The organism is Micromonospora sp. C31 (assembly GCF_018070575.1).
Lineage (GTDB): Bacteria > Actinomycetota > Actinomycetes > Mycobacteriales > Micromonosporaceae > Micromonospora.
Genome location: NZ_JAGPXN010000019.1, coordinates 57461 through 112971, shown reverse-complemented (window position 1 = coordinate 112971; position 55511 = coordinate 57461). Strand labels below are relative to the sequence as shown.

Annotated in this window: 55 protein-coding genes, 1 tRNA gene, 1 pseudogene and 1 riboswitch (2 of these 58 running past the window's edge); of the genes and pseudogenes, 32 read left to right on the top strand and 25 right to left on the bottom strand. The window is 74.2% G+C overall.

The genetic code is table 11. The features are described 5' to 3' along the window. Window positions 1-2024, bottom strand: partial view of a DEAD/DEAH box helicase gene (locus tag KBX06_RS22545; RefSeq protein ID WP_210838339.1) — the 5' portion only. Its footprint begins 1123 nt before the window's first position; the window shows 2024 of its 3147 coding nt (coding positions 1-2024); the start codon lies at window positions 2022-2024; the stop codon falls past the left edge of the window. Window positions 2025-2474: 450 nt separating this feature from the next. Here KBX06_RS22545 and KBX06_RS28030 point away from each other — a divergent pair, with 450 nt between their 5' ends. After that, window positions 2475-3035, top strand: coding sequence for a carbohydrate kinase family protein (locus KBX06_RS28030; RefSeq protein ID WP_247686461.1), 561 nt, complete (start codon window positions 2475-2477; stop codon window positions 3033-3035). 43 nt (window positions 3036-3078) lie between these two features. Here the strand turns inward: KBX06_RS28030 and KBX06_RS22535 are convergent, their stop codons facing one another. Then, window positions 3079-3600 (bottom strand): DinB family protein, encoded by a 522-nt coding sequence (locus KBX06_RS22535; RefSeq protein WP_210838337.1) that lies wholly within the window; start codon window positions 3598-3600, stop codon window positions 3079-3081. Window positions 3601-3683: 83 nt separating this feature from the next. Here KBX06_RS22535 and KBX06_RS22530 point away from each other — a divergent pair, with 83 nt between their 5' ends. Next, on the top strand, window positions 3684-3890 hold the full coding sequence (locus KBX06_RS22530; protein ID WP_210838335.1) for a hypothetical protein: 207 nt from the start codon (window positions 3684-3686) through the stop codon (window positions 3888-3890). Between the two features lie 9 nt (window positions 3891-3899). Here KBX06_RS22530 and KBX06_RS22525 read toward each other — a convergent pair whose 3' ends face one another. From KBX06_RS22525 to KBX06_RS22515, 3 genes are all read right to left on the bottom strand, one after another. Then, the gene (locus KBX06_RS22525; RefSeq protein ID WP_210838334.1) at window positions 3900-5045 is read right to left on the bottom strand and encodes a polysaccharide pyruvyl transferase family protein; all 1146 of its coding nucleotides are present in this window, start codon (window positions 5043-5045) and stop codon (window positions 3900-3902) included. A 68-nt stretch (window positions 5046-5113) separates the two neighbouring features. Next, on the bottom strand, window positions 5114-5590 hold the full coding sequence (locus tag KBX06_RS22520; RefSeq protein ID WP_210838332.1) for an N-acetyltransferase: 477 nt from the start codon (window positions 5588-5590) through the stop codon (window positions 5114-5116). 19 nt (window positions 5591-5609) lie between these two features. After that, entirely contained in the window at window positions 5610-6191 is a 582-nt protein-coding gene (locus KBX06_RS22515) for a TetR/AcrR family transcriptional regulator (RefSeq protein WP_210838330.1), read from the bottom strand. Between the two features lie 73 nt (window positions 6192-6264). On the opposite strand from KBX06_RS22515, the gene KBX06_RS22510 reads away from it, so the two are divergent. Continuing rightward, on the top strand, window positions 6265-6846 hold the full coding sequence (locus tag KBX06_RS22510) for a dihydrofolate reductase family protein (protein WP_210838328.1): 582 nt from the start codon (window positions 6265-6267) through the stop codon (window positions 6844-6846). A 6-nt stretch (window positions 6847-6852) separates the two neighbouring features. On the opposite strand, the gene KBX06_RS22505 is transcribed toward KBX06_RS22510, so the two are convergent. After that, window positions 6853-7650, bottom strand: a complete 798-nt coding sequence (locus tag KBX06_RS22505) for an alpha/beta fold hydrolase (protein WP_210838326.1) — start codon at window positions 7648-7650, stop codon at window positions 6853-6855. A 78-nt stretch (window positions 7651-7728) separates the two neighbouring features. Beyond that, window positions 7729-9564: an RNA polymerase sigma factor gene (locus KBX06_RS22500; RefSeq protein ID WP_210838324.1), complete on the bottom strand. Its 1836-nt coding sequence runs from the start codon at window positions 9562-9564 to the stop codon at window positions 7729-7731. A 136-nt stretch (window positions 9565-9700) separates the two neighbouring features. On the opposite strand from KBX06_RS22500, the gene KBX06_RS22495 reads away from it, so the two are divergent. The 3 genes from KBX06_RS22495 (at window position 9701) to KBX06_RS22485 (ending at window position 11405) form a co-directional block, all read left to right on the top strand. Then, window positions 9701-10573, top strand: a complete 873-nt coding sequence (locus KBX06_RS22495; protein ID WP_210838321.1) for a hypothetical protein — start codon at window positions 9701-9703, stop codon at window positions 10571-10573. Window positions 10574-10704: 131 nt separating this feature from the next. After that, a complete protein-coding gene (locus KBX06_RS22490; protein ID WP_210838319.1) occupies window positions 10705-11007 on the top strand; it encodes a hypothetical protein in 303 nt (100 codons plus the stop codon). Continuing rightward, the gene (locus KBX06_RS22485) at window positions 11004-11405 is read left to right on the top strand and encodes a hypothetical protein (RefSeq protein ID WP_210838317.1); all 402 of its coding nucleotides are present in this window, start codon (window positions 11004-11006) and stop codon (window positions 11403-11405) included. Before KBX06_RS22490 ends, KBX06_RS22485 begins: the two co-directional genes overlap by 4 nt. A 99-nt stretch (window positions 11406-11504) precedes the next feature. Here KBX06_RS22485 and KBX06_RS22480 read toward each other — a convergent pair. From KBX06_RS22480 to KBX06_RS22455, 6 genes are all read right to left on the bottom strand, one after another. Next, window positions 11505-11576, bottom strand: a tRNA-Val gene (locus tag KBX06_RS22480). A gap of 79 nt (window positions 11577-11655) precedes the next feature. After that, window positions 11656-12123, bottom strand: coding sequence for a peroxiredoxin (locus KBX06_RS22475; RefSeq protein WP_210838316.1), 468 nt, complete (start codon window positions 12121-12123; stop codon window positions 11656-11658). Window positions 12124-12206: 83 nt separating this feature from the next. Next, on the bottom strand, window positions 12207-12644 hold the full coding sequence (locus tag KBX06_RS22470; protein ID WP_210838314.1) for a DUF3052 domain-containing protein: 438 nt from the start codon (window positions 12642-12644) through the stop codon (window positions 12207-12209). A gap of 112 nt (window positions 12645-12756) precedes the next feature. Then, window positions 12757-15255, bottom strand: coding sequence for a thiamine pyrophosphate-dependent enzyme (locus tag KBX06_RS22465; protein WP_210838312.1), 2499 nt, complete (start codon window positions 15253-15255; stop codon window positions 12757-12759). A 51-nt stretch (window positions 15256-15306) separates the two neighbouring features. Next, window positions 15307-15789, bottom strand: a complete 483-nt coding sequence (locus tag KBX06_RS22460) for a MarR family winged helix-turn-helix transcriptional regulator (protein ID WP_210838310.1) — start codon at window positions 15787-15789, stop codon at window positions 15307-15309. A 63-nt stretch (window positions 15790-15852) separates the two neighbouring features. Beyond that, window positions 15853-16257, bottom strand: coding sequence for a YjbQ family protein (locus KBX06_RS22455; protein WP_210838308.1), 405 nt, complete (start codon window positions 16255-16257; stop codon window positions 15853-15855). A 185-nt stretch (window positions 16258-16442) separates the two neighbouring features. Between KBX06_RS22455 and aceE the strand changes: the two genes are divergently transcribed. Further along, window positions 16443-19187 carry a pyruvate dehydrogenase (acetyl-transferring), homodimeric type gene (gene aceE, locus KBX06_RS22450; RefSeq protein ID WP_210838306.1) on the top strand — a complete coding sequence of 915 codons (2745 nt, stop codon included), beginning with the start codon at window positions 16443-16445 and terminating at the stop codon, window positions 19185-19187. 164 nt (window positions 19188-19351) lie between these two features. On the opposite strand, the gene KBX06_RS22445 is transcribed toward aceE, so the two are convergent. Further along, window positions 19352-19798: an SRPBCC family protein gene (locus tag KBX06_RS22445; RefSeq protein ID WP_210838304.1), complete on the bottom strand. Its 447-nt coding sequence runs from the start codon at window positions 19796-19798 to the stop codon at window positions 19352-19354. Window positions 19799-19983: 185 nt separating this feature from the next. Here KBX06_RS22445 and KBX06_RS22440 point away from each other — a divergent pair, with 185 nt between their 5' ends. The 3 genes from KBX06_RS22440 to gltX all read left to right on the top strand — a co-directional run bounded on the left by KBX06_RS22440 (window position 19984) and on the right by gltX (window position 24084). Further along, window positions 19984-21315, top strand: a complete 1332-nt coding sequence (locus KBX06_RS22440; RefSeq protein ID WP_247686459.1) for a GH1 family beta-glucosidase — start codon at window positions 19984-19986, stop codon at window positions 21313-21315. Next, complete coding sequence (locus KBX06_RS22435) at window positions 21312-22589, top strand: MFS transporter (RefSeq protein ID WP_210838302.1); 1278 nt, start codon at window positions 21312-21314, stop codon at window positions 22587-22589. Before KBX06_RS22440 ends, KBX06_RS22435 begins: the two co-directional genes overlap by 4 nt. Before the next feature lie 85 nt (window positions 22590-22674). Next, entirely contained in the window at window positions 22675-24084 is a 1410-nt protein-coding gene (gene gltX, locus KBX06_RS22430) for a glutamate--tRNA ligase (protein ID WP_210838300.1), read from the top strand. An 85-nt stretch (window positions 24085-24169) separates the two neighbouring features. Here gltX and KBX06_RS22425 read toward each other — a convergent pair whose 3' ends face one another. Continuing rightward, on the bottom strand, window positions 24170-24796 hold the full coding sequence (locus KBX06_RS22425) for a copper resistance protein CopC (protein WP_307854721.1): 627 nt from the start codon (window positions 24794-24796) through the stop codon (window positions 24170-24172). Between the two features lie 243 nt (window positions 24797-25039). Here KBX06_RS22425 and KBX06_RS22420 point away from each other — a divergent pair, with 243 nt between their 5' ends. Next, entirely contained in the window at window positions 25040-25702 is a 663-nt protein-coding gene (locus tag KBX06_RS22420) for a hypothetical protein (protein WP_210838296.1), read from the top strand. Between the two features lie 233 nt (window positions 25703-25935). Here KBX06_RS22420 and KBX06_RS22415 read toward each other — a convergent pair whose 3' ends face one another. Next, a complete protein-coding gene (locus tag KBX06_RS22415) occupies window positions 25936-26259 on the bottom strand; it encodes a hypothetical protein (protein WP_210838294.1) in 324 nt (107 codons plus the stop codon). 296 nt (window positions 26260-26555) lie between these two features. On the opposite strand from KBX06_RS22415, the gene KBX06_RS22410 reads away from it, so the two are divergent. From KBX06_RS22410 to KBX06_RS22375, 8 genes and pseudogenes are all read left to right on the top strand, one after another. Beyond that, window positions 26556-27713, top strand: a complete 1158-nt coding sequence (locus KBX06_RS22410) for a sensor histidine kinase (RefSeq protein ID WP_210838292.1) — start codon at window positions 26556-26558, stop codon at window positions 27711-27713. Between the two features lies 1 nt (window position 27714). Next, window positions 27715-28383 carry a response regulator transcription factor gene (locus KBX06_RS22405; protein ID WP_210838290.1) on the top strand — a complete coding sequence of 223 codons (669 nt, stop codon included), beginning with the start codon at window positions 27715-27717 and terminating at the stop codon, window positions 28381-28383. A 61-nt stretch (window positions 28384-28444) separates the two neighbouring features. Beyond that, window positions 28445-29788 (top strand): annotated as a pseudogene (locus tag KBX06_RS22400) (PucR family transcriptional regulator); the annotation flags it as partial. 78 nt (window positions 29789-29866) lie between these two features. Next, on the top strand, window positions 29867-31036 hold the full coding sequence (locus tag KBX06_RS22395; protein WP_210838286.1) for an acyltransferase domain-containing protein: 1170 nt from the start codon (window positions 29867-29869) through the stop codon (window positions 31034-31036). A 118-nt stretch (window positions 31037-31154) separates the two neighbouring features. Beyond that, the gene (locus KBX06_RS22390) at window positions 31155-32099 is read left to right on the top strand and encodes a beta-ketoacyl-ACP synthase III (RefSeq protein ID WP_210838284.1); all 945 of its coding nucleotides are present in this window, start codon (window positions 31155-31157) and stop codon (window positions 32097-32099) included. 82 nt (window positions 32100-32181) lie between these two features. Further along, entirely contained in the window at window positions 32182-32421 is a 240-nt protein-coding gene (locus tag KBX06_RS22385; RefSeq protein WP_007072348.1) for an acyl carrier protein, read from the top strand. Between the two features lie 2 nt (window positions 32422-32423). Further along, window positions 32424-33650, top strand: a complete 1227-nt coding sequence (gene fabF / locus KBX06_RS22380) for a beta-ketoacyl-ACP synthase II (protein ID WP_210838282.1) — start codon at window positions 32424-32426, stop codon at window positions 33648-33650. Window positions 33651-33660: 10 nt separating this feature from the next. Beyond that, on the top strand, window positions 33661-35100 hold the full coding sequence (locus KBX06_RS22375; protein WP_210838280.1) for an acyl-CoA carboxylase subunit beta: 1440 nt from the start codon (window positions 33661-33663) through the stop codon (window positions 35098-35100). Between the two features lie 108 nt (window positions 35101-35208). On the opposite strand, the gene KBX06_RS22370 is transcribed toward KBX06_RS22375, so the two are convergent. Both KBX06_RS22370 and KBX06_RS22365 read right to left on the bottom strand, forming a co-directional pair. Further along, the gene (locus tag KBX06_RS22370; RefSeq protein WP_210838278.1) at window positions 35209-35427 is read right to left on the bottom strand and encodes a hypothetical protein; all 219 of its coding nucleotides are present in this window, start codon (window positions 35425-35427) and stop codon (window positions 35209-35211) included. 42 nt (window positions 35428-35469) lie between these two features. Further along, the gene (locus KBX06_RS22365) at window positions 35470-36192 is read right to left on the bottom strand and encodes a hypothetical protein (protein ID WP_247686458.1); all 723 of its coding nucleotides are present in this window, start codon (window positions 36190-36192) and stop codon (window positions 35470-35472) included. 26 nt (window positions 36193-36218) lie between these two features. Between KBX06_RS22365 and KBX06_RS22360 the strand changes: the two genes are divergently transcribed. Next, window positions 36219-36869 (top strand): lipoprotein, encoded by a 651-nt coding sequence (locus tag KBX06_RS22360; RefSeq protein ID WP_210838276.1) that lies wholly within the window; start codon window positions 36219-36221, stop codon window positions 36867-36869. A gap of 7 nt (window positions 36870-36876) precedes the next feature. Here the strand turns inward: KBX06_RS22360 and KBX06_RS22355 are convergent, their stop codons facing one another. Both KBX06_RS22355 and KBX06_RS22350 read right to left on the bottom strand, forming a co-directional pair. Beyond that, entirely contained in the window at window positions 36877-38616 is a 1740-nt protein-coding gene (locus tag KBX06_RS22355) for a glycoside hydrolase family 3 protein (protein WP_210838274.1), read from the bottom strand. 77 nt (window positions 38617-38693) lie between these two features. Then, window positions 38694-39185 (bottom strand): DUF3145 domain-containing protein, encoded by a 492-nt coding sequence (locus KBX06_RS22350; protein WP_210838272.1) that lies wholly within the window; start codon window positions 39183-39185, stop codon window positions 38694-38696. A gap of 303 nt (window positions 39186-39488) precedes the next feature. Here KBX06_RS22350 and KBX06_RS22345 point away from each other — a divergent pair, with 303 nt between their 5' ends. Continuing rightward, entirely contained in the window at window positions 39489-39818 is a 330-nt protein-coding gene (locus KBX06_RS22345) for a hypothetical protein (protein WP_210838270.1), read from the top strand. Between the two features lie 144 nt (window positions 39819-39962). Here KBX06_RS22345 and KBX06_RS22340 read toward each other — a convergent pair whose 3' ends face one another. After that, complete coding sequence (locus tag KBX06_RS22340) at window positions 39963-40553, bottom strand: carbonic anhydrase (RefSeq protein WP_210838268.1); 591 nt, start codon at window positions 40551-40553, stop codon at window positions 39963-39965. Window positions 40554-40702: 149 nt separating this feature from the next. Here KBX06_RS22340 and KBX06_RS22335 point away from each other — a divergent pair, with 149 nt between their 5' ends. The 4 genes from KBX06_RS22335 (at window position 40703) to KBX06_RS22320 (ending at window position 46314) form a co-directional block, all read left to right on the top strand. Beyond that, window positions 40703-41638 carry an alpha/beta fold hydrolase gene (locus tag KBX06_RS22335; protein ID WP_210838266.1) on the top strand — a complete coding sequence of 312 codons (936 nt, stop codon included), beginning with the start codon at window positions 40703-40705 and terminating at the stop codon, window positions 41636-41638. A 164-nt stretch (window positions 41639-41802) separates the two neighbouring features. Continuing rightward, window positions 41803-43920: an AAA family ATPase gene (locus KBX06_RS22330; protein WP_210838264.1), complete on the top strand. Its 2118-nt coding sequence runs from the start codon at window positions 41803-41805 to the stop codon at window positions 43918-43920. A 77-nt stretch (window positions 43921-43997) separates the two neighbouring features. After that, complete coding sequence (locus tag KBX06_RS22325; RefSeq protein ID WP_210838262.1) at window positions 43998-44915, top strand: cation diffusion facilitator family transporter; 918 nt, start codon at window positions 43998-44000, stop codon at window positions 44913-44915. Between the two features lie 153 nt (window positions 44916-45068). Continuing rightward, window positions 45069-45200: riboswitch (cyclic di-AMP (ydaO/yuaA leader) on the top strand. Window positions 45201-45213: 13 nt separating this feature from the next. After that, window positions 45214-46314 (top strand): hypothetical protein, encoded by a 1101-nt coding sequence (locus KBX06_RS22320; RefSeq protein ID WP_210838382.1) that lies wholly within the window; start codon window positions 45214-45216, stop codon window positions 46312-46314. 76 nt (window positions 46315-46390) lie between these two features. On the opposite strand, the gene KBX06_RS28025 is transcribed toward KBX06_RS22320, so the two are convergent. Further along, window positions 46391-46579: a hypothetical protein gene (locus tag KBX06_RS28025; RefSeq protein ID WP_247686456.1), complete on the bottom strand. Its 189-nt coding sequence runs from the start codon at window positions 46577-46579 to the stop codon at window positions 46391-46393. Window positions 46580-47021: 442 nt separating this feature from the next. Here KBX06_RS28025 and KBX06_RS22310 point away from each other — a divergent pair, with 442 nt between their 5' ends. Together KBX06_RS22310 and surE are read left to right on the top strand one after the other, a co-directional pair. After that, window positions 47022-47999 carry a 1-phosphofructokinase family hexose kinase gene (locus KBX06_RS22310; protein ID WP_210838259.1) on the top strand — a complete coding sequence of 326 codons (978 nt, stop codon included), beginning with the start codon at window positions 47022-47024 and terminating at the stop codon, window positions 47997-47999. Beyond that, window positions 47996-48820 (top strand): 5'/3'-nucleotidase SurE, encoded by an 825-nt coding sequence (surE, locus tag KBX06_RS22305; RefSeq protein ID WP_210838258.1) that lies wholly within the window; start codon window positions 47996-47998, stop codon window positions 48818-48820. The genes KBX06_RS22310 and surE overlap by 4 nt, the downstream gene beginning before the upstream one ends. A 214-nt stretch (window positions 48821-49034) precedes the next feature. Here the strand turns inward: surE and KBX06_RS22300 are convergent, their stop codons facing one another. Next, a complete protein-coding gene (locus KBX06_RS22300; RefSeq protein ID WP_088998998.1) occupies window positions 49035-49397 on the bottom strand; it encodes an STAS domain-containing protein in 363 nt (120 codons plus the stop codon). Between the two features lie 331 nt (window positions 49398-49728). Between KBX06_RS22300 and KBX06_RS22295 the strand changes: the two genes are divergently transcribed. Both KBX06_RS22295 and KBX06_RS22290 read left to right on the top strand, forming a co-directional pair. After that, window positions 49729-49878: a hypothetical protein gene (locus tag KBX06_RS22295; RefSeq protein WP_210838256.1), complete on the top strand. Its 150-nt coding sequence runs from the start codon at window positions 49729-49731 to the stop codon at window positions 49876-49878. A 198-nt stretch (window positions 49879-50076) separates the two neighbouring features. Beyond that, window positions 50077-50484 carry a hypothetical protein gene (locus KBX06_RS22290; protein WP_088998997.1) on the top strand — a complete coding sequence of 136 codons (408 nt, stop codon included), beginning with the start codon at window positions 50077-50079 and terminating at the stop codon, window positions 50482-50484. A 144-nt stretch (window positions 50485-50628) separates the two neighbouring features. Here the strand turns inward: KBX06_RS22290 and KBX06_RS22285 are convergent, their stop codons facing one another. Together KBX06_RS22285 and KBX06_RS22280 are read right to left on the bottom strand one after the other, a co-directional pair. Then, window positions 50629-51267, bottom strand: coding sequence for a maleylpyruvate isomerase N-terminal domain-containing protein (locus KBX06_RS22285; protein ID WP_210838254.1), 639 nt, complete (start codon window positions 51265-51267; stop codon window positions 50629-50631). A 230-nt stretch (window positions 51268-51497) separates the two neighbouring features. After that, a complete protein-coding gene (locus tag KBX06_RS22280) occupies window positions 51498-54221 on the bottom strand; it encodes a cellulose binding domain-containing protein (RefSeq protein WP_210838252.1) in 2724 nt (907 codons plus the stop codon). 279 nt (window positions 54222-54500) lie between these two features. Between KBX06_RS22280 and KBX06_RS22275 the strand changes: the two genes are divergently transcribed. The 3 genes from KBX06_RS22275 to KBX06_RS22270 form a co-directional block, all read left to right on the top strand. Next, window positions 54501-55187, top strand: a complete 687-nt coding sequence (locus tag KBX06_RS22275) for a BON domain-containing protein (RefSeq protein ID WP_210838250.1) — start codon at window positions 54501-54503, stop codon at window positions 55185-55187. Between the two features lie 92 nt (window positions 55188-55279). Continuing rightward, window positions 55280-55405, top strand: a complete 126-nt coding sequence (locus KBX06_RS28290) for a hypothetical protein (RefSeq protein WP_256442453.1) — start codon at window positions 55280-55282, stop codon at window positions 55403-55405. Continuing rightward, window positions 55402-55511: the 5' end (the start) of a DsbA family protein gene (locus tag KBX06_RS22270; RefSeq protein ID WP_210838248.1), read on the top strand. Its footprint extends 436 nt past the window's final position; 110 of the gene's 546 nt are visible here — the first part of the coding sequence; it begins with the start codon at window positions 55402-55404; its stop codon lies off the right edge, out of view. Before KBX06_RS28290 ends, KBX06_RS22270 begins: the two co-directional genes overlap by 4 nt.

The following is a 55511-nucleotide window of genomic DNA, read 5'->3' as shown; positions in this document are numbered from 1 at the left end:
ACCAGGTCCGCGCCGTGCACGGCCGCGCCGAAGGCATCGCCCCGCGCCCGTTCCGCGCCGTGGTGCACGTGTACGCGCAGTCCCGGCGTGAACCGCGACGCCTCGCGCTGCCAGTTGCCGACCAGCGACATCGGGCAGACCAGCAGGGTCGGCCCGGCGTCCGGCGGGTCCCCGGCGAGCAGGGCGAGCAGTTGCACCGTCTTGCCCAGCCCCATGTCGTCGGCGAGCACCCCGCCGAGCCCGAGGGACTGGAGGAACGTCAGCCAGGCCAGCCCCCGCCGCTGGTACGGCCGCAGCGTGCCGCAGAACGCCGGCGGCGGGTCCAGCGGGGTGAGCCGCCGCTCCACCGCCCCGGCGAGCAGGTCGCCCAGCGCGCCGTCGGCGCTGACCTCCAGCACGGGCAACGCGTCCGGCTGCTCGGCGTCGGCCAGGCCGAGCCGGAGCAGGTCGGCGACGGTCAGCTCGCCGGCGGAGCGCAGCAGGCGCAGGCCGGCGGCGAGCCGCTTCGGGTCCAGTTCCACCCACTGCCCACGCAGCCGCACCAGCGGGGTCTTCAGCGCGGCCAGCGACGCCAGTTCCTCGGCCGTGAGCGGCTGGTCGCCGAGGGACACCTCCCAGCGGTAGTCGACGAGGGCGTCCAGCCCGACGCCGCCGGCGGTGGCGGCGACGGTGCCCGGGGCGGTCCGGCCGCGGGCCTGCAACCGGGCGCCGAGCCGGGCCGACGGGCGCCGCCACCAGGAGGGCAGCAGCACGGCGAACCCGGCGGCGTGCAGCACCGGGGCACCCTCGCGGAGAAACCGGTGCGCCCCCTCGACGTCCAGCTCCAGGGCCTCCGGCGTGGCCGTACGCAGGGCGGTGTCCAGCTCGGGCCAGAGCCGGCTGGCGCGGCCCAGCTCGGCGAGCAGGGTCTCCTGCGGGTCGGCGCCGCGACCGGCCAGCCCGGCGACGGTTCCCGGTTCCCGCCACACCTGCCCGGCGTCCACGTGCAGGCTCGGCTCGTCGGCGGCCTGGAGGCCGAACTCGATGCGCCACCGCCCGGTTGGCGCCACCGTCGCCGTCGGGTCGACGGGTACCACGCCGACCGGCTCGGTGACCTCGTCGGCCGGCGGCTCGACCAGGCGGAAGCTGGCCCGTACCGCACCGCCGGCCGCGTCGCGCTGCCAGGCGTCCAGTTCGGCGCGGAGGGTGTCCAGCGCCACCGGGTCGGCGACGAACTGCCGTACCGCTCCGGTGAGCGCGGCCAGCCAGGCCGGCAGCGCGCCGTTCGGGCGTACGCCCCGGGCCAGCGCGGTCTGTGCCAGGGCGGCCCGGACGGCGGCGTCGGTGAGCGCGTCGAGCGCGTCGGCGACCAGCGCGCCCGGGGCGTGGTCCGGCCCGGACGGCGTGCCCGTGCCGGCGGCGGCACCGGGGCGGCCCGGTGCGTCGGGGCCGGTCTCGGCACGGGCGGCCGGGGGCAGGGCCAGCGCCAGCGCCCGGGCCCAGGTGGCGTCCGTGCCGGTCAGCAGCGGTCGCCACACCGCCCGGGCGGTGACCCCACGGTCCCCGCGCTCCCGCGACTGCTCGGTGAGGCCCGGCAGGACCCGGCCCCGGGCCGTCAGGTCCACCGCGAAGTCGGCGAGTTCGGCGAGGTGGCGCAGCGTCGCGCCCGGCACGGCGGCCAGCGCGTCGAGGCCGCGCAGCAGGGGCAGCGCGGCGTCGGGGGCGTACCGGAGGACGGGGACCCGCCACCCGGCGAGGGTGACTGCCCCGCGGACCGCCCCGGCGACCTCGGGACGGACGAGTTCCGGCGAGTCCAGCGGCGAGCCGGCGCGGGTGGGGAGGGTGAGCAGGGCCGTGTCGAGGTCGGTCGGCTCGGCCGTCGCAGCCAGCGCGGCGGCGATCACGGCCTGGTCGGCGGCGAACGGGTGCGGCCGTTCCCGGGGCGTCCGGCCCGGACGGCGCGAGGCACGGGCCGGCAGCGTGCTGTCCTCGGCCCAGACGACGAGCCCGACGCCGCAGCGCCAGACCCCGTGGACGACCAGCACGCGTTCCCCTCCTCGCGACGACCCCGGCGAGGATATCGGTCCGATCCTGGCGGCCCCGACCAGCGCACCGACGGCCGCCCGATTGGCGACGGCCGGGAGGCCGGCCGCGTGGTGCACCGAGGGGCTAGGGTCGGCGCGTGTACGACCTCCTCGTGATCGGCGGTCTCGGCGTCGACGTGCGGGTGCGGGTGCCCGCGATCCCGCTGCCGGCCGCCGACTCCGTCCCCGTCGACCCGATCGACCTGCGGATCGGCAACACCGGCGCCGGGGTGGCGCTCGCGGCGCACGCGCTCGGGCTGCGGGTGGCGGTGATCGACGTCATCGGCGCCGACCCGGCCGGTGACGTGGTCCGGGCCGCGCTGGCCCGCACCGGCGTGCACGCCGTGCTGGGCGACGCCCCGGCCGGCACCCGGCGGTCGGTGAACCTGGTCGATCCGGCCGGACGGCGCATTGTCGCTCTACGACCCGCGCCCCTGGCAGGGGCCGCCCCCGTTCCCGGCGGGCGAGGTGACCGCGCTGGCCAGGCGGGCGACCCACGTCCACCTGTCGATCATGGACTGGACGCTGCCACTGTTACCCGCCCTGCGCGCCGCGTTGCCCGACGGGGTCGCCCTCTCCACCGACCTGCACGACTGGGACGGGGCGAACGCCTACCATCGGCCCTTCGCCGAGGTGGCCGACCTCGTCTTCGTCAGTGGTGTCCGGCTGGGCGCGGGAGCCGGCGCGCTCGCCACCGCCCTGGCGCCCCGCCCGGTGCTGGTGACCCGGGGCGCGGACGGCGCCGAAGTGCACGCCGGTGCGGGCGACCCGACGCGGGTGCCCGCCACCGAACCGCCAGCGCCGATCGTCGACACGAACGGCGCGGGGGACGCCTTCGCGGCGGGCGTGATCGCCGCACGGCTGCGCGGCACGGCGTTGACGGACGCGGCGTCGTACGCGGCCCGGGTCGCTGCGGCGGCCTGCACCCACGACGGCATGGAGTATCCGCCGGGCCTGCTGCCGCGTCGCTGACGCCGCAGCCCGGCGGCGGCGCCGGGTCGGATCGGCGCGGCGGTCAGACCGCGCCGGTGGCGCCGTCGGTCAGCTCGCGGAGGATGTCGGCGTGCCCGACGTGCCGGGCGGTCTCCTCGATCATGTGCACCAGGATCCAGCGCAGCGACACCTCACCGAGTTGCGGGTGCGGCACGACGTGGTCGAGGTCGAAGCGGCCGGCGACCTCCCGGGACCGGGTGCAGGCCCGCTCGTACGCGGCGGCGAGCCGTTCGACGGTGTCGCCGTCGGCGAGCGCGAAGCTGGCCGCGGCGTCCTCCTCCGAGGTCAGGTAGACCTCGCCCGGGTCCGGGGCGAGCAGGCTCGGAAACCAGCTCCGCTCGACGAGCGTCAGGTGTCTGACGAGGCCGGCGACGGTGGTGGCCGAGGGCACCAGCCGGCGGGCCGCGTCGGCGTCGGAGAGCCCGCGCAACTTGCGCAGCAGCACCCCCCGGTGGAAGTCGAGGAAGGACTCGAGCACGGCCCGCTCGTCGGCGGTGCGCGCCAGCACCGGGCCTAGGGTGGGATCGATCGCAATCTCCGCCATCCACCGACCCTAGTGCCGGCACGTCGCGGCCCGCTGCCCCGCTATCCGCTGCGGGGGCGGGCCGGGCGGGGCAGGATGGGCGTATGGCATCAACGGCAGAGATCCCCCTGGTGGGTGGCGCGGCCGACGGCGAGACCGTCACCGCGGAACTGGACCCGAACGGCCGCCCGCCGCTGACCCACCACCACCTCGGGGCGGAGGGGCTGGCCGAGGCGGAGATCTACGAGCTGGAGTCCGTGGACGCCGCCGCCGACCGGTGGTGCTACCGCTGGCGCGGACCGGCGGTCTGAGCCGGCGGATCAGGCCGCCGGGGCCAGGCTGCGGGCCCGCAGGCTGTCCAGCACGGCGCGGGTGACCTGGGAGGTGCCCCGGGCCTCGTCGCACACCTCGGCCACGCGCTGCGCGGTGGCCTCGGCCCGCTGTTCCCGCTCGTCCCAGAGCCGGTCGACCTCGGCCAGGAGGGGACCCTCGACCTCCCGCTCCAGGCCGCGCAGCGCCGGCACCCCGAGCCGTTGGGCCAGGTCGAAGACCTTGCCGGCGTACGGCAGCGGCAGGAACGGTGTGCCGGCCATCGCGGCGAAGATCAGGAAGTGCAGCCGCATGCCCACGGCCAGGTCGAAGTGGCGCATCAGCCCGAGCACCTGCTGGGGCGAGTAGGTGCCGTGCAGGATCCGCCCCCGCTCGGCGGCCACCATGTGCGACAGCACGCCGTGCGAGTGCCGGATGTCGTCGCGCTCCATCGGTACGAAGAGCACGTAGGCGTCGATCCGCTGCACCAGGAAGTCGCCGATCTGGGCGAGCAGGCGGTGGTAGCCGTCGACGTCGAGCCGCTCGGCGGCCCGGCCCGGCTCCCGTACGCTCATCCCGACCAGCCGGGTGCCGGCCGGCACACCCTCCTCACGGAGCAGCTCCGCCGGGAAGTCCTCGGGCTCGATCAGGAAGGCCGGGTCGGCGGTCACGGTGATGGGGTTGAGCAGCCCCGCCTCCTCCAGCGCCATCCGGGACTCCTGGTCCCGGACGGTCACCTGGGTGGCGCTGGCCAGGGTCTCCCGCACCATGCCCGTGTCCACGCCCTCGCTGAGCGGCCCGACCCCCACCGCGTACGTCAGCAGCGGCAGGCCCCGCTCCTGGGCGACCCGCACCACCCGCAGGTAGCGGCGGGCCTCCCGGTCGTAGAGGATGCCGCCGCCGCCGAGGATGAGCACGTCGAGCTGGGCCAGCACCAACGCGGAGTCGGTCCGGCTGACTCCTTCCCAGGGCACCGCCTCCACCTCGGGGTGCGCGATCCGGGTGTGCGCCGGGTTGCGGGAGAAGACGATGATCCGCCCGTTCGGCTCCTGCTCGCGCAGATCGGTCAGGAGGCCGCTCAGGATCGCCTCGTCACCGAGGTTGCGTCCGCCGTACGAGCCGAGCACTCCGATGGTCAGTCCGCCGCCATGCGTCATCCGTCGCTCCTCCCCAGGTGCGTGCGGGGCGGGTTTCCCGCTGCGCGGGGGAACACTCCTGACGCGGCTCAGCCGCTCGGAGGCAGCCGCTTCGTCATCTGCTGGGCGGCCACCCGGTAGCCGAGGCTGTGGTAGAGGTGGATGGCCCCGGTGTTGGACCCGAAGACGTTCAGTCCCAGCTCGGGCACCCCGAGGGCGGCGAGTTCCGCCTCGACGAGCTGGATCATCCGCCGCCCGTACCCCTGTCTGCGGTGTCCGGGATCCACCTCGACGCTGTTGAGCCACGCGGTGTGGGGCCCGGCGGGGCCGCCGGGCAGCCCGACCCAGATCCACCCCACCTCGACGTCGCCGACCCGGGCGGTGCGCAGCAGGGCGCCGGCGGTGTCGACACCGTCGGAAAGCTGTTCACGCAGCTGGGTGGCGGCCCGCTCCAGGGCCGCGGCGGGCGCCAGGCCGCGATCGACCGTCATCGCCTCGGCGTACGAGCGCACGAGCGGTTCGCGCCGCCGCGCGAACTCCTCGGCCGTCATCGGCGTCAGTTCCACCAGGACTCCCCTCCGCCGGTCACCGGTCGGCGGTGCCGACCAGCCGGGACACGAACGCCACGACCACGTCGTCGGGGTCGAATCCCGCCTCGACGGACGTGCCGAGCAGGTCGAGCAGCAGCCCGTCCATGGCGTAGTGCAGCAGAGCGACCTCGAAGGCGCCACCCGGTAGTCCGGAGGCGAGATGGAAGGCGACGTCGTCGCGGTAGCCGCGGCGCAGTGTGTCGCCGAGGATCCGGGCCAGGTCGGGGCGACGGGCCGCCTCCAGCCGCAGCTCGATCAGGGCCCGGGTGAGGTCGGGCTGCCGGGTGGTCCGCTCGACGATGTGGCGCAGGTAGTCGGTGAACAGCTCCAGCGACGGCGCACGGGCGCCCAGCTCGGCCAGGACCCGCTCGTCCGGGGCGGCCAACCGCTCCATGATCCGCTCGCCGAGCGCGCCGAGCAGCGCGTCGCGGGAGCGGAAGTAGTTGGAGGCGGTGCCCGTCGGCACGCCCGCCTCGACGTCGACCGCCCGGTGGGTCAGGCCGCGCGCCCCGGTCGCCGCCAGCACCCGCAGCCCCGCGTCGGCCAGGGCCGCCCGTCGTTCCACGTTCCTCGCCATAGGAACACCGTAGCAATAACCACTACGCGTGTAGTAACTTTGTCCACGACATCAGTAGTGATTGGGGAACGGTTTGCGCAAGCTCGTGTACTACGTCGCCAGCACCCTCGACGGCTTCATCGCCGCCCCCGACGGGTCGTACGACTTCTTCCCGCTGGACCCCGACCTGGCGGCCCACCTGGCGGCGCACTGGTCGCAGACGCTCCCGACGTTCGCCCACCCGCAGTTCGGCATCGACGAGCCGACGGGCCGCTTCGACGCGGTGGTGATGGGCCGGGCCACCTACGAGCCGGCGCTGAAGACGGGCGTCACCAGCCCGTACGCGCACCTGCAGCAGTACGTCTTCTCGCGCACCCTGCCACCGGCCGCCGAGCCGGAGGTGGAGATCGTCTCCACGGATCCGGTGGAGTTCGTCCGGGAGCTGAAGCGCCGGCCCGGCCGCGACATCTGGCTCTGCGGCGGCGGCCAGCTCGCCGGCCAGCTCCTGCCCGAGGTCGATGAGCTGGTCGTCAAGCTCAACCCGTACGTGGTCGGCAGCGGCGTCCCGCTCGCCGCCCGGGGGTTCGACCCGCGCCGGTTCGACCTGGTCGACACCCGCCCGTTCGACAGCGGAGTGGTCATCCTCCACTACGCCCGACCCGCCGAGACCGAATAGTCGGCGTCAGCCGGGCGGCGACACCGGATGGGTCAGGAACGGCAGGACGGCGGCGGGCAGCGCCGGCGAGGCGACGATGTCGTAGTGGGTGAGCCCCGGCAGCACGGCGAGCCGGGACGCCGGCCGGTCGGTGCCGTCCCAGCCGGCGTCCCGGTGGCCACCGCCGAGCAGCCCGAAGAACTCCACCATGTGCGCGCAGCTGACCGAGTCGCCGTCGGCGAAGACGAGCAGAGTGGGCACGGTGAGGGCGGCCACCTCGGCCGACCAGTCGTAGTCGCGCCGCAGTAGCTCGCCGGTCCTCGCCCAGAGCCGCGCCCAGTTCCCCGGCCGGGGTGCGACGCGGGTGTAGAGCTCGTGCGGCGGGGTGCCGCGCATCCGCTCGCCCGCCGCCTCGTCGGGCTCGGGCATGCCCGCCAGCACCTCCGGATACCAGCCCTGCCGCCGGCACGGCGCGGAGACGACGACCAGCCGGCGGACCAGCGCCGGGTGCTGGATCGCCGCACGCAGCGCCACGCCGCCGCCGAGCGAGTAGCCCATCACGTCGGCCTCGCCCAGGCCGAGCTGGTCGATCAACGCGGCGACGTCGTCGGCCATCGACTCGTGGCGCAGCGGGCGGTCCACGTCGGCGGTGCGCCCGTGGCCCTGGAGGTCGACCGCGATCACCCGCCGGCGCGTGGCCAGCGCCGGCAGGACCGCCGCGAACATCTCCACCGACCCGAAGCCACCGTGCAGCAACAGCAGCGGACGCCCGGTGCCGTGCTCCTCGTGCCACAGGCGCAGCCCGTGGACCTCCGCGTAGCTCACCGCCCCATCCAACCCCGGCCCTACGACGTTCGTGGGTCGTCCGGGCGCTTCCGCCCGTGGTGACGGCCCCGGCGGGGGCTAACCCGGCCGGACGCACGGGTCGGTGGCCGTACGGATCGGGCTCTGCGCCGTGCGGCCGTCCGTGGACGTCACCCGCACCGACCAGGTCAGCGTCGGTACGCGCAACTGCCCGACGCTGACCCGCGCGGCCGATCCGTCCACCGTCATCGCCCGGACCGATGTCCTGCCCCCGTCGGGCGTCCAGCGAACCTCGGCGCCGCCGAGCGCGGCACTGCCGCTCGCCTGCACCACGAGGGTGTACGTGTCGGAGCCGCACCGCACGTGGGTGGTGGCGGAGACCGTGAACGGCGCGGCCACCCGCGGTGCGCCGGTCGGCCGGGGCACGGTCGGAGGCCTGGACGGCGTCGGCGCGACGCCACCCGGCGGGGCGTCGGGCGCGTCGGTCCGGGCGGCCCCGCCGCCGGGCGGCGCCGGCACGACCTGCGTTCCCGGCGTCGGCACGACCTGCGTTCCCGGCGTCGGAGCGGCGGCGCCGACCGGCGGCGGGTCAGCGGCCCGGGTCCGGGCGTCCGTGGCGGCGGGGGACCGCGGCGCGGAGGCCGGGGTCACCGGATCGCCGGCCGGTGATCCGAGTGTCTCGGACACCGGTTGGCCGGAGCCGTGCCGCGCGGCGGTCGGGCGGCCGGATGCCAGCGACCAGGTGCCGAGCGCGGCGAGGAGGACGAGCAGGGCAGCGCTCGCGGCCATCCGCCGCCGACGGCGGTCGCGGCTCGCCGGCGAGGTCGTCCGCACCGTGTGCGCCGCACCACGCGGCACCGCCGCGATGTCCGGGCCCGCCGCAGCACCGTCCACGGTCGCCGCCGCACCGCCCGGGGCCACCGCAGCACCGTCCACGGTCGCCGCCGCACCGTCCGCCGTCGGCGTGGGCCCGTCGGCCGCTGCGTCCGCCGTCGCGGCGTCCCTCGTGCCGGTAGGTCCGTCGGTCCCTGGGCCGGCCGGGGCCGCACCCGGATCGGGCGTCGGGGCGGCCTGGGCCGCAGCCGCCTCGCCGGGCGCCGGCTCCGTCCGGGTGGCATCCGCCGGACCGGGCGCCGTGCCGGCCGCGACGCCGGTCGCCCAGGTCTCGGCCAGTCGCGGCCACACCGTGTCGGCGACGACCAGGAAGGCCGGTGCCGTGTACGCCGACAGCAGCGTGGCCGGGCTGAGCTGTTCCCGCCGGAGCAACCCGCACGCCGCGCAGCTCTCGATGTGACGCGAGACCCGCTTGCGCAGGGTCGGGGTGAGCCGGCCCTGCCAGCCGTCGATCAGGTCGGCGAGGGCCGGGCAGTCCCGGGCTCCGGCGCGGGCCACCAGCAGCGCCCCCAGCGCCCGCTCGAGCTGCGAGCGGGCTCGCGACAGGCGGGCGTGCGCGTGGTTCGCGGGCACCCCGAGGGCCGCGCCGATGTCGGCGGACGACAGGTCGTGGCGGATGGCCAGGTGGACCACCTCCCGGTCACCCGGGTTCAGCGCGGCCAGCGCGGCGTGCACCAGGGCGCGTACCTGCTGGGCGTTGACGCCCGTGCCCGGGTCGGCGACGTCGGCCACCGGCTCGCCGGCCTCCTCCAGCGGCAGGCAGCGGGATCGGTCCCGGAGCTGCCGGAGGCACTCGGTGCGCACGATCGCGTACAGCCAGGAGCGCAGCCGGTCGGGCTCCCGTAGCTGTCCGATGCGCTGGCCGGCGATGAGGAACGCGTCGTGGACGGCGTCCGCGGCAGCCTCCGGATCGCGCAGCATCGTCCGGGCGTACGTGTACAGGCGATCGGCGTACCGCCGGTACATGCCTTCCAGCCCGGCCCGCTCACCGCGGCGCACCGCCTCGACCAGTGCGGTGTCGTCCCGTGCCGCCGTGTCCATCCGTCTCCCCGTCGTTCGTCGAAGGGTCCAGTAGAACCGCGGATCTTTTTCTTGGGACGTTTCTGTTGGCATCCCGACCCGGTCGCGCTCCTACCGGTGTCAGCACCACCGAAACAGCCATGGAGAGGAACACATCATGCGAGAGGGATCGAACCGTAGGCCGCTGTCGCGTCGGGCGGGCGCCGCGGGCGGGGCCGTGCTGAGCGCACTCGTACTCGGCCAGTTGGCCCTCACCGGACCGGTGGCGGCGGTGCCCGGCCTGAGCTTCAAGACGACGACCGGCCCCAGCAACAGCAGCGCGAAGACGCAGAACACGACCTGTCCGGCCGGCACCAGGGTCATCGGTGGTGGCGGCGCGATCACCGGCTCCGGCCTCGGGCAGGTCGGCATGGACATCATGGTGCCGCTGGTCGGCGGAACGGCGTACTCGGTGACCGGCCGGGAGGACGAGAACGGCGTCGCCGGCAACTGGGCGGTCACGGCCAACGCGATCTGCGCCACCCCGCCCCCGGGCCTGGTGACCGTGTCCGGCAGCTCGGCGCCCAGCTTCGGCACGTCGAACTGGTTCGAGAAGTCCTGCCCGGTCGGCAAGCGCGCCATCGGGGTCGGCGGCGCGGTCGTCGGGGCCTCGAACAGCGAGGTCGTCCTTGAGGACCTGCGCATCCACCAGAACAGCGTCGTGGTGGCGGGCGCCGAGGACGGCACCGGCTTCGCCGGCAGCTGGTGGCTGGACGCGACGGCGATCTGCGCCGACCCGCTGCCCGGCGAGCAGCGCGTGATCGACGACAGCGTCTACAGCTCCGCCGCCACCCGCACGATCACGGCCACCTGCTCCGCGGGGAAGCGGGTGCACGGCGTGGGCGGCGAGATCGTCGGCGGCGAGGGTCAGGTGCGCCTGACCCAGATGCGGGCCACCACCTCGACCACCGTCACCGTCTCCGCCGCTGAGGACGAGAACGGCTTCAGCGGCAACTGGAAGGTGCGCGCGTACGCCGTCTGCGCGAGCTGACCCGCCGGTGCCCGTGGTCCCGCGCTCGAACTTCGGCGCGGGGCCACGGGCGACGCCATGGACGAGCCCGCCGTCGGATCGTTGGGCTGGGGAGAAGCCACCATTCCCCCGAGCTACGGAGTGCCCTGCTGATGACCCGAATGTCGTCGCGTACGCCGATGGCGGCTGTGCTGGTGGTGGCGTCCGTGCTGTGGGCGGGCGCCGCCGCACAGGCCGGACCACGCCCGCAGCAGTCCCGCTCACCCGCCGCGTACGCCCGCGACGGTTACCTGCCCCGGCTGCTGCCCGGGTCGGTGTCGCCGACCTGGAAGGCGGCGACGGTCCCCCGCACCGATCCGACGCCGCACGACGCCGCCGGGGTGCGGTTGAAGCCGGCCAGCACCCCGCCTACCAGTTCGACGCCGCCGGCCGGATCGTCGCGCAGAAGACGATGACACTGCTGCGCTTCTCCACGGCGACCGCCGACCAGCGGGTGCGGATCACCGGCCGGGGTGTCTACTACCGGATGGCGAACGGAGCTCTCGCCGGGTACCACGTCGCCGAGGAGGCGGGGAAGCGGTCGTTGGCGGCGAAGGTCGTGGAGCACACGTACGCGCCGACACGGCTGCTGACGGTGGAGCCGGGGACCTACACCGGTCACGCGTACGACTTCCGCTGGAGAGTGATCGGCTCGAAGAGGGTCACGTTCCCGCGTACGTCCGGGGCTCCGATAGACGCGAGCGCGTGGATCGCCGGGGAACTGCACTACCGGGTGACGGCCGGCACCTACCTGGGTTACTGGCTGCCGGCGCGGCGGGGGCTGGTGCTGACCGACGCGCCCGCCCTGCCATGACCCCTCGGCTCGCGATCGACGCGTGCACGACACACCGACCCCGCCCGGCCCCGGCACCGACCCGCATCTCCGATCCGGTTCGGTGCCGGTGCTGGTGGGTGGGCGCGGCAGGTTTCGAACCTGCGACCCCTCGCTTGTAAGGCGAGTGCTCTCCCACTGAGCTACGCGCCCGGAACGCCCGTACGGCGGGCCGGAGGTTGGCCAGCTTACCCTGCCTCCACCGGCCCGGTCGTACGGCGTACCCGGTTGGTCAGGCCGCGACAGCGTCGGTGAGGGCCTTGCGCCAACCCTGCTGGTCGCGCGCCTCGCCCGGCATGTTCATCTCGGCGAAGCGGACCACGCCGGCCTTGTCGATCACGAAGGTGCCCCGGTTGGCGATGCCGGCGACGTCGTTGAAGACGCCGTACGACTGGGCCACCGCGCCGTGCGGCCAGAAGTCGGCCAGCAGCGGGAACTGGTAGCCCTCCTTGTCGGCCCAGATCTTGTGGGCGTAGACGGAGTCGACGCTGACGGTCAGCACCTGGACGTCGTCGTTGACGTAGTCGTTGAGGTTGTCCCGCACCTCGCACAGCTCACCCTGGCAGATCCCGGTGAAGGCGAGCGGGTAGAAGACCAGCAGCACGGTGCGCTTGCCACGGAAGTCCGAGAGCCGGACCTCCTGGTTGTTCTGGTCCTTGAGCACGAAGTCCGGCGCCTCGGCGCCAACCTCGATCGGCATGCGAGCTCCTCAGGATGGGGTCGGATGTCCAACAGCCTGCCACACCCGGCAGCGGGCGCCGCCGGGTGCTCACCGCCGGCGGCCTACTTCTTGCCCTTGGCACCGCGGCGCAGGACGAGGCGTGCGCCGCTCCAGTCCCGGCCGGCGTTGACGGTGGAGGTCTGCTGGAGCCCGGCGGTGGGCGCGGACTCGGCGACCTCGCTCGGCTCGACGTGCCCCTCGCGCCCCGCCTTGGGCGTGAGCAGCCACACGACGCCGTTGTCGGCCAGCGGACCGAGGGCGTCGACGAGGAGCTCGAAGAGGTCACCGTCGCCGTCGCGGTACCAGACCAGCACCGCGTCGACCACCTCGTCGGTGTCCTCGTCGACCAGATCTCCACAGCGGTCGGTCAGGGCGTCCCGGAGATCCTGGTCGACGTCGTCGTCGTACCCCATCTCCAGGACGACCATCCCCGGTTCGATCCCGAACCGGTCCGCCAGGCTGCGTACCCCGTCGGCGGCCTGACCAGCGGTCGCGCTCACTGTCGCGTGCCTCCTCATCTCATCCCTGCCCGCGGCGTCACGTCGACGCCGTCAGGCAAAGTCCACACAGTTGTGGCTCCCCGCGCAAGTGGCGCACCGGGTGCAACGGAATTTACCGTGCCAGGAGCGTGCGGGCACCCTGGGTAATTGCTTCCTCGGAGACCAGAACCTGGCGAGCCGCCGGCCCTAATGGTACAAAAGAGTCAACTCCGGCCACTCGCCGCGCCGCTCCCACATAACCGGCGTCCACCAGGGCCGCGATGACCCCCTCGCCGACCCCGCCGGAGCGGCGGGTCTCGTCCACGACCAGCACCCGGCCGGTCGCCGCGGCCTCGCGGATGACGTCGGCCACCGGCAGTGGCGACAGCCAGCGCAGGTCCACCACCCGGGTGCCGATCCCCTCGTCGGCAAGGGTCGCCGCCGCGCGCAGCGACATCGGCACACCGTTACCGAAGGTGATGATCGTGACGTCCTCGGCGGAGCCGACCCCGTAGACGCGGGCCCGTCCGATCGGCACGTGCCCGCCGGTCCACGCGCCGGGCTCGGCGTACGGCGCCAGCCACTCGCCGTCGCCGTCGGCGTACAGGTCGCGGGTGTGGTAGAGCGCGATCGGCTCCAGGAAGACGCAGACGCTGCCGTCCACCGCCGCGCTGGCCAGGCAGGTGCGCAGCATGGGCGCGGCGTCGTCCGGCCGCGCCGGCACCGCGATCACCAGGCCCGGCACGTCCCGGAGTACGGCCACCGAGTTGTCGTTGTGGAAGTGCCCCCCGAGGCCCTCCTGGTACGCCAGGCCGGCCACCCGCACCACCATCGGGTTGCGGAACGCCCCCTGTGAGAAGAACTGCATCGTGGCGGCCTCGCCACGCACCTGGTCCTCGGCGTTGTGCAGGTGCGCCAGGTACTGGATCTCGGGCACCGGCAGCATCCCGGCCAGCCCGGCGCCGAGCGCCAACCCGAGGATCGAGGTCTCGTCGAGCATCGTGTCGAAGACCCGGGCCGCGCCGAAGCGGTCCCGCAGCCCCTTCGTCACCCCGTGTACGCCGCCCTTGGCGCCGACGTCCGCGCCGAACACGGCCATCTGCGGGTGGTCGAGCATCCCGTCGGCGAGCGCGGCGTTGATGCTCTCCGCCAGCGTCAGTGGGCCGGTCAGCTCGGGCGGACCGCCGCCGAACGCCTCCGTCCGGGCGGCGGCGCCGGGGCCCGCGGCGCGGGCCGCCGCGTCGGCCACCGCCCGGGCGACCCGGACGGGGCGGCGGGGGGCCAGCGGGGCCACCACGTCGGCGGGTGCGCCCAGCTTCGGCTCGTCCAGCACCTCCTCGGCGATCCGGCGTACCTGCCAGCCGATCTCGTCGTAGCGGGCCAGCAGTTCCTCGCCGGTGGCCACCCCGGCACCGACCAGCAGCCGCGCGGTGCCGGCCAGCGGATCGCGGTCGAGGTCCGCGGCGACGTCCCCGGCGTTGCGGTAGGCGCTCTCGTCGTCCGCGCCGGCGTGCCCCATCAGCCGTACGGTCGACAGGTGCAGCACGGCGGGGCGCCGGTGCCGGCGTACCCAGGCCGCCGCCTCGGCCGCGACCTCGTACGCCCGCACCAGGTCGCCGCCGTCCGCGGCGAAGTAGCGGACACCCGGCTTGGACCGCAGCGTCGTCTCCACCCAACCCTTCGGGGAGCGGACGCTCATGCCGAGACCGTTGTCCTCGCAGACGAAGAGCACCGGGATGCGCAGGCCGGTGTGGTCGTACCAGCCGGCGGTGTTGAACGCGGCGGTGGCGCTGGCGTGGTTGACCGAGGCGTCGCCGAACGAGCAGACCACGATGGCGTCCGGCGGCCAGGACGCCTGCGTGGCGCCCGCGCCGCTGCCGACCCGCACCCCGTCGCGCCCGGCGGAGGTCTCCAGGCGGCGCAGCCGTTCCACCGCCAGCCCCATCCCGACCGCGCGGGGCAGGTGCGAGGCGACGGTGGAGGTGGTCGGGACGACGGCCAGGTCGGCGCGGCCGAAGACCTTGTGTCGGCCGCCGGCGATCGGCTCGCGGCTGGAGGCGACCATGCCCCGCAGGACGTCGCGGGCCGCCTCGGCGTACCCCGCGGGGAGCGGGCGGTCCACGACGGACCCGGCGCCGCCGGTCGGCTCGTCCGCCTCGACGGCGTCCGCCCCGGGCCCGTCGCCGCGGACGCCCGGGTCGGCCGGCCCGACCTCGACGGGCCCGTCGGCCGCAGCCGGCTGGTCGGCCCCGTCCCGCCCGGTCCCGGGCCCCTCGGCCGGCACGGGGCGGGCCTGGGCCGCGCGGACGCAGTAGAAGGCTCCCGAGCGGTAGTGCAGCAGCGCCGGGTCGGTGGCGCGCAGCGCGGCGGCGACCGCGGCGTTGCCCTCGTGGCCGGCGGAGCCGATGGTGTGGAAGCCCTCGCCGAAGCTGTGCAGCCAGCGGCCGGCCAGGTCGAGCTGGCGGCTGGTGGCCTGCGCGCCGAAGAGGTCCAGCGCCCGCGCGCCGGTCAGCGTCGTGTCGTCGGTGACCGGCCGTGCCGGGTCACGCCGCTGCGGCGGGTCGGCCAGCGCTGCCAGCGTCTCCCGGAACCGGTCGTCGAGATCTTGCGGGGTGGTCACGTCGGACAGCATTACCGACAAGCGGCCCGCGCGCCCACTCGGACACGTTCGACGCGCTGCGGGTCAGTCGTCGTCGCACCGCTCGGGGCAGCCACCGTCGGAGACCTTCCAGACCAGCTCGCGCAGGGTCGCCAGTTCCGGCACGCTGAGCCCGGCGAGCAGCCGGGAGTCCGACACGACCTGGTGCACCCGGGCCCGTACCTGCCGGCCCGGCCCGGTCACCACCAGCGTCTTCTGCCGCCGGTCGGCGGGGTCGGTGCGCCGCTCGACCAGCCCGGCGCGCTCCAGCCTGTCGACCAGGGCGGTCACGTTGGAGCGGTCGCAGCCCAGCCCTTCGGCGAGGTCGCGGGCCGGCAGCGGCCGGTCGGGGTCCAGCGCGTGCAGCGCCCGCGCGGTCGCGGGGGTCAGCCCCAGCTCGGCGATCTCCACGTCCTGGTAATGGCGCAGCGCGGCGGCGAGGTGCGTGATGCGGCGCACCACGTCGCCGGCCAGCGCCGCGCGGCCGGGGTCCCGCGGGGCGGAGGGGGCGGTGTGCTGCTGCGACATGCCCAAATCCTACTTACGCTCCGTGACGTGTCACCGACGCGCGCGAGGAACCGGTGGCGGCGGTCAGCCGGGGAGGAACGAGAACCGGACGGTCCGGGTGGGGTTGTCGCCGTTGGGGTCGACCAGGCACACCGACTGCCAGGTGCCCAGCGCCAGCCGGCCGTCGACCACCGGCAGCGTCGCGTACGGGGGGACGAACGCCGGCAGCACGTGGTCGCGCCCGTGGCCGGGCGAGCCGTGCCGGTGCCGCCACCGGTCGTCGGTGGGCAGCAGGTCGTCGAGCGCCGCGAGCAGGTCGTCGTCGGAGCCCGAGCCGGTCTCGATGATCGCCAGCCCGGCGGTGGCGTGCGGCACGAAGACGTGCAGCAGGCCGTCGCCCTGCCCGGAGACGAACCGCTCGGCCTCCGCGGTGATGTCCCGGACGGTGGGCCGGGCCCCGGTCTGGACGGTGAACACCTCACTGCGCATACGACGCATTCTGCCCGAGGGGGCCGCCGGCCGCCCGAATCCCGCCGGCCGGGCCGGTAGCGCAAAGTTACCGACGGGTACCTGTGTCGCGCGTCGCGTCTCCGGGCGGTGGGCGTGACGGCGGGTGCCACCAGGGGGCAGGATGGCGCTAGAGACCTATCCCACACAGAACCGAGGGAACGCCTGTGGCTACGGAACGCAAGCGCCCGGTGATCACCGCTGGTCTGCCGAGCCAGCTTCCGGACATCGACCCTGAAGAGACCGGCGAATGGGTCGAGTCGCTCGACGGTGTCATCGACGAGCGCGGGACAAAGCGCGCCCGCTACGTCATGCTGCGCCTGCTGGAGCGGGCCCGCGAGCGCCAGGTCGGGGTGCCGTCGCTGACCACCACCGACTACATCAACACCATCCCGCCGGAGCGCGAACCGTGGTTCCCGGGCGACGAACACGTGGAACGGCGGATCCGGGCCTACGTCCGGTGGAACGCGGCCATGCTGGTGCACCGGGCGCAGCGCCCCGAGATCGGCGTCGGCGGGCACATCTCCACCTTCGCCAGCTCGGCCTCGCTCTACGAGGTGGGCTTCAACCACTTCTTCCGCGGCAAGGACCACCCGGGCGGCGGCGACCACATCTTCTACCAGGGCCACGCCTCGCCCGGCATGTACGCGCGGGCGTTCCTGGAGGGGCGGCTGACCGAGCACCAGCTCGACGGGTTCCGCCAGGAGCTGTCGCACCCGGGCGGCGGCCTGCCGTCGTACCCGCACCCCCGGCTCATGCCGGACTTCTGGGAGTTTCCCACGGTCTCGATGGGCCTGGGCGGGCTGAACGCGATCTACCAGGCGCGGTTCAACCGCTACCTGCACCACCGGGGCATCAAGGACACCTCGGACCAGCACGTGTGGGCGTACCTGGGCGACGGCGAGATGGACGAGCCGGAGACGCTCGGCGCGATCGGCGTGGCCGCCCGCGAGGAGCTCGACAACCTCACCTTCGTGATCAACTGCAACCTCCAGCGGCTCGACGGGCCGGTGCGCGGCAACGGCAAGGTCATGCAGGAGCTGGAGGCGTTCTTCCGGGGCGCCGGCTGGAACGTCATCAAGGTGGTCTGGGGCCGGGAGTGGGACCCGCTGCTCGCCGCGGACACCGACGGCGCGCTGGTCAACCTGATGAACACCACACCCGACGGTGACTACCAGACCTACAAGGCGGAGTCCGGGGCGTACGTCCGGGAGCACTTCTTCGGCCGCGACCAGCGGACCCGCAAGATGGTCGAGGACCTCAGCGACGACGAGATCTGGAACCTCAAGCGGGGCGGGCACGACTACCGCAAGCTCTACGCGGCCTACAAGGCGGCGATGGAGCACACCGGTCAGCCGACCGTGATCCTGGCCAAGACGATCAAGGGCTGGACGCTGGGCTCGCACTTCGAGGGCCGCAACGCCACGCACCAGATGAAGAAGCTGACGCTGGAGGACCTGAAGACCTTCCGCGACCGGCTCTACCTGGACATCCCGGACAAGGCGCTGGAGGACAACCCCTACCTGCCGCCGTACTACACGCCCGGCGACAAGTCCGACGAGATCGCCTACCTCAAGGAGCGGCGCCAGCAGCTCGGCGGCTACCTGCCGTCGCGGCGGCGGGGGCAGAAGCGGCTGAGCATCCCCGGCCCGGAGCGCTTCGCCGACGTCAAGCGCGGCTCGGGCAAGCAGAAGGTGGCCACCACGATGGCCTTCGTCCGCCTGCTCAAGGACGTGATGAAGGACAAGGAGTTCGGCAAGCGCTGGGTGCCGATCATCCCCGACGAGGCGCGCACCTTCGGCATGGACTCGCTCTTCCCGACGCAGAAGATCTACTCGCCGCACGGCCAGCGCTACACCTCGGTCGACCGGGAGCTGTTCCTGTCGTACAAGGAGTCCACCGGCGGGCAGATCCTGCACGAGGGGATCAACGAGGCCGGCTCGGTCGCCTCGTTCACGGCGGCGGGCTCGGCGTACGCCACCCACGACGAGCCGATGATCCCGATGTACATCTTCTACTCGATGTTCGGGTTCCAGCGCACCGCCGACGGGCTGTGGGCCGCCGCCGACCAGATGGCCCGGGGTTTCCTGCTCGGCGCCACCGCCGGCCGGACCACGCTCAACGGTGAGGGGCTCCAGCACGAGGACGGCCACTCGCTGCTGATCGCCGCCACCAACCCGGCGGTGGTCGCGTACGACCCGGCGTTCGCGTTCGAGATCGCGCACATCGTGGAGAACGGCCTGCACCGCATGTACGGCAAGGCGCAGGAGAACGTCTTCTACTACCTGACGATCTACAACGAGCCGATCCTCCAGCCGGCGGAGCCGGAGGGCGTGGACGTCGAAGGCGTGCTCAAGGGCATCTACCGCTACTCCCCCGCCCCGTCGGTGGGTGACGACGCGCCGAAGGCCAACGTGCTCGCCTCGGGCACCGGCATGCAGTGGGCGCTCAAGGCGCAGCAGCTGCTGGCCCAGGACTGGGGGGTGGCCGCCGACGTCTGGTCGGTGACCTCCTGGACGGAGCTGCGCCGCGACGCGGTGCAGTGCGAGGAGCACAACCTGCTCAACCCGGGCGCGGAGCAGCGGGTGCCGTACATCCAGCAGAAGCTGGCCGACGCCGAGGGCCCGAAGGTCGCGGTCAGCGACTGGATGCGCGCGGTGCCGGACCTGATCGCCCGCTGGGTGCCCGGCGACTACACCTCGCTCGGCACGGACGGGTTCGGCATGTCCGACACCCGGCACGCCCTGCGCCGGCACTTCCACGTCGACGCCGAGTCGGTGGTCGTCGCCACGCTGCGACAGCTCGCGCTGCGCGGCACCGTGCCGGCGAGCGTGCCGGCCGAGGCGGCCAAGAAGTACGCCATCGAGGACGTCAACGCGGCCCCGGTCGGCGAGACCGGCGGCGACAGCTAGACACGTACGCGACGAGGGGCCCGGCGGGTGCGCCGGGCCCCTCGTCGTCGCCGGTCGGGCCCACGAGACGCCCGGGGCACGAAGCGGAACGGCGGTGGTCCCGGGGGTCCCTGGCGGGGACACCGGGCCACCGCCGTCGCGGGTGACGCCAGGACGTGCCCGGCTCAGCCGACGGCGGCCAGATCGGTCAGCCGGGCGAGCGAGTCCTCCAGGTCGGCGCCGACCCTGCGCAGGCCGAGGCGGAGCAGGGCGGCCTTGACCGGACCGGCCGGCCAGCGTACGACGATGAGCCGCACGATCGACCCGCCCTCCTCCTCGTCCGCGGTGAGCTGGACGTAGATCTCGGTGCGCGCCTCCGCTCGGGCACCGGCGCCCTTGGCGCGTTCGCGCCAGCCGATCAGGGTCGGCTCCTGATAGGCGATCACCTCGGCCTCATGCGCCGAGCCACGCCCGGCCTGGACGAGTTGTCGACGCCCGAAGCCCTCTCCCGAGAGCACTTCGGCCGCGCGGACCCCCGCCAGCCAGGCCGGCAACTGCTCGGCCCGCTGCACGACGTCCCAGACCGCTTCCACCGGCGCCACCACGTGCGCACTACGTTCCACGAGGATCATTTCCGTCTTCCTCCAGTGAGGACATCCCACGATATCGGCACTCTATGCGCAAATTCGGACTTACTGGGACGGGTTTAGCAAAGACACGCCGAAATCCATTGCGCCGCGGCCCCCGAGGACCTATGGCGCATCGATCGACGGCGCTCTAGAGTCGCGAGCACGATTCACGTACGACGGGAGGGCGCATGTCGACCGCAGCGATGCCCGAGTTCCCCGCCGGATTCCGCTGGGGAGTGTCCACCTCCGCCTACCAGATCGAGGGCGGCGTCGACGAGAACGGCCGGGGAGCGTCCATCTGGGACACCTTCGCCCACTCCCCCGGCCGGATCGCCGACGGCAGCACCGGCGACGTGGCCTGCGACCACTACCACCGGCACGCCGAGGACGTCGCGCTGCTGGCCGGGCTGGGCGTGTCGGCGTACCGCTTCTCGATCGCCTGGCCCCGGGTCCGGCCCGCCGGCGACGGGCCGGTGAACGCGCGCGGGCTGGACTTCTACGACCGGCTGGTCGACGACCTGCTCGCCCACGACGTCGACCCGGTCGCCACGCTCTTCCACTGGGACCTGCCCCAGTCCCGCCAGGACGCCGGCGGCTGGCTCGCCCGCGACACCGCCCACCGCTTCGCCGAGTACGCCGACGCCACCGCCGCCCGCCTCGGCGACCGGGTGAAGCTCTGGATCACCCTCAACGAGCCGTTCATCCACATGAGCCTCGGCCACGGCACCGGCGAGCACGCCCCCGGCCGGACGCTGCTCTTCGACGCCTTCCCGGTGGCCCACCACCAACTCCTCGCCCACGGTCTCGCCGTCGCCGCGCTGCGGACGCGCACCACCAGCCCGATCGCCATCGCCAACAACTACTCGCCCGTGCGGGCGGCCGGGGACAGCGACGCCGACCGGACGGCCGTCGCCGCGTACGAGGCGCTGCACAACCGGCTCTTCACCGACCCGCTGCTCGGCCGCGGCTACCCCGACGGGCTGGGCTTCGACACCGCCGTGGTGCGCGCCGGGGACCTCGACGTGATCGCCGCGCCGATCGACGTGCTGGGGGTCAACTACTACAACCCGACCGGCGTACGCGCCCCGCAGGAGGGCTCGCCGCTGCCGTTCGAGCTGGTGCCGCTGCAGGGATACCCGCGCACCGCCTTCGACTGGCCGGTCGCCCCCGACGGGCTGCACGAACTGCTCGGCTGGCTGCACCGCACGTACGCCGACGACCTGCCGCCGATCCAGGTCACCGAGAGCGGCTGCGCGTACGACGACGCGCCCGACGCCGACGGCCGGGTGCACGACCCGCAGCGGATCGCCTACCTCGACGGACACCTGCGCGCCGTACGCGCCGCGATGGACGAGGGCGTCGACGTGACCGGCTACTTCGTCTGGTCGCTGCTGGACAACTGGGAGTGGGCGGAGGGCTTCACCAAGCGCTTCGGCCTGGTGCACGTCGACTTCGACACCCAGGTCCGTACGCCCAAGTCCTCGTACGCCTGGTTGCGCGACCTGATCGCCCGGCCGTGACCACCGTCGACCCGACGCCGGCGTCGCTGCCGGCGGCACTCGCCGAGCCGACCGCGCCGGTGCGGCGGGGCTGGATCGCGCTGATCTTCGCGGCGAACCTCGGGGTCTGGATGGCGTTCTTCACGCCCATCCAGGTGCTGCTGCCGCAGCAGCTGGGGCGGATCGCGCCGGCCGACAAGGAGACCGCGCTGGCCGTCGTCACCGGCCTCGGCGCGCTCGCCGCGGTGCTCGCCAACCCCCTCGCCGGGGCGCTGTCGGACCGCACCTGCCTGCGGCTGGCCGGGCGCGAGTTCGGCCGGCGGCACGTCTGGACCGCAGGCGGCGCGCTGCTCGGCGCGGCGGCCCTGGTGCTGCTGTCGCAGCAGCGCACCGTCGCCGGGGTCGCGCTCGGCTGGGTCGCCGCGCAGGTCTGCTTCAACGCGATGCTGGCCAGCCTGACCGCCGCCGTGCCGGACCGGGTGCCGGTCGCCCAGCGCGGCGGCGTCTCCGGCTGGGTCGGCATCCCCCAGGCGCTGGGGCTGGTGCTCGGCGTGGTGCTGGTGACCGCCGTGGTGAGCGGCACCGCCGCCGGCTACGCCACGATGGCGGTTGCCGTGCTGCTGCTGGCGCTGCCGTTCGCGCTGCTCACCGCCGACGACCCGCTGCCCCGGGCACACCGCCCGGCGCTGCGCTGGCGTGCCCTGCTCGCCTCGATGTGGATCTCGCCGCGCCGGCACCCCGACTTCGGCTGGGCCTGGATCACCCGCTTCCTGGTGCAGCTCGGCAACGCGCTCGGCACGCTCTACCTGCTCTACTTCCTCACCGACGAGGTGCGCCACGTCGACCCCGAGGGCGGCCTGCTGGTGCTGATCCTGCTCTACACGGCCGGCCTGGCGGCCACCGCCGTGGTGGCCGGGCGGCTGTCGGACCGCTCCGGCCGGCGCAAGGTCTTCGTCATCGCCGCCGGCGGGATCATGGCGGTCGCCGCGCTGCTGCTGGCCGTCGCCCCGGTCTGGCCGGTGGCCGTGGTCGCCGCGCTGCTGCTCGGCGCCGGCTACGGCGTCTACCTGTCGGTGGACGCCGCGCTCATCACCCAGGTGCTGCCCGCCGCCACCGACCGGGCCAAGGACCTCGGCGTGATCAACATCGCCAACTCCGCCCCGCAGGTGCTCGGTCCGGCGATCTCCGCCCCGCTCGTGGTGCACCTCGGCGGCTATCCGGTGCTCTACGCGGTCACCGCGGCGGTCACCGTGCTGGGCAGCGTGCTGGTGCTGAAGATCCGCTCGGTGCCCTGAGGTGTAAGGAAGGGCCCCTTGCAATCGCTACGCGATTGCAAGGGGCCCTTCCTTACACCGTCGCGCGCCGCCGTAGGCTGGGGACGTGACGGTACGTGTACGCTTCGCCCCCTCCCCGACCGGTATGTTCCACGTCGGCGGCGCCCGCTCGGCGTTGCAGAACTGGATCTACGCCAAGCAGCAGGGCGGGGTGTTCGTGCTCCGCATCGAGGACACCGACGCGGCCCGCAACAAGCCGGAGTGGACCGAGGGCATCCTCTCCGCGCTCGACTGGATCGGCATCGAGCGCGGCAGCTACGAGGGCCCGCACTTCCAGTCCGAGTACGCGGGCGAGCACCGGGCCGCCGCCGCGCGGCTGCACGAGTCCGGCCGCGCCTACTACTGCGACTGCACCCGCGAGGCCGTGCAGGCGCGCACCGGCTCGCAGTACCAGGGCTACGACGGCTTCTGCCGGGACCGGGGCCTGCCGGCCGGTGAGGGACGCGCCCTGCGCTTCCGCACGCCCGACGAGGGCGAGACCGTGGTGGTCGACCTGATCCGCGGCGAGCCGACCTTCGAGAACAAGCTGATCGAGGACTTCGTCATCGCCCGGGGCGACGGCTCGCCGGTCTTCCTGCTCGCCAACGTGGTCGACGACATGACCATGGGGATCACCCATGTGATCCGGGCCGAGGAGCACCTGCCCAACACGCCGAAGCAGCAGTTGCTGTGGGACGCCCTCGGGGTGAAGCCGCCGATCTGGGCGCACGTGCCGGTGGTGGTCAACGAGAAGCGGCAGAAGCTCTCCAAGCGCCGCGACAAGGTGGCCCTGGAGGCGTTCCGGGACGAGGGCTACCTCGCCGCGGCGATGCGCAACTACCTGATGCTGCTCGGCTGGGCGCCGTCGGGCGACCGGGAGATCGTCGAGTGGTCGGTGATCGAGCAGGAGTTCCGGCTGGCGGAGGTCAACCCCTCGCCGGCGTTCTTCGACGAGAAGAAGCTCCGGGCGTTCAACGGCGAGTACATCCGGGCGCTCGGAGTCGAGGAGTTCGTCGAGGCCTGCCGGCCGTGGCTGACGGGCACCGGCACCATCGCCCCGCCGCCGTGGCAGCCGGAGGAGTTCGACGCGGACGCCTTCGCGGCCGTGGCCCCGCTGGCGCAGACCCGGATCGCGCTGCTCAGCGAGATCGTGCCGAACGTCGACTTCCTCTTCCTCGCCGCGCCGCTGATCGACGAGGCCGCCTGGGCCAAGGCGATGAAGGAGGGCTCGGCGGAGCTGCTGGACGCAGCCTTGGCGGCGTTCGAGGCGCTGGAGTCGTGGGACGCGGAGACGCTCAAGTCGACGCTGGAGGCGGTCGGCGCCGAGCGCGGGCTCAAGCTCGGCAAGGCCCAGGCCCCGGTACGCGTCGCGGTCACCGGCCGTACCGTCGGCCTGCCGCTGTTCGAGTCGCTGGAGGTGCTCGGCCGCGAGCGCACCCTGAGCCGGCTGCGCGCCGCCCGGGCCCGCCTGGTCTGAGCGGGCGGGCGGGCACCGACGCGTCGCAGGCGGGCCCGTTACTGCGTGGTCGCGAAGGTTGTCGAGCGGGCCACCCGCCGTCCGCTCAGCGGCGGGCGGAGCGGCGGCGGAGCAGCAGGCCGGCGGCGAGGGCGGCCAGGAGGAGCACGCCGCCGAGCGCCCACAGCCAGCCGCGCCCGGCCGCGCCGTCGCTCTCCTTCGCCGCCGGCACCGCCGGCTCCGGCGTGTCCGTGTCCGCCGGGCCGGGCGCGGCCGAGGTCGGTCCGGTGCCGCTCGACGGCGGTACGGCCGGTGCCGGGGCGGTCGGGCCGGCGGTCGCCGGGCCGGTCGGTGCCTCGGCGGGGGTGCCCGTCGTCAGGGTGAACCGCACCTCCCCGGAGACGGGGTGCCCGTCGCTGGACGCCACCCGGTAGCCGACGACGTAGAGCCCCGCCCGGCCCGGCTTGAACGGCACGCTCACCCGGGAACCGGAGAAGGTCGGGGCGCCGCCCAGCGCGGCCACGTTGTCCGGGCCGGCAACTGTGATCTTCGTCGTACCCGGGTCCACCTTGGCCAGGAAACGCAGCTCGATCCGGGCCGGCGCCTCGGCCACCCGGGCGCCGTTTCGCGGATCGCTGCCGGTCAGCGAGTTGTGAGCGGCCGCCGGTGCGGCCGGCAGCAACAACGACACACCGAGCGCCACGCCGACCACCACTGCCCAGGTATGCGCCACCCGTGGGAACCTGCCCCCCATGAACCCCTCCGTAAAGGTACGATCCGCCCGCTGATCCACGGCCACCGTCCATTGGTCGGACCGGGATCACAGATAGTTCCAATTACTGTTCCACGAGCTGCAACCGATCGACGTTCTGCGCAGTCTTAGGGGTGGCACCCGACACGGGTTCGGTCACCCCCGTCAGCCAACCAACGCGTGACCTGCAGCAAGCCACCCATCGAACGGGGCGAGGAGGCGGCGATGGTCCGAAAGATGCGGCGGCTGGTCGCGGTGTTGACAGGCGGGCTCGCGGCGGCGGTTCTGTCGCTCGGCCCGGCCACGGCGGCGACGGCGACGACGCCGGCGGCACCGAAGCCCCCACCGGCCGGAGTGCAGATCACCGGGGAAGGGCTGGCGGAGCCGCTGCGGCTGCGCGCCGAGTCCCAGCCGGCGCACGTGGTGGCGATCATCGACCAGGTCAACTTCCTCGGCCGCACGGGGCAGGCCAAGGGTCCGAAGGCGACCGACCTCGGTCCGAAGTACACGGTCGTGGTCTTCGCCGGTGACGTCGCGAAGCAGACGTACGACCTCTATCCGAAGGCGGTCGGCGGGCCGCGCGTCTTCCGGCCGGCCAAGCAGCCGGACGCCCGCAAGACCATCGCCGGCTGGTTCCTCGGCCGGCTCAACATGTCGGAGACCCTCCGCACGGCGGGCGTCCCGCTCGAACGACAGTTCGACACGGTCAGTGGCGGCGTCGGCGGCGGCGAACGGGTCATCCCGGAGGAAGCCCTCAACCCCGCGAAGGACATCGGCGAGGCGCTCGGCGAGTTGCAGCGGCTGCTGCTGCTCAACGTCGCGGTGGTGCTGGTCATCACGTCGGGAATCGCCGGGATCGCGCTGCTGGTCCGCCGCCGCACCCGCTGAGCCACCCCACCGGCCGGCCCACCTTTCGGCTGGCAGGCCCCGCCGGGCTGGCCCGGGGCTGACAGGCCCCGCCGCCGGGTGCACGCCGGCCGCCAGGACCCGCACGAGCACCGTGTCCGGACCGACCGGCGGGTCGGGCAGGTCCCGGACGGTCAGCAAGTCGGCCGGGCCGTACGCGTCGATCGCGACGCCATCACCGCGAGCACGCTAGCGGCCGGACGGCGTCCCCGTGGTCAGCACCAACGACGCGGCGGCCGCTGGCCGCGGGTCACGCGCGGCCGGGGGCGGACCGGGCCGTGCCGGTGCGCGCCGGCCCAGCCGGGCAGGTCGCTGCGGCAGCCCTGCGCCGCCGGCTCGACCTCGCCGGCCGGAGTCGGTTCGGCGACGCGCGGCCGGGGCACCGGGACGTCGTCTTCGGGGCGCTCGGGGGCGCGGGCCGGGTGCTCCGGGAACCCGTTGGGCGGCCGACGGTGCTTGGCCGCCGCCTGCTGCTCGTGGTGGCCCGGCCGGCAGGACTCGCCCTGGGCGCAGCCGTGCTCGGCCTCCCCGTGCGCCATCCCGGTCTCCTCACGCTCGCCCCGCCCGCCGGGGTCCCTCCGACGGGCCCTGTCACCGTACTGGCCCCCACCGACCCCCCCACACCCACCCGACTCCCCGTCCCCGCCCCTCCCCCGGCTGCCTCCCCGCCCATCGCGATCATGCAGGTGTGGTGGTCGCTTCGTTCACCGGTGCAGCTTTCGTCCCCCCCGCCATGACTGTGTGATCGGCGGAAACGGGCGTGATGTGGGTGTGGTGGGATCGGGGGGTGGGAGCGGCTGGCTGGGTCGGACCCGGGACGGGTGGGCGGGATGTCATGCTCGCCGGCGCGTCGCTGGTCGGCGGGGCGGTCATGTACGGGCTGGGCACCCAGCCGCAACTGTCCTGGCAACCTGAGGTGCGGGAACCGCTGTTCCTGCTGCCACTGGCGGTGGTCTGCGTGGCGGTGGGTCTGCGCCGGGTCGCCACCCGGGCCAGCCTGGCGCTCGGCACGGTGGCGGTGCTCGCCGACCTCGCGATGGGCGGCTCGCTGGCCACCGTCCTGGTCTACACCCAGGTGCTCTACGACGCGTGCGTGTTCGGCTCGACCCGGACGTGGCGCCGGCTGCTCCGGGTCACGGTCGGGCTGAGCATCCTCGGCACGGCGGCGGGTGTGCTGCTGAAGGGCGACTGGCAGGGCGTGGGCTTCGGGGTGCCCGTGGTCCTGGCCGGGGTGCTGCCGGTGCTCACCGGGATCAGCGTGCGGCAGTACCGGGACCAGGCGGCCGCCGAGCGGGCGCGGGCCGAGCAGACGGCCCGGCTGGTGGAACTGGACCGCCGGCAGGCGGTCGGCGCGGAGCGGGCCCGGATGGCCCGGGAACTGCACGACGTGATCGCCAACCACCTGAGCGCGGTGGCCATCCACGCCACGGCCGCGCTCTCGGTGCCCGGGCTCGACCGGTCGCAGGTCGAGTCGGCGCTGCGGGTGATCCGGGAGAGCAGCGTGCAGGGGTTGGGCGAGATGCGGCAGATGATCGACCTGCTGCGGGAACCGACGGAGGGCGGGACGGCCGTCGACGCGACGGAGGAGACGACCCGCGCGCGGCTCAGCGAGCTGGACGGCCTGGTCGGCCGGGTCCGCGCGGCCGGGCTGACCGTACGGACGACCCGCCGCGGCGAGCCCCGCGCGCTGCCGGTCGGGGTGGACCTCGCCGCGTACCGGATCGTGCAGGAGTCGCTGACCAACGCCCTCAAGCACGGCGCCGGCGAGGCCGACCTGCTGGTCGCGTACGAGCCGGCGGGGGTGGTGGTGGGTGTGGACAACCCGGTCGGCGCCGGCCGTGGCACGCTGACCGGCGCGGGCGCCGGCCTGATCGGGATGCGGGAGCGGGCGGTGCTGCTGAACGGCCGGTTCGCCGCCGGCCGGGCGGGGGGCCACTGGCGGGTACGGGTCGAGCTGCCCACGGAGGCGGCGCCGTGCGGGGACGGGACGTGACATGGCCGAGGTGATCCGGGTGCTGCTCGCCGACGACCAGGCGGTGGTGCGGGCCGGGCTGGTGCTGATCCTGGCCGGAGCGGCCGGCGTCGAGGTGGTGGGCGAGGCCGAGGACGGTGCCGAGGCGGTCCGGCTGTGCCGGGAGCTGCGCCCGGACGTCGCGGTGCTGGACGTGCGGATGCCCCGGCTGGACGGCATCTCGGCCACCCGGGAGATCGTCGCCGACCGGCTCGCCGACGTGCTCGTGCTCACCACCTTCGACCTCGACGAGTACGTCTTCGGTGCGCTGCGGGCCGGCGCGGCCGGCTTCGTGCTCAAGGACACCGACGCCGAGGGGCTGGTGGCGGCGGTACGGACGGTCGCCCGGGGCGAGGGGTTCATCGCCCCGGCGGTCACCCGCCGCCTGATCACCGCGTTCGCGGCGACCGCCCCGACCACCTCCGCCGCGACCCGGGGGGCGGTGGAAGCGCTGACCCCCCGGGAGCGCGACGTGCTCGCCTGCCTCGGGCTCGGGTTGTCCAACCAGCAGGTCGCCGACCGGCTGGCGCTGGCCGAGAGCACCACCAAGACCCACGTCAGCCGGATCCTCGCCAAGCTGGACCTGCGCAGCCGGGTGCAGGCCGCCATCCTGGCCCAGGAGCTGGGGCTGCCCGTCCCGCCGCCGGCCTGACCCGTCGCCGCCGGCGGCGCGGGCAGGCACGCGGCCCGGCAGGCGGGCAGCCCGGCAGGCACGCGGCCCGGCAGGCGGGCAGCCCGGAGCCACGGCAGGCGGGCCGCCCGGGGCGGAGGCGCAGGTCGGGGCGTGTCACGCTGGGGCGGTGAGCGACCCAGGCGGGACGGAACTGTCGGCCACGCTGCGCCGGATCGAGCGGGCGGCGGGGGCGCTGGCCAGCGCCAGCGTGGCCCGGATGGACGAGGCGCTGCCCTGGTTCCGCGACCTGCCGCCCGACCACCGTTCCTGGGTGATGCTGGTGGCCCAGGCCGGTGCCCGGTCGCTGGTGCAGTGGCTACGTGACGGCGGCGGCACGGCGGACAGCACGCAGGAGGTCTCGGACGAGGTCTTCGCCACCGCCCCACAGGCGCTCGCCCGCTCGATCAGCCTCCAACAGACCGTCGCGCTGGTGAAGGTGATGATCGACGTGGTCGAGGAGCAGGTCTCGCACCTGGCGGCGGAGGGTGAGGAGCAGCAGTTGCTCGAGGCGGTGCTGCGGTTCTCCCGGGAGATCGCCTTCGCCGCCGCCCGCGTGTACGCCCGGGCCGCCGAGTCGCGTGGGTCGTGGGACGCCCGGTTGCAGGCGCTGCTGGTGGACGCGTTGCTGCGCGGCGACTCGCCGGACGTGCTGGCGAGCCGGGCGGCGGCGCTCGGCTGGGCGGACGCCCCGCCGGTGGCGGTGGCGGTCGGCCGCTCCCCCGGCGGCGAGGTCTCCGCCGTGCTGCACACGGCCCACCGGCACGCCCGGCGCATCGACACGGAGGTGATCGGCGGGGTGCACGGCGACCGGCTGGTCATCGTGCTCGGTGGCGCCGCCGACCCGGTCGCGGCCACCGGCAAGCTGCTCGGCGCGTTCGGGGAGGGGCCGGTGGTGGTCGGTCCGGCCGTGCCGAGCCTGGACGAGGCGACCGAGTCGGCGCGCGCGGCACTGGCCGGCTTCCGGGCCGCCCCGGCCTGGCCGACCGCGCCCCGACCGGTGCCGGCGGACGACCTGCTGCCGGAGCGGGCGCTGGCCGGGGACGCGGAGGCGCGTCGGCGGCTGCGGCACGACGTCTACGCGGCGCTGGTGCGGGCCGGCGGGGAACTGCTGGAGACCCTCGACGCCTTCTTCGCGGCCGGTGGCACGCTGGAGAGCGCCGCGCGGTCCCTGTTCGTGCACCCGAACACGGTGCGCTACCGGCTGCGGCGGATCTCCGACGTCACCGGTTTCTCGCCGCTCGCGGCGCGGGACGCGTTCGCGCTCCAGGTGGCCCTCACCGTCGGGCGCCTCGACCCGGTGGTCCCGGTGGCACCAACCCAGACATTGCCCCCAGGTGTCACCAAAACCTTACCCACGGGTGATGATCGCCGCCGATCTTTGTAGGATTCCTCCAAAGGTTCTAGTGCGGTTTGGTCGGGGGCGGCACAGCGCTACCCGCGCGTATCCGGGAGAGTCATAGACGTGCTCGCCGTACTCTCGCCCGGCCAGGGTTCCCAGAAACCCGGCTTCCTGACTCCCTGGCTCGACCTCACCGGCGCCGTGGCACGCCTGCGCTGGTGGTCCGCGCTGGCCCGGGTCGACCTGGTGCACCTCGGCACCACGGCCGACGCGGACGAGATCAGGGACACCGCGCGGACCCAGCCGCTGCTGGTCGCCGCCGCGCTGCTGGCCGCCGAGCACCTGCCGATGTACGACGTCACGCTCACCGCCGGCCACAGCGTGGGCGAACTGGGCGCGGCGACGCTCGCCGGGGTGCTCCCGGCGGATGCGGCGATCACCCTGGCCGGCGTACGCGGCCGGGAGATGGCCGCCGCCTGCGCGCTGGAGCCGACCGGGATGGCCGCCGTGCTGGGCGGGGACCCGGACGAGGTGCTCGCCTCGATCACCGCGCACGGGCTGCACCCGGCAAATCGCAACGGCGCCGGCCAGTTCGTCGCCGCCGGCGCCGCCGAAGGGCTGGACAAGCTCGCCGCCGAGCCACCGGCGAAGGCCCGGGTGATCCGCCTGAAGGTGGCCGGCGCCTTCCACACCCCGTACATGGCCCCGGCCGAGGCGGCGCTGGCCGCCGTGGCCGCCGGGATCACCCCGACCGACCCGGCCCGGATCCTGCTGTCGAACCTCGACGGCGCCGCGGTCAACCACGGGCGCGACATGGTGCAGCGCCTGGTCCGCCAGGTCACCGCGCCGGTGCGCTGGGACCTCTGCATGCGCACCCTGGCCGACCTCGGGGTGACCGGCGTGATCGAGCTGCCCCCGGCCGGCACCCTCGCGGGCCTGGTGAAACGGGAGCTCAAGGGGGCCGACGCCCCCGAGGTCGTCACCCTCAACACCCCGGACGACCTGCCCGCCGCCCGGGACCTGATCGCCCGACACGGGATGGCGCCCAGCCACGAGCCGACCATGCACTTCCGCGTGGTGGTGGCCCCGGCCGCCGGCACCTTCGAGCCGGCCCGGGACCTCGCCGAGGGCGACCCGCTCCGCACCGGTCAGGTCGTCGGTCACGTGGCCACCCGGCAGGGCCCCGTCGAGGTGGCCGCCCACACCGACGGCGTACTCACCGAGTGGCTCGCCCACCACGACGACCCGGTCGCCCCGGGCCAACCGCTCGTCCGCATCGGAGGTCACCCGTGAGCGCGAGGAATGAGCCGGGTCTGCGAGTCCCGCAGTCGCGAACGAAGAACAGCCCCGTGAGCGCGAGGAATGAGCCGGGTCTGCGAGTCCCGCAGTCGCGAACGAAAGGACAGCTCCGATGACCGGCAGCCGGATCGTCGCGCTGGGGCACTACCAGCCCTCCCGGGTGGTCACCAACGACGACATCGCCCAGCTGGTCGAGACCAGCGACGAGTGGATCCGGGACCGGGTCGGCATCGTCAGCCGGCGGATCGCCAACGGCGAGACGGTCGCCGACATGGCCGCCGCCGCAGCCGGGAAGGCCCTGGCCAACTCCGGGCTCACCGCCGCCGACATCGACCTGGTCGTGGTGGCGACGTGCAGCTCCGCCGACCGCAGCCCCAACGTGGCCTGCCGGGTCGCCGCCAAGCTCGGCATCACCGCGCCCGGGGCGTTCGACCTCAACACGGCCTGCTCCGGCTTCGCGTACGCGCTGGGCACCGTCGACCACGCCATCCGGGCCGGCGCCTCGCGCAACGCCCTGGTCGTCGGCGCGGAGAAGCTGTCCGACATCGTCGACTGGACGGACCGGTCCACCTGCATCATCTTCGCCGACGGCGCCGGCGCCGCCGTGGTGTCGGCCGTCGGCGAGGGTGAGCCCGCCGGTGTCGGCCCGGTGGTCTGGGGCTCGGTGCCGGAGCGGGGCGACGCGGTACGCATCGAGGGCTGGCGCCCGTACATCCAGCAGGAGGGCCAGTCGGTCTTCCGCTGGGCCACCACGGAGCTGGCGCCGCTGGCCCGGCAGGCGTGCGAGCGCGCCGGGGTGGAGCCGTCGGAGCTGGCCGCCTTCGTACCGCACCAGGCCAACTCCCGGATCATCGACGGCATCGTCAAGCGGCTCGGCATCCCGAACGCGATCGTCGCCAAGGACATCGTCGAGTCCGGCAACACGTCGGCGGCGAGCGTGCCACTGGCCCTGTCCAAGCTGGTCGAGCGGCGGGAGGTGCCGTCCGGCGCCCCGGTGCTGCTCTTCGGCTTCGGCGGCGGCCTGACCTACGCCGGTCAGGTCGTCCGCTGCCCCTGAAAGCCCCTCCGGCCGCGTGCCGGGGAGTGACGGCCGGCGTCGTCGGCCGTCGAATGATCCACGATGAGAGGAACCAACCGCAATGACCCGTGACGAGATCACCGCCGGCCTCGCCGAGATCCTCGAAGAGGTTGCCGGGGTGAACCCGGACGACGTGGCCGAGGGGAAGTCCTTCACCGACGACCTGGACGTCGACTCGCTCTCCATGGTGGAGGTCGTGGTGGCGGCCGAGGAGAAGTTCGGCGTCAAGATCCCGGACAACGAGGTGCAGAACCTCAAGACCGTCGGGGACGCCGTCAGCTACATCGAGGCGCAGTCCTGATCATGGCTCACACCGACGTCGTCGTCACCGGGCTCGGCGCGACCACCCCGCTGGGCGGGGACGTCGCGTCGACCTGGGACGCCATGCTCGCCGGCCGCTCCGGGGTGGGTCCGCTCACCCAGGAGTGGGCCGAGCAACTGCCGGTCCGGATCGCCGCCCGGCTCGCGGTCGAGCCGACCGGTCTGATCGACCGGGTCAAGCTCCGCCGGCTCGACCGTTCCGAGGCGATCGCGATCATCGCGGCGCAGCAGGCCTGGGCGGACTCCGGGCTGGCCGACTCCGGGCTGGATCCGGAGCGGCTGGGCGTCAGCGTCGGCTCCGGCATCGGCGGCGCGCTGACGCTGCTCGCCCAGGACGACATCCTGGAGGCGTCCGGCCCGCGGCGGGTCTCCCCGCACACCATCCCGATGCTGATGCCGAACGGCCCCGCCGCCTGGGTGGGGCTGGAGCTGGGCGCGAAGGCCGGGGTGCACTCGGTGGCCAGCGCCTGCGCGACGGGCGCGGAGGCGATCGCGCTCGGCATGGACATGATCCGCGCCGGCCGCGCCGACGTGGTGGTGGCCGGCGGCACCGAAGCGGTCATCCACCAGCTGCCGATCGCCGGCTTCAGCTCGATGCGGGCGATGTCGACCCGCAACGACGAGCCGGAGCGGGCCTCCCGCCCGTGGGACAAGGGCCGTGACGGCTTCGTGCTCGGTGAGGGCGCGGGCATCCTGGTGCTGGAGCGGGCCGAGCACGCCGCCGCCCGGGGCGCCCGGGTCTACGCCCGGCTGGCCGGCGCCGGGCTCACCTCCGACGGCTACGACATCGTCCAGCCGCACCCGGAGGGCGAGGGCGCCATCCGGGCGATCGCGAAGGCGATCGCGGACGCGGACGTCGCCAGGGCGGACATCGTGCACGTCAACGCGCACGCCACGTCGACCCCGGTCGGCGACGTCGCGGAGATCACCGCGCTGCGGGCGGCGCTGGGCGACCACCCGGTGCTGACCTCGACCAAGTCGATGTCCGGTCACCTGCTGGGCGCGGCGGGCGCCCTGGAGTCGATCGCCACCATCCTGGCGATCCGCGACGGCGTCGTACCGCCGACGATCAACCTGGACGACCCCGACGACGGGCTCAGCCTGGACGTGGCCGCCAACGAGGCACGCCACCTGGACATCCCCGCCGCGCTGAACAACTCGTTCGGCTTCGGCGGTCACAACGTGGCTCTCGTCTTCACGCGGGCCTGAGACCACAGCCATGGAGGCTCACGTGACCACCACCGCCGTCGGCGTGGACCCGTCTTCCGTCGTGGACCACCGGGATCCCGAGGTACGGCTCCGGGCGCTGTTCGACGCGGGATCGTTGCGACTGTCGGTGCCGCGCGACACCTCGGGCGTGTTGTGGGCGCGCGGCGAGGTCGAGGGGTCGCCGGTCGTCGCGTACGCCACCGACGCGACGCGGATGGGCGGGGCGATGGGCACCGAAGGGTGCCGGCACGTCGTGGACGCCATCGACACCGCGGTACGGGAGCGGGTGCCCGTGGTGGGGCTGTGGCACTCGGGCGGGGCACGGCTGGCCGAGGGCGTGGTCGCCCTGGACGCGGTGGGCCAGGTGTTCGCGGCGATGGTGCGGGCCTCGGGGCGGGTGCCGCAGATCTCCACGGTGCTCGGTCCGGCGGCCGGTGGCGCCGCGTACGGGCCGGCGCTGACCGACATCGTGGTCATGAGCGGCGCGGGCCGGATCTTCGTGACCGGCCCGGAGGTGGTCCGCAGCGTCACCGGCGAGCGGGTCGACATGGCGCGCCTCGGTGGGCCCGAGCCGCACGGCCGCCGCTCCGGGGTGGTCCACGTGACCTGCGCCGACGACGAGTCGGCGATCAGCGAGTCGCGCAAGCTCGCGGCGTTGCTGGGCCGGCAGGGGCGGCTGTCGCCCGACGACGTGTCCGCCCAGGACGAGGGGGGTCACGACCTGACGGCGAAGATGCCGGCCGAGCCGAACCGCGCCTACGACGTCAAGCCGGTGGTCAAGGCGCTGCTGGACGCCCCCGGGGTGGAGCTGCACGCCAAGTGGGCGCCCAACGTGGTGACCACCCTGGGTCGCTTCGCCGGGCGCACCGTCGGGGTCGTCGCGAACAACCCGCTGCGCCTGGGCGGCTGCCTGGACGCGTCCAGCGCCGAGAAGGCCGCCCGGTTCGTGCGCATGTGCGACTCCCTCGGCGTGCCGCTGATCGTCCTGGTCGACGTCCCCGGCTACCTGCCCGGCCTCGGCCAGGAGTGGGACGGCGTCGTCCGGCGCGGCGCGAAGCTCCTGCACGCCTTCGCCGAGGCCGTCGTGCCCCGGGTCACCCTGGTCACCCGCAAGGCCTACGGCGGGGCGTACATCGCGATGAACTCCCGCGCCCTGGGCGCCACCGCCGTGTTCGCCTGGCCCAACGCCGAGGTAGCCGTGATGGGCGCCGGCGCCGCGGTCAACATCCTGCACCGCAAGAAGCTGGCCGCCGTCCCCGCCGAGGAGCGCGAGACGCTGCGCGCGCAGCTCGTCGAGGAGCAGACCCGCATCGCCGGCGGCGTCAACCGGGCCCTCGAGATCGGCGTCGTGGACGACGTCATCACCCCCGCCGAGACCCGCCGTCGCATCGCCGGGGCCCTCGCCGCCGCCCCGGCGGCCCGGGGCGCGCACGGCAACATCCCCCTGTAAGCCGACCACGGCACCCATGCGGCCACCGCGCGACGGCCGGCCGCGCGCCGGGGCCGCGTACACCGCGAGGGCCCGCGCTCAGCACGAGCGCGGGCCCTCGCGCGTCGCTCAGCCCTGGTTACGGGGGTGTCGGCGGGCGGTCCGCTCGTTGCCCCGGCGGTAGTTGCCGGTCCATCGGGCCATGACGAGTTGCGGGTCGCCGTCGACCTCGGCGAGGAACTCCGCCGCCCGGCCGCCGCGCAGGGTGCCCGCCGCCCGGCCGTGGTGGGTGATCACGATCGTGCCGTCCGACCGCTCGACGTACGCGAAACCCTCTGCTGTCCCCATGGGCGCACAGGCTGCCATGCTCGGCGGTCGACCGCGAACGGGTTACCGGGTCGACTCTTCGCGGGCGGGAGAGCGCGGGCGGATACGTGCACGTTCTTCGACCTCTGCGAACGTCGCAACCTGGTCGCACTCCTCGGGCGTCAGTTTGTTGATCAACACTTTGCCTGCCTGGGCCTGCGCGGTGGTGGGCAGGTCCCCGGCGACGAGTGAGGGCAGGACCAGTTCGTAGCCGACCCTCGCCCGCGCGCTGTACCGCGTGCGGCTGCGGGCAACGGCGAAACTGACGCGGATGGCGTGCTCGTTTCCGGGCGGCACGTTCGGCCGATCCACCTCCCGGGCGGCGAAGCGCACCTCGTGGTAGTAGGCGCACCGCTGGCAGGCAGCCGGCCCTCTGGTCAGCGCGGACTGGCACTGCGGGCACGTCAGGCGGTCGAGGGCGGCGTCGACGACGCGCCAGTCATGCTCCTCGGGAGCATCGACGACGAGCCAGCCCAACGCCGTCTCCTCCGGCGAACCGCTGGCGACCTCCCACTCGCCGAGCAGGCGCGCCCAGGCCAGGTCGAGTTCCGCCTCGATCCCACCGATGGCCCGGGCCAGGGCCGGGCTGCGCCACGCCCGCACGGTGTCAGCCATGAGTCGAGCATCGCCCATCGGTGGACCCGACGACACCGGGTTTGCCGTGGCCGGCCGTCGCCCTGACGCGCGGCTGCCCGGCTCGACCGGATTGACGTCGCCGCTCCGCGCCGCTTTGATGAGCCGGCTCATCGGTCAACGGGGGGAAACGGACAACCATGCGACGTCGTACCCGCGCCGCCGTGCTCGCGGCGCTCACCATCGGACTGGCCGGCGGCTGCGCCGACGGCGGGGAGTCGCCTTCGGCCGGCGGCTCCCCGTCGGCCTCGCCGAGCGCCACCGCCTCCCCGGTGACCCCCGGCCCGCCCTGGTACGACGAGGTGGTGGCGGCTCCTGCCGGGACCACGGTGGGCGGCAAGGGCACGCCCTGCGAGCTGCCGGTCACCTTCTCGGTGCCGGCGAGATGGAAGGTCGAGGCGGTGAAGGGTTCGGCAGAGCTCGGCGAGCCGCGCCTCGGCAAGGCCCTCATGCTGTGCGAGATCGACGCCAAGCCCGCCGGCTCGATCGGGTTCCTCCGCGTGTGGCGGGTCGACGGGGTCGCCGGCGGCGCCGAGGCGCACCTGGAGCATTTCCTCGACGCCTACTCGCCGGAGGCGGCGGACGCGGAGTACCGGCGTCTCAAGGCCGGCACCCTCGACGCCGTCGAGGCGAGCTATCCCAGGAAGGACGGCGGCGCGGTCGGCGACCGGGCCGTCGCGGTCTCCTCCCTCTATGGTCCGATCGTGCTGAGCCTGGACACCTCGGACCCCGTGGAGCTGCTGCCGGCGTACCAGTTGGTCAAGCAGTCGGCCCGGATCAACCGCGACTGACGCCCGCTCAGGTGCCGCAGGTCGTGGCGGGCAGGCCGGTCACCGGCACCGGGGAGCGGCCGTCCGGGCGGGCCTTGCCGGCCAGCACCCCGGCGAGGGCGGTCATCGACGCCCGGCTGGACGAGTAGGTCGCCAGCAGCATGGGCGACTTGGCCTTCGCCAGCACGTACGGGGTGTCCATGGCCACCGTGACGGCGGCGTCGGCGCGCAGGTCACCGGTGCCGTCGCCGTAACCGACGAGGTGCACCACCGTGCCGCCGCCGGCCACCACCCGGACCCCGGCCGCCTTGAGCGCCTCGGTCAGCGCCGCCCGGGTGTGGTCCCGCCCGCCGGAGGCGGTCACGGTCACCGGGCCCCGGACGCCGCCTCCGCAGGCGCCCCGCAGCACCGTCACCGAAGCCGCGGCCAGGTCCTCCGCCGCCTTGCGGTGCGCCGGTCCGCCGAGGGTGGACAGCTCGGGCGTGGGCCGGTCGGCGAGCTTGAACTTCATCGTCAGCACCCGGGTCGCGGCCTCGACGAGGCGGGCCCGGGGCAGCGAGTCGTCGCGCAGCGCGGCGAGCAGCCCGTCGTACGCCTGACGGACGTTCGGCGGCATCAGGATCAGGTCGTTGCCCGCCTTGAGCGCCCGCACGGCGGCCTCGCCCGGCGACCAGCGCTTGGCCGGCGGCATGTTCATCCCGTCGGTGATCACGACGCCCTGGAAGCCGAGCTGGCCACGGAGCACGCCGGTGAGCAGCTTGTGCGAGAAGGTCGCCGCGGTGCCCGGGTCCACGGACCGCACGTCGAGGTGGGCGGACATCACGGCCATCGCGCCCGCGTCGATGGCGGCGGAGAAGGGCGGCCACGCACCGGTCTCCAGCGTCCGGCGGGGCTGGCCGAGCACCGGCAGTCCCTCGTGGGAGTCGGCGGCGCTGTGCCCGTGCCCCGGGAAGTGCTTGACGGTGGCCGCGACACCGGCGGACTGCAACCCCCGGACCGCGCCCGCGACCTGCCCGGCCGCCACCTTCGGGTTCGCCCCGTACGACCGGGAGCCGATCACGGTGCTGCGGGTGACGAGCACGTCGGCGACGGGGGCGAAGTCGAGGTTGATGCCCATCGCGGCGAGTTCGGCGCCGGCCGCCCGCCAGGCGGCCTCGGTCAGCTCCGGCCGCCCGGCGGCGCCGGCGGCGAGGGCGCTGGGCAGCAGCGTCACGCCGTCGGTGATCCGGGTGACCACGCCGTGCTCCTGGTCGGTGCCGACCAGGAAGGGCGCCGGACCGGCGGGCAACCGCCCGGCGGCCGCACGCAGGCCGTCGGTCAGCGCGCGAACCTGCTTCGGGTTGTCGACGTTGGTCGTCTCCTGGTTGCCCCTGGTGGGGTCGTCGGCGCTGAAGCCGACCAGGATCAGCCCGCCGAGCCGGTACTTCTCGACCATCTGGGCGGGGGTGTCCACCCCCGCCAGTGCCTGGTTGCCGGCCGCCGAGCCGGGCGAGACCCGGGTGGCCGCGTCGCCGTAGGCGTACGGCATGAGCACCTGGCCGACCAGGTCCTCGTCGGCCAGCGAGGCCACGAGGGCGGCGGCGCGGGCGGCGGGATCGGCGCCGGGGACGCTGGCGGCGGGTGCCGGGGTGGCCGTCGGGGCGGCGGCGCTCGTCGGCGTCGGATCGGGGCGGCGGTCCGCCGGCCCGGAGCACCCGGAGACGAGCAGCGCGGTCAGGGCGGCGAGCGCGACGCCGGCACGTCGCGGGGTAGTCGACACGCCGCCCATCCCACCAGTTCATCCCTTATCGGGGCAACTTGACCTTCACCCGACCGGATGAGTCGTTCCCGGTCGGAGCCCCGGCGTCAGCCGACGCGGGTGAGCAGGGTCACCGGTGCGCCGTCGCCGGCGTACCGGTAGGGCTCCAGTTCGGCGTCCCACGCCGTGCCGAGCGCCTTGTCGAGGGCGTGCGCGAGGGCCTCCGGTGCCCGCGCGCCCGTCATGATGCTGCGCAGGCGGTCCTCACCGAGCTGGATGTCGCCGGCCGCCCCGACGGTCGCCCGGAACAGGCCGCGCCCGGGCACGTACATGAAGCGCTCGCCGTCGGCGCCGGGGCTCGGTTCCTCGGTGACCTCGAAACGGATCATGGGCCACTGCCGGAGGGCAGCAGCCAGCTCGGCGCCCGTCCCCGGACGACCGGTCCACCCGCACTCGGCCCGGCGGGCGCCGGGGTCGACGGGCTGAGCCGTCCACTGCAGGTTGACCGGCGCGGCGAGGACGCGCGCGATCGCCCACTCGACGTGTGAGCACACGGCGAGCGGGGTCGAGTGGACGTATACGACGCCACGCGTTGGCACGGTGACCTCCCGGAGAGCGAGGTGCGTCTTCCCCTACGACCTCGACCACCGAGTGGTTGTTGGAACACATGATGACTGGTGTGACGGATGGTGCGCCAGGGAATCGGAGAATTCGCGCCGGAATAGTCGGACGGGTGCCCCGGTTGACCCCTCACGACGCGATGACCAGCCAGGGACCGTGTTCGTGTACAGTTCCATCGGCGGCCTGTGCCGCGCACATCTTCGCGGGCCCATCCGTCAGGGCGGTGCCCGCACAGCCCCCGGACTTTCCGTCCTCCCGTACGTCTTGCAAGGAGTACCTCCGTGGCGAGCAACACCTCTAAGACCGCGCGCGCGTCAGTCCGGGCCGGCCAGGCAGGCCAGGGTGGCGCCCTCAGCGTGCTGGGCGAGTTCAAGTACGTCATCCCGCTCAACGGCGGCAAGCACGCCTACGTGCGGAACCTGACCAACGGCAAGACCGCGCACCTGCGCACCGACTCCGACGCGTTCGTCGAGGAGATCCGGGTGCTGGCCGCCGCCGGCCACGCCGCCAAGATCCGGGCCGAGCTCAACAACCTCAACGCCACCCACCCGGGTGACGGCTGGGACGCCACCGAGAAGCGCCTCGTCGAGGCCGGCGTCTTCGAGGGCTGAGCCCTCCCCCACGCGACACCTGAACCGCCCGTCGGGATCATCCCGGCGGGCGGTTCCGCGTCCACGCCCCCGGCAGCCCACTCGCTTGTGAGGTGTAAGGAAGGGGCCCTTCCTATACACCAGGCGTTAGGAAGGGCCCCTTCCTTACACCTCCAGCAGGGCCACCTCGCCGGTCGCCAGGTCGTAGAGCGCGCCGACCACCGCCAGCCGGCCGGCGGCGACGGGTGCGGCGAGCAGGGCGTCGGCGCGCAGGGCGTGCACCGTACGGAGCACGTGCCGCCGGACGGCCATCGGATGCACCCGGGGGTCGTCGACGCCCACCTCGGTCACCGCCGGGGCGATCTGCTCGACGAGGTGGGCCAGCGAGCCACCCGGCGACCGGCCACCGCGCAGCGTGTCGACGGTCGAGGCGACCGCGCCGCACCGCTCGTGCCCGAGCACCACCACCAGCCGGACACCCAGCTCGCCCACCACGTACTCGATGGAGCCGAGCACCGCCCGGTCGAGCACGTGCCCGCCGGTGCGGATCACGCAGATCGAGCCGAAGGTCTGGTCGAAGATCGCCTCCAGCGGCACCCGCGAGTCGATGCAGCCGAGGAGCACCGCGTACGGCTGCTGGTCGCCGGAGGCCGCCGCGGCGGCCGCGGTGACGTCGTGTCCGTGGATCGGCTGGCCGCTGACGAAGCGGCGGTTGCCGGCGAGCAGTTCGGCCAGCGCGGCCCGGGGAGAGCCCATGCTTACAGCTTGGCGGGCCCATCGGACGCCCGGAGCGAGATGGGGATCTTCTCATCGACACGGTTGTCGTGGTCTCATGACGGGTAGCCGGTGTTACCACCGGGTATCCCCGGTGTTGCGGTTCCGCGCGGGCGCTGGGGAGGTGAGCGATGCCGGATCACGTCGAGGTACGTCTTGCCGACGACGTACGCCTGCACGTCGAGGCGGCCGGACCGGCCGACGCCGGGGTCACCGTCGTGCTGCTGCACGGCTGGACCCTGGACGGGCGGGCCTGGCACCGGCAGCTCGCCGACCTGCGGCACCGGTTCGACGACGCGGTGCGGGTGGTGACCTACGACGCCCGTGGCCACGGCCGGTCGAGCTGCATGGCGCTGCCCACCGCCACCGTGGCCCAGCTCGGCGACGATCTCGCCGCGGTGCTGGACGAGGTGGCGCCGACGGGGCGCGTCGTGCTGGTCGGCCACTCGATGGGCGGCATGACGATCATGGAGTACGCGCACCGCCATCCCGGGCACTTCGCCGCCCGGACGGCCGGGCTGGTCTTCGTCTCCACGACCGCCGAGGGCCACACGCACACCGCGTACGGCCTCTCGCCCCGGATCGCCCGGTTGATCCGGCTCGCCGAGACGACCGGGGCCGGCGTGCTGGCCCGGTGCGGGTCCTGGCGGCCGCCCCGGGCGCTGCTGCGCGCGCTGCGTCCCAGCATCCGCTGGATGCTCTTCGGCGACCGTTGCGATCCGCACGACATCCGGCTGGTCACCTCGGCGGTGGCCCGCGCCTCCCTGCGCTCGATCGGCGGGTTCCGCGCCTCGATCGGGGCGCAGCACCGGCTGGACACCCTCGCCGCGCTGGCCCACCTGCCGGCGGCCGCCCTGGTCGGCGACCGGGACCGGCTCACCCCGCCGCCCTGCGCCGAGTCGATCGCCGCCGCGCTGCCGGCGACCGAGCTGACCGTCTGCCCGGGTGCCGGGCACATGCTGATGATGGAACGCCCCGACGAGGTCAACGAGGCGGTGGGCGGCGTGCTCCGGCGCGTGCTCGCCGCCCCCGGCGCCGGCGCCACCGCCGCCGCCCGGGCGGACTGACCCGGGCCGCCGGGAGCGCGTCTGGGTCCCGGCGGGCGTGACGCGGGTTCCTTTCCCGCACCGGTGGCGCCGCTGGTTGCGCGCGGGCCGTACCCTCTTGCGGTTGGCCTGGCGCGGTTGGCGCGGTTCGCGCCGCCCGCCGCCGACGTCAGGAGGAGCGAGCGGTGACCGACCAGACCACCCTGGAACAGGAGATCGCCGTCGAGCAGCGGCATCTCGACCGGGTGTACGCCCGACTGGCCGAGCTGCGCCGGTCGGCGGTGAGCGCCGAGAAGGAGGGCTACCGGCTCGCCCGGGTGGGCAACTTCGGGGCGCTGGTCGAACGGGACGCGATGGTGTTCCACGCCGCGCGGCGGCGGCACATGCTGGACGCCGAGCACGAGGGCCTGGTCTTCGGCCGCCTGGACCTGCTGGACCGGCAGGTGCTGCACGTCGGGCGGCTGGGCATCCGCGACGACGACGCCTCCACCCTGGTGGTCGACTGGCGGGCTCCGGCCGCCGCCGCCTTCTACCAGGCCACCCCCGCGCAGCCGCTGGGCGTGGTGCGGCGGCGCACCATCCAGTCCTCCGCCGAACGGGTCACCCGGATCGAGGACGACCTGCTCGACCCCGTCGCCGCCCCCGCCGACATGGCGATCGTCGGTGACGGGGCGCTGCTGGCCACGCTGTCGAAGGCCACCGGCCGGGGCATGCGGGACATCGTCGCCACCATCCAGCGGGAGCAGGACGAGGCGATCCGCTCCCCCGGCTCGGGCGTGACGATCGTGTCCGGTGGTCCCGGCACCGGGAAGACGGCCGTCGCCCTGCACCGGGCCGCGTACCTGCTCTATTCCGACCGCAGCCGGTTCGCCGGCGGCGGCATCCTGGTGGTGGGCCCGTCCTCGGTGTTCGTCGAGTACATCGCCTCGGTGCTGCCCTCGCTGGGCGAGGACACCGCCACCCTGCACTCGCTGGGCACGCTCTTCCCGGGCCTGGGCGCCACCCGCACCGATCCGCCGGCCGTGGCGGCGGTGAAGGGTTCGCTGCGGATGCGGCGGGTGCTGGAGCGGGCGGCCCGCGACGCGGTGCCGGGCGGCCCGACCGAGCTGCGGCTGCTCTACCGGGGCGCGCTGCTCCGGTTGGAGCGCCGCGAGCTGGACGGCATCCGGGACCGGGCGATGCCCCGGGGCGCCCGGCGCAACGAGGTGCGCCGGGCCGGCTTCGACGGGGTCTTCGCGGCACTCTGGGCGCAGGCCCGCAGGTTGGGCGTCGGCCGGCTGCCCGAGCAGCGCGCTTTCGAGGACGAGGTCGCCGAGCGGCCGGAGTTCCGGGAGTTCCTCAAGGCGTGGTGGCCCCGGCTGCACCCTCGGCACGTGCTGGGCTGGCTGGCCCGCCCGGAGCGGTTGCACCGGTACGCCGCCGGCATCCTCTCCCGCGCCGAGATCCGGTTGCTGACCGAGGCGTACCGGAGCCTCGACGCGGCCGGGCTGACGATCGCCGACATCGCGCTGCTCGACGAGTTGGACGCGCTGCTCGGCAAGCCGATGCGGCCGGCCCGGGCCCGGCGGGACCCGTTCCAGCTCGCCGGCGGGGTCCGCGAGCTGAGCACCTTCGCCGACCGGCAGCGCGCCGCCCGCGAGGCGGCCCGGGAACGCCCGGACGACTACCGGGAGTACGCGCACGTGGTGGTCGACGAGTCGCAGGACGTCTCGCCGATGCAGTGGCGCATGATCGGCCGGCGCGGCCGGCTGGCCTCGTGGACGGTGGTGGGCGACCCGGCCCAGACGGCGTGGACGGGCGAGGCGGAGGAGCTGACCCGGGCCCGGGACCAGGCGCTGGGCCGGCGCAAGCGGCACCACTTCACCCTCACCACCAACTACCGCAACTCGGCGGAGATCTTCGCGGTGGCGGCGGCCGAGATCCGCCGGCTGCATCCGGATCTCCCGCTGCCCAGGGCGGTGCGCTCCACCGGCGTCGAGCCGGTCGCGCTGGCGGTGCCGCCGGCGGAGCTGGAGACCGCCGTCGTGGCGGCGGCCACGGCACTGCTCGCCGAGGTCGCGGGCACGGTCGGCGTGATCACGCCCGTGCCCCGTCGTGACGAGGTCGCCGGCTGGCTGGCGGGCCTGGGCGCGCCGCGCCTTCAGGTCGTGACCAGCCTGGAGGCCAAGGGCATGGAGTACGACGGGGTCGTCCTCGTCGCCCCGAGCGAGATCCGGGCCGACCCGGGGTCGGGGGTGCGGACGCTCTACGTGGCGTTGTCCCGGGCCACCCAGCGGCTGACCACCGTCGATCCGACCGGCTGAGCATCCGTTACTTGCACACATAGCAATGTGAGCATAAATTGAACGCGGATCCGGATCCCCAGAGGGAGGATGGGCGCGTGGGCGCAGGTCATGACCACCATCACGGGTCGGTGGCGAACGCCGCAGCCCGCCACCGGGGTCGGCTCTGGGCGGCCTTCGGGCTGCTAGCCGGCCTGATGGTGGTGGAGGCGGTGGCAGCCTTCCACACGGGCTCGCTGGCCCTGTTGAGCGACGCCGGGCACATGTTCACCGACGTGCTCGGCATCGGCATGGCGCTCGCGGCGATCGCCGCGACCCGGCGGGCGGGCGCCGACCCGCAGCGCACCTTCGGCCTCTACCGCCTGGAGGTGCTCGCCGCCCTGGCCAACGCCCTACTGCTCTCCGGCGTCGCGGTCTACGTCGTGATCGAGGCCGTGCGTCGCCTCGACGACCCGCCGGAGGTGCTGGCCGGCCCGATGCTGGTGGTCGCCGTCCTCGGCCTGCTCGCCAACGTCGGCGCCTTCGCGCTGCTGCGCTCCGGGGCGAAGGAGAGCATCAACGTGCACGGCGCGTACCTGGAGGTGCTCGGGGACCTACTGGGGTCACTCGGCGTGATCGCCGCGGCGCTGCTGATCGCCACCACCGGCTGGTGGTGGGCGGACCCACTGGTGGCGGTCACGATCGGGCTGTTCATCCTGCCGCGCACCTGGCGGCTCGGGCGGGCCGCGCTGCGCATCCTGGTGCAGGCCGCGCCGGAGCACCTCCAGGTCACGGCGGTGCACGACCGGCTGGCCGCCGTGCCCGGCGTCGCCGAGGTGCACGACCTGCACGTCTGGACGCTGACCTCCGGGATGGAGGTGGCCTCGGCGCACCTGACCATGGCACCCGGCGCGGAGGTCGGCGCGGTGCTGAGCACCGCCCGGGCCGCACTGCACGACGACTTCCAGATCGAGCACGCCACGTTGCAGATCGAGCCGAAAGCGTCGCCCGGGGCCTGCGGGGCGGTCGAGTGGTAATGAGGACATCCTTAATTCTGGGAGAGCATTGTTACGATATGCCGGATTTGTAGGTTAACGGACACGCACCCTGCGTAACCTGCGCTGCAACAGCCACACCGGCACCGGTAGGCTCGGCCTCGGTCTCCGCCAGGCGGCACCCACCGGTGCCGGCGGGGGCCGCCGCCTAATCGCCCGGCGGGGCGAACCGGGGAACCATGTTCGTGGGGTGCATCCGCGTCAGCGGTAGGGATCTTCCGTCCCGAACCCGTCAGCTAACCCGGTCGGCGGCTGACGGAAGGACACGTGTATGCCAGTGATGGCACCTGTACGACGACGTGCCGCCCGGACGGCGGCCCTGATCGCCACGATGCTCGCCCTCGGCGCCGCGGTGGCCCCGGTCACCGCCGCCCCGGCGGCGGCCGCCACCCGCGCCGGCCTGCTCGCCGCGGCTCCCGGCCAGGACGACGAGGGCGGCACCCCCGCCCTGCGCAACCAGCTGGAGGCCGCCAGCAAGGGCTACCTCGACGCCAAGCGCGCCCTGGAGACGTCGAGCAAGCGGCAGCAGCAGCTCGCCGCGCAGCTCAAGACCACCGAGGTCGAGCTGACGGCACGCAGCGCCAAGGTCGGCGAGATCGCGGAGGCCGCCTACCGCACCGGCCGCCTGAGCGTGGCGTCCGCCCTGCTCAACAGCGGCACGCCCGACGGCTTCATGGACCGCGCCGCCGCCCTCGACGCGGTGGCCGCCAAGGAGGACCGGGCCCTGCGTGAACTCCAGCAGACCCGGGACGAGGTCGCCCGCACCAAACTCGCCCTGGACGGCGAGATCCGGGAGCAGCGCAAGCAGGTCGCCGTGATGGCCAAGCGCAAGGAGCAGGCCGAACGGGCGCTGACGGTCGCCAACCGCAAGCAACAGCAGCAAGCACAGGAACGGCAGCGGCAACAGTCCACGAGCGGGGGCGGCTCGCCGGGCGGCACCTCGAACAAGACCGCGAAGGCGGCGCCGCGCAACTCCGACGGCTCCTGGCCGCGCGAGTCGTGCAGCGTCAACGACCCCACCCCCGCCAACGGCTGCATCACGCCGCGCACCCTGCACGCGCTCAACCAGGCCAAGGCGGCGGGTTTCACCCGCTACGTCTCCTGCTACCGCCCCGGCGGCTCCGGCGAGCACCCGAAGGGCCGGGCGTGTGACTTCGCGGCCCAGAAGGGCGGCTTCGGCGGCGACGCCACCGGCGGGGACCGGACGTACGGCAACAACCTGTCCGCGTTCTACGTGCGCAACGCCGACCGCCTCGCCGTGCTCTACGTGATCTGGTACCGGCAGATCTGGCTGCCGAGCAGCGGGTGGAAGTCGTACAGCGGGGCCAACGGCGACCCGTCCAGCGACCACACCAACCACGTGCACCTGTCGGTCTACTGACGCCCCCGCCCCGGTGCCCCGCCCGTCGCGGGTCACCGGGGCGTGCCGGGCGGCCGGTGGCTCACGCGACCGGAACTCAGGCCGCCGGTGGCGCCGGCGGGCGTGCGTCGAGGGCCGCGGCGAGACGCGCGGCCAACCCGAGGTGGGCGGCGCGGGCCTGGCGGAACGCGTAGCCGAAGAGCGGCGCGGGCGCGGCAAGGGTGATCTCCACGTCGACGCGGACCACGCCGTCGGGCTCGGTCCGTAGCCGGGTGTGGTTGCGCACCGTGGTGGCGGGCCACGGTGACGATCTCGTCGGGCTCGTCGACGAGGACGTCGGCCCGGTAGGTGATCGGCAGGCGCACCGGCCCGGCGGCCAGTCGGTCGGTGATGTCGTAGCTGGCCCGGGCCCCGGGGCGGGGTGGCACCCGACGGACTTGGACGATCAGCGGATGCAGACCCTCCTGCCGGGCGGGATCGGCGAGCAACGCCGCGGCCTGCGCGACGGAGCAGCGCGCCTGGACGGTGTAGCTGAAGGAACTCCGCCTGAGCACGCCGTCTCCCCACCGTCGATGGTCGCCCGATCGTCGCGCACGCCGGGCGCCCTGGCAACGCCGCGCCGATCCCGCCCGGAGAACCGGCGTCCCGGCGCCCACCGCACTACGGTCAGCTGGTGGACGGTCACGGCACGTACTTCTCGGGGGTGGGCGCATGAACGGGTACGACGGATGAGCGGGCACGTGATGGTCTTCGCGCCCACGCCCCGGCTGACCGTGACCGTCGACCAGCCCAGCGAGGCGCCGGAGCTGCACCTGCACCCCGGCGGGCAGGGCGTCTGGCAGGCCCGGATGGTGCTGTCGCTCGGGGTCGACGTGGTGCTCTGCACCGCCCTCGGCGGCGAGATCGGCCAGGTGTTGGAGCCCCTGCTGGCCAGCGAGGGGGTCGACCTGAAGGTGGTGGTACGCGACTCCGACAGCGGCGGCTACGTGCACGATCGCCGCGAGGGCTCCCGGCAGGAGATCGTGGACGTGCCCGGCCAGCCGCTCAGCCGGCACGAGCTGGACGAGCTCTACAACCTGGCGCTCGGCGAGGGGCTGCGCGCCGCGGTCAGCGTACTGAGCGGGCCCAACGAGCCGTCGCTGGTCCCGGCCGACCTCTACCGGCGGTTCGCCGCCGACCTGGGGGCCAACGGCAGCCGGGTGGTGGTCGACCTCTGCGGCGAGCATCTCGACGCCGTGCTGGACAGCGGCGTCTTCTTCCTCAAGGTCAGCCACGAGGAGCTGATCGCCGACGGCCGCGCCGACGGCGACGAGGAGGAACAGCTCACCCGGGCCCTGTACGACCTGCACGCCGGCGGCGCCGAGAACGTGGTGGTGAGCCGGGCCGACAAGCCCGCCCTCGCCCTGGTCGACGGCGAGGTCTTCGAGGTGGAGATGCCCCGGCTGGAGGCGGCCGACCCGCGCGGGGCGGGCGATTCGATGACCGCCGGGGTGGCGGCCGTGGTGGCGCGTGGCGGTGACGTGCGCACCGCCATCCGTACCGGCGCGGCGGCCGGCGCGCTGAACGTGACCCGGCACGGCCTGGGCACCGGCCGGCTCGACTCGATCACCGGGCTGGTCGAGCGGGTGCGCCTCGTACCGGCCGGCAGCCGGCCGCAGGAGCGGACCAGCCCTGACGAACTGGCCGACCGGGCGGCCGAGCGATGACGCTGCGGGTGCTGGTCACCAACGACGACGGGATCGCCGCGCCCGGCATCCAGGCGCTGGCGCGGGCGGCGGCGGACCGGGGCCTGGACGTGGTCGTCGCCGCGCCGCTGGAGGAGGCGAGCGGCACCAGCGCCGCGATGACCGCGGTGGAGCGGGACGGGCACGTGGTGGTTCACGAGCACCCGCTGCCGGACCTGCCACAGGTGCCGGCGTTCGCGGTCGGCGGCTCCCCCGGCTTCATCGCGCTGATCGCGGTGCACGGCGCCTTCGGGCCCCCGCCGACGGTGGTGCTCTCCGGCATCAACCGGGGCGCGAACGCGGGACGCGCCGTGCTGCACTCGGGCACCGTGGGGGCCGCCTTCACCGCCGCCGCGAACGGCTGCCGGGCGATGGCCGTCTCGCTCGACGTGCTCTCGGCCGGGGAGGCCACGGCCGCCAGCGGGGGTGCCGCGGTGGCCGCCGCCGCCCGGGTACGCGACGCCGAGCGGCACTGGCCGACGGCCGCCCGGGTCGCCCTGGACCTGCTGCCCCGGCTCACCGCCGGGCCGGTGGAGAGCGTGCTCAACGTGAACGCGCCGGACCTGCCGCACGGCCGGCTGCGCGGGGTGCGCCGGGGCACGCTGGCCAGCTTCGGTCAGGTGCAGATGACGGTGGCGGAGGCCGGGCACGGCTTCGTCCGCACGTCGCTGGAGGAGCCGGGGCAGGCCGTGCAGCCCGGCACCGACCTGGCCCTGCTGGCCGCCGGGTACGCCTCGGTGACGGCGATCCGCGCGGTCACCGAGGTGGCGGACGTCGACCTGTCGGGCCTCGGCGACGCCTGAGCCCCCCGCACGCTCCCGCGGCGGATGCCCCGCGGGACGGCACCGCACCGGTGCCGTCGGCGTGACGGCCGGGGTCGCCACCGGCAGGGTGCCGTCGGCGTGACGGCCGGGGCCGTCGGCGTCGTCGCTGGACACGTTGATGCCCGCCGTCGTGCCGGGTGCGGCCAACGACGGCCGGGTGCGGCCAACGACGGCCCGGTGCTGCCGGCGGCGGTCAGGCGCCGGGGAGGACCTCGGGGGTGGGCGCACCGGCGTAGTAGGGCTCGGGGGCGCCGAAGAGACCGAGCAGGCCGGTCACCCAGAGCTGCCGGTGCACGAACCGGCTCGGCTCGGTGACGACGAGCTTGACGCCACTGACCTCGGCGGTCTGGAAGCCGGCGACCATGGCGCTGATGCCTACCGAGTCGATGAAGGTGACGAGCCGCATGTTCAGCTCGATGCGGCCGGGGCGTCCCTTGGTCAGGACCTCGGCAATCGCCTCGCGCACCTCGTACGCGGTGTCGACGTCGATCTCACCCCGCGGGGCGATCTCGATGACACCACCGGGCAGGACCGACTTCACGATCGACAGGCTCACGCGAGCACCTCCACTCGCCCGTCCGACGGGCGCCTCATCAGTACGCGGGCCGCGACCGAGAGTATTCCTCCGACGGCCTCGGTCGCCACCCCTCGGGATGAGCAATTCGCGGATGAGGACACAGCAAGTCGCCCCCTATCCGGACTTTTGATGTTTTTGTCCACCAGACGCGACAGCTGTCGCTGGCGCGTCGCGCCCCCAGGGTAGCCGCCTGCGCCCCGCATCGCCCACCAGCGGTCCCCCGGCGTGGCCTGTCTCGCTTCGGCCCCCGACCTTGCCCGTTCTGCCTAGCATCGGCTCCGACACACGACTGCGACCGGGAGGACGATCGATGCTCAGGAGACTTGCCGCGCTGGCCGGCGTCAGCGCGCTGTTGGCCCTCGTACTGGCCTGCGGGTTCGGCGGCGGCGGAGGCGATGACGACGACGATGACGACGACGACTTCGCCCGGGGCGGGACGGCGGCGGTCGCCGTCCGCTGACGCCGGGCCCGCGCACCGTCCCCGCCCGGCGGCCACCGGGTGGCGGAAGTCGGCAGGCCCGGTGTCGGCAGCGCCGCGACACCGGGTTTGCGCAGCCGCCCCACGGGGCACAGGCGGAATGAGCGAACCGTCACACGCCGGTGCGACGCCGAAGTCCGAAGTGGCCGCCGGCTTCGGCACCCCGAGGAGGTAACCACCATGTTCGGAAGCAACCTGCTGGACCGCCGCAACAAGCCCGAGCGGATCGCGGACCAGGCGTGGCAGCACCTGGTTTCGGCGGTCAGCTCTGCCGGTGACAGCGTCCGGGACACCGCCCGTTCGGCCCGCCGAGGCGGTTCCGGTCTCGCCGACGAGGCCGGCGACCTGGTGGGCTCAGCGGCGGACGAGGCCCGCCGCCGGGCCACCCTGGCCTTCGACGCGCTGGCCGGCCGCCGGCCCGCGCTGCCCTGGACGCTGCTGGTCGGCGCCGCGCTGGTCGGCGCGGCGATCGGCTGGGCTGCCGGCACCGCCGCGCGCGCCGCCGGCAGCCGGGGCGACCGCGCCATGGACGACATCGAGTTCGTCGACGTCGACCGGCCCAACTCCCCCGTCGGCCTCGACGGCTGACCCGCCGGCCCAGGCTCGGCGGCCTACCCCGCCCGGCCCAGGCTCGGCGGACGGGCCCCGGCCGACCCCTGAGGGTCGGCCGGGGCCCGCGCCGTTTCCGGGTGACGCCCCGCGGCCGACGGCACCGCACCGCACGGCCCCGCCTCAGAGGGCCGCCACGCTCGCGGGTGCCCGCTCCGCGCGGCTCAGCGCGCGCAGCACCGCCGGCTGACCGTGCCGGCGTACGGCGAGCCGGGCCAGCAGCGTCAGCACCGGCTCGACCGTCTCGGCCGGCAGTTCCGGGGTGGGCACGCCGACGCTGACCGCGAGGTCGTCGGCGTGCACGACGAGTTCCATCAGCCGGGTGGCCAGGTAGTCGTCCAGGGTGAGCGACCACGAACCGCGGGGTACGCGCACCACCCGTCCGGGCGCCTGCGCCGGCAACGCGCCGGCCAACTCGCCCAGCGTGGCCGCACACCGGTCGAGCAGGGCGGCCGGGCCGTCGGCGGCGAGGCCGTCACCGGCGCGGCGGATGGCGACGTTCACCGTGGCGTCGACCGGTGCGCCGAGCCAGCCGCCGCGCGCGTAGTGCTCGAGCAGCCCCACTGGATCGCCGTCGGGGACGGGCGCGGCCAGCACGGCGGGGACGCCGAGCACCTGGCTGGCGAGGTGACCGGCCAGACCCGACACACCGAACGCCGGCAGGGCGCTCGGTTCCTCCCAGCCGGCCGCGACGGCCGGGTCGGCGAGCAGGTCCACCGCCGAGCGCGCGGCGGTGAGGTAGGCCGTCCTGATCGGACTCACGGAGGGTGCCTCCTTCGACGGGCGGTCCCCTGAGCCTATGGCCCACCGGGACGCCGATCCCTCTCGATACGTGCCGGGTCGAACCGAATGTCGGCCGCCAGGCCGGCCGCTGGTCCGGCCGCTGGGCCGTCAGCCGCCCGCTGGGCGGAGCCGCCAGCCGCCCGCCCGAGCCGTGCGCGCCGGGCCCGTCCAGAGGGTCCGGGGTGCGCGGCCGGGCGGGGGTGGTGCGGTCAGCGGGCGGTGCAGCTCACGGTGGCCGGGGCGGTGTTGGCCCCGGTCGTACCGGCCAGGAAGCCGGCGGTGGCGGTCGCACCCGCACCGAGGGCGCCGTTCCAGCCGGCGTCCCGGACGGAGACGGCCGCCCCGGTCTGGATGTGGGTGCCGCCCCAGAGCTGGGTGATCTTCTGGCCGTCGGGGAACGTCCAACTCACCGTCCAGCCGGCGATCGCCGCGCTGCCGGCGTTGCGCACCACCAGCTCGCCCTGGAACCCGCCCTGCCAGGAGCCGGTAACCCGGTAGGTCGCGGCGCAGCCGCTGGTCGGCGGCGGCGATGTGGGCGGTGCAGTGGTCGGCGGCGGGGTGGTCGGCGGCGGAGTCGTGGGCGGCGGGGTGGTCGGCGGCGGAGTCGTGGGCGGCGGCGGGGTGGGCGTGCCGCCGAGCCGGTCCGCCACCAGGATGCCCCGGCCGTTGGTGCCGAGGTAGACCCGGCCGTAGACCCGGGGGTCACCGGTCAGTGCCTCGCCCGCGTTGCCGTACTGGTGCTGGTCGTCGTTGATCCGCACCCAGGTCGCGCCGGTGTCGTCCGAGCGGTGCACACCGGGTCGGCCGTCGACGGTGCCGAAGAGGTACAGCGCCGGGTACGTCCGACCGGGCGCGGCCCTGCCGAAGCCGACGTTGCCGGCGGTGCTCACCCCCGCCAGTCTGCTGAAGGTGGCTCCGGAGTCGGTCGAACGCCACAGCCCACCCTCGCCGGCCAGCCACAGCTCGCCCTCCTTGCCGGGCAGCGCCTTGAACTTGACGTTGCCGGTGGCGGGCAGGCCGGTGGCGGGCGAGGCCGTGAAGCTCGCTCCGCCGTTGGTGCTGACGTAGAACCTGCCGCCCGCGAAGGCGTAGAACCTGTTCGGGTTCACGCGGTCGGACTCGATCGTCGCGTTGGCCGGGACGCCCGTCGACGCGGCCCACGAGGCGCCGAAGCCGACCGAGTGCACCACCTGCTGGCCGGCGTCGCCCGGGGCCCAGACGAACCGGCTGCCGTCGGCCGAGGCGGCGACCGTGCCGCCGCTGTCGACGCCGGACGGCTCGGTGCCCTGGAACCAGTTCGCCCCGCCGTCGGTGGAGAACGCGACGTGGCTGTCGCCCGGGCGGTCCGCGTCGGCGAAGTTGCCGGCCCGCACCATCACGGCCGGCTTCGTCTCGGCGTAGTCCAGGCTGGTGGTGCTGGTGAAGTTCGGCTGGGTGAACATCATCGGCGGTACGGCGTCCAGGTCGGCGTGCCGGAAGCCCCCGATGTCGCCGAGCGCGCTGACCAGCGGCGCCCCGGAGGGCGGGCTGACCAGGTCCAGCACGGCGGTCTCCTCCAACCCCTCGACCATGGGCTTGATGGTGAACTGGCTGCCGGTGTCCCACTTCGTGAGGTCGGTGCTGCCGTAGATGGTGGCGCCCGTGCCGTACAGGAAGCGGTTGCTGTCGTGCGGGTCGATCTCCACCGACTCGTTCATCCAGCCGAGCTTCGGGGTCTCCTCCGGCGGCGCCGGGTTGCTGCCGAAGGTCAGCCACGGCACCGAGCTGACGTCCATCGTGTAGCGCTTGGACCGGTTCGGGTAGCTGCTGAACTCCCAGATCCGGGTCCAGGTGGCGCCGCCGTCGGTGCTGCGCCAGAAGATCGCGTCCGGCCACCACGAGATCTGGGTGGCCACCATGAGGGTGTTCGGCTGCTGCCGGTCGATCGTCAGGCCGCTGTAGCCGAAGTACGCGTCGGTGCTGGTGGACGGGACCGGACTGATCCGCGTCCACGCGCCGGTGGCACGGCTGAACTTCCACACGTCGCCCTTGCTGCCGTCGTACGGGCCGCCGGTGTCGCTGGTGGCGATGTAGAGGAAGCCGCCCACCGGGTCGACGACGCCCTTGTGCGCGAGGTAGCCGGTCGGCTGCCCGGCGATCCGCTCCCAGCTGGCGCCGCCGTTCGTGCTGCGGTAGACCGGGTTCTCCTTGTCGGCCACGCCGACGTAGACGGTCTGCGTGGCGTTGCCGGCCGTACCCGTGCTCTTGTCGAAGCTGACCCAGGTCAGGCCCTGGTTCTGACCGTTGTAGCCGTCCGGGTCGCTCGGGTCGGCCCGGTAGTTGCCGGCGTTGGGAAAGTTGGCCACCTCGGCCCAGGTCGCCCCGAAGTCGGTGCTGCGCCACAGGCCGTTGCCGCCCTCGGCGCCGTAGTACAGGATGCTGTTCCTGTTGGGGTCGACGGCGAGCCGCTCGCCCATGCCCCGGCCGGGCATGTTCCCGCCGTTCTTGAACGGCAGCTCGGTGACCTGCCAGGTGGCGCCCTTGTCGGCCGAGCGCAGGATGGCGCCGTTGTTCGGGTCCCAGTCGTTGGTGTACATGCCGACGGCCGCGTACACCCGGTTGGTCTGCACCGGGTCCGTGGCGACGCTGACCACGCCGTTCCAGCCCCACTTGTCGGCGCCGACCCAGTCCAGCAGCGGCGTCCAGGACTGGCTGGCCTGCTCCCACCGGTACATGCCGCCGATGTCGGTGCGGGCGTAGATCAGGTTCTTCTCGGTGGGGTTGAAGACGATGCCGGGGACGAAGCCGCCGCCGTCGATCCGGACGTTCTTCCAGGTGTACGCCTCGGCGGCGGCTGCGGCGGTGGGCGCGCCGGCCGCGGTGAACGGTGTCGCCACGACGGCCGCGGCGACGACCAGCGCGGACACGACCGCGCCGACGTAACTTCTCCGCATCTGCGGTTCCTTCCGGGTACGCGAAGCCGGGGGTGGCCGTGGTGACGGCCAGGACCGGCGAGGGACGTGCGGAATCGCGCCGGAGCTGCCCTGGCTCCGGTCGTCGGCGCGACGGCTCCCGCACCCGAGGAAGGAACTCACCCTAACCGACTCCCGGGCCGTGTGGAAGCGCTCCCAGGCGCTCACCCCTGGGGGGTGAGGGGGTCTCACCCACCCCCGCGCCAGGATCGGTCCCGGCGGAAGCATGCGCACCGGCAGCCATCCCGTGAGGAGTGACCGATGGCCATCGAGACGATCAGCCGTAGCGACCAGGACATCCAGTCGGCCGTGCTCGACGAGCTGGCCTGGGAACCCCGGGTACGGCCCCACGAGATCGGCGTGACCGTCGCCGAGGGCGTGGTGACGTTGACCGGCCGGGTGGACAGCTACGCCAAGAAGTGGGCCGCCGAACGGGCGGCGCACCGGGTGACGCGCGTCCGGGCGGTCGCCAACGACCTGGCCGTACGCCTCGGCACCGGCGCGGAACGCGCCGACCCGGACATCGCCGCAGCGGCCGGGCACGCGCTCGAGTGGGACGCGTTCGTCCCGCTGGAGCAGCTCGACGTGACCGTCTCGCACGGCTGGGTCACGCTGCACGGCGAGGTGGAGTGGGAGTACCAGCGCCGCGCCGCCGAACGCGCCGTGGCCCGGCTGACGGGCGTACGCGGCATCAGCAACGGCGTCACGGTCCGCCCCGACGTCCGGGCGGACGGACACGACCTGGCGGTCCGGATCGTCGACGCGCTGGCACGCAACCGGGCCACCCCGGCGGAGCGGATCACCGTCCGGGTGCACGGCGACACGGTGCTCCTCGGCGGGCTGGTCCACTCGATGCCGGAGCGGACCGAGGTGGAACGGACCGTGTGGTGCGCGCCGGGCATCCGCGAGGTGCAGAACCACATCGCGGTCGCCCCGGTGCTGGCCTGAACCGGGCGGCGGGAACCGGGCGGCGGGCCTCGGCGCGGAACCACCCGGGCGGGGTGAACCGCCCTCACCCCGTGGCGGGCACGCTGGGAGGCATGACTGATCCGAAGGGGTCGACCCGACCCGGGCCCGCCGCGCCCCGCGCCTCCCTGCCGGCCGCCCTGCCCGGGGTCGTGCCGCAGCAGCGTCTCGGCGCCGGATCGGGGGTGGGCACCCGATGAGCACGCCCCTCCAGGTCACCGCCCGCCTGCGGACCCCGGTGACCGGGCACGACCACGTCCGCGGGCCGGTGGACGCGCCGGTGACGATCGTCGAGTACGCCGACTT

Bases quoted from the DNA above. Each gene is read 5' to 3' on its own strand.
- KBX06_RS28290 (WP_256442453.1), top strand. From the start codon at position 55,280: ATGACTGATCCGAAGGGGTCGACCCGACCCGGGCCCGCCGCGCCCCGC.
- KBX06_RS22275 (WP_210838250.1), top strand. From the start codon at position 54,501: ATGGCCATCGAGACGATCAGCCGTAGCGACCAGGACATCCAGTCGGCC.
- KBX06_RS22420 (WP_210838296.1), top strand. From the start codon at position 25,040: ATGGTCCGAAAGATGCGGCGGCTGGTCGCGGTGTTGACAGGCGGGCTC.
- KBX06_RS22335 (WP_210838266.1), top strand. From the start codon at position 40,703: ATGCCGGATCACGTCGAGGTACGTCTTGCCGACGACGTACGCCTGCAC.
- KBX06_RS22375 (WP_210838280.1), top strand. From the start codon at position 33,661: ATGGAGGCTCACGTGACCACCACCGCCGTCGGCGTGGACCCGTCTTCC.
- KBX06_RS22460 (WP_210838310.1), bottom strand. From the start codon at position 15,789: ATGTCGCAGCAGCACACCGCCCCCTCCGCCCCGCGGGACCCCGGCCGC.
- KBX06_RS22405 (WP_210838290.1), top strand. From the start codon at position 27,715: ATGGCCGAGGTGATCCGGGTGCTGCTCGCCGACGACCAGGCGGTGGTG.
- KBX06_RS22360 (WP_210838276.1), top strand. From the start codon at position 36,219: ATGCGACGTCGTACCCGCGCCGCCGTGCTCGCGGCGCTCACCATCGGA.
- KBX06_RS22440 (WP_247686459.1), top strand. From the start codon at position 19,984: ATGTCGACCGCAGCGATGCCCGAGTTCCCCGCCGGATTCCGCTGGGGA.
- KBX06_RS22495 (WP_210838321.1), top strand. From the start codon at position 9,701: ATGCGAGAGGGATCGAACCGTAGGCCGCTGTCGCGTCGGGCGGGCGCC.
- KBX06_RS22475 (WP_210838316.1), bottom strand. From the start codon at position 12,123: ATGCCGATCGAGGTTGGCGCCGAGGCGCCGGACTTCGTGCTCAAGGAC.
- KBX06_RS22320 (WP_210838382.1), top strand. From the start codon at position 45,214: ATGGCACCTGTACGACGACGTGCCGCCCGGACGGCGGCCCTGATCGCC.
- KBX06_RS22390 (WP_210838284.1), top strand. From the start codon at position 31,155: ATGACCGGCAGCCGGATCGTCGCGCTGGGGCACTACCAGCCCTCCCGG.
- KBX06_RS22410 (WP_210838292.1), top strand. From the start codon at position 26,556: ATGCTCGCCGGCGCGTCGCTGGTCGGCGGGGCGGTCATGTACGGGCTG.
- KBX06_RS22340 (WP_210838268.1), bottom strand. From the start codon at position 40,553: ATGGGCTCTCCCCGGGCCGCGCTGGCCGAACTGCTCGCCGGCAACCGC.
- KBX06_RS22295 (WP_210838256.1), top strand. From the start codon at position 49,729: ATGCTCAGGAGACTTGCCGCGCTGGCCGGCGTCAGCGCGCTGTTGGCC.
- KBX06_RS22365 (WP_247686458.1), bottom strand. From the start codon at position 36,192: ATGAGCCGGCTCATCAAAGCGGCGCGGAGCGGCGACGTCAATCCGGTC.
- KBX06_RS22465 (WP_210838312.1), bottom strand. From the start codon at position 15,255: ATGCTGTCCGACGTGACCACCCCGCAAGATCTCGACGACCGGTTCCGG.
- surE (WP_210838258.1), top strand. From the start codon at position 47,996: ATGACGCTGCGGGTGCTGGTCACCAACGACGACGGGATCGCCGCGCCC.
- KBX06_RS22490 (WP_210838319.1), top strand. From the start codon at position 10,705: ATGACCCGAATGTCGTCGCGTACGCCGATGGCGGCTGTGCTGGTGGTG.
- KBX06_RS22455 (WP_210838308.1), bottom strand. From the start codon at position 16,257: ATGCGCAGTGAGGTGTTCACCGTCCAGACCGGGGCCCGGCCCACCGTC.
- KBX06_RS22515 (WP_210838330.1), bottom strand. From the start codon at position 6,191: ATGGCGAGGAACGTGGAACGACGGGCGGCCCTGGCCGACGCGGGGCTG.
- KBX06_RS22535 (WP_210838337.1), bottom strand. From the start codon at position 3,600: ATGGCGGAGATTGCGATCGATCCCACCCTAGGCCCGGTGCTGGCGCGC.
- KBX06_RS22485 (WP_210838317.1), top strand. From the start codon at position 11,004: ATGACACTGCTGCGCTTCTCCACGGCGACCGCCGACCAGCGGGTGCGG.
- KBX06_RS22415 (WP_210838294.1), bottom strand. From the start codon at position 26,259: ATGGCGCACGGGGAGGCCGAGCACGGCTGCGCCCAGGGCGAGTCCTGC.
- KBX06_RS22525 (WP_210838334.1), bottom strand. From the start codon at position 5,045: ATGACGCATGGCGGCGGACTGACCATCGGAGTGCTCGGCTCGTACGGC.
- KBX06_RS22370 (WP_210838278.1), bottom strand. From the start codon at position 35,427: ATGGGGACAGCAGAGGGTTTCGCGTACGTCGAGCGGTCGGACGGCACG.
- KBX06_RS22500 (WP_210838324.1), bottom strand. From the start codon at position 9,564: ATGGACACGGCGGCACGGGACGACACCGCACTGGTCGAGGCGGTGCGC.
- KBX06_RS22445 (WP_210838304.1), bottom strand. From the start codon at position 19,798: ATGATCCTCGTGGAACGTAGTGCGCACGTGGTGGCGCCGGTGGAAGCG.
- KBX06_RS22280 (WP_210838252.1), bottom strand. From the start codon at position 54,221: ATGCGGAGAAGTTACGTCGGCGCGGTCGTGTCCGCGCTGGTCGTCGCC.
- fabF (WP_210838282.1), top strand. From the start codon at position 32,424: ATGGCTCACACCGACGTCGTCGTCACCGGGCTCGGCGCGACCACCCCG.
- KBX06_RS22530 (WP_210838335.1), top strand. From the start codon at position 3,684: ATGGCATCAACGGCAGAGATCCCCCTGGTGGGTGGCGCGGCCGACGGC.
- KBX06_RS22290 (WP_088998997.1), top strand. From the start codon at position 50,077: ATGTTCGGAAGCAACCTGCTGGACCGCCGCAACAAGCCCGAGCGGATC.
- KBX06_RS22310 (WP_210838259.1), top strand. From the start codon at position 47,022: ATGAGCGGGCACGTGATGGTCTTCGCGCCCACGCCCCGGCTGACCGTG.
- KBX06_RS22385 (WP_007072348.1), top strand. From the start codon at position 32,182: ATGACCCGTGACGAGATCACCGCCGGCCTCGCCGAGATCCTCGAAGAG.
- KBX06_RS22355 (WP_210838274.1), bottom strand. From the start codon at position 38,616: ATGGGCGGCGTGTCGACTACCCCGCGACGTGCCGGCGTCGCGCTCGCC.